Genomic DNA, 56,605 nt, shown 5'->3' with positions numbered 1-56,605 from the left:
AGTCAGGCCGCCAACCAGCAGGATGGTGACCAGCAGCAGGCCGGTGAACAGCGGGCCATGGGTAGGGAAGCTGTTCAGCCCCAGGGGTGCGCTTTTTTTCGCTGCCAGGCTGCCGGCCAGCGCCAGCACCGGCAGGATGTAGCCGAAGCGGCCGATGAGCATGGCCAGGCCGATCATCAGGTTGTGGAACACCGTGTTGGCGCCGAAACCGGCAAACGCCGAGCCGTTGTTGGCGGTGCCCGAGGTGTAGGCGTACAGCAGCTGGCTGAAACCATGCGCACCGGGGTTGCTGACCGCACCCGCAGGGCCTGGCAGGCTGGCGGCGATGGCGCCCAGCACCAGCACGCCGACCGGCATCACCAACAGGGTCGCCACCAACAGTTGCACCTCGCGCGCCTGCAGTTTCTTGCCCAGGTATTCGGGGGTGCGGCCGATCATCAGCCCGGCCAGGAACACCGCGATCAGGACGAACAGCAGCATGCCGTACAGCCCTGCGCCAACGCCGCCGAAGATCACCTCGCCGACCATCATGTTGACCATCGCCACCATCCCGGTCAGCGGGTTGAGGCTGTCGTGCATGGCATTCACCGAGCCGTTGGAAGCCGCAGTGGTAGTCACCGTCCACAGCACCGAGCCGGTGGTGCCGAAGCGGCTTTCCTTGCCCTCCATCGGCGCGCTCTGTTGTACCTGCGCGCTGGCAAGGGCCGGGTTGGGCTGGTGTTCGGACCACAACGCCGTACTGCCGCCGATCAGGAACAGGGCCAGCATGCAGGCGAGGATGGCACGGCTCTGGCGCAGGTCCTTCACGTAGTGGCCGAAGGTGAATACCAGCGCTACCGGAATGAGGATGATCGACGCCACCTCGAACAGGTTGCTCCAGGCCGTGGGGTTCTCGAACGGGTGCGCCGAGTTGACGCCGAAGAAACCACCGCCGTTGGTACCCAGCTGCTTGATGGCGATCTGGCTGGCCGCCGGGCCCAGCGGGATGGTCTGCTCGCTACCTTGCAGGGTGACGGCATGCGCGTAGTCGGCCAGGGTTTGCGGCACGCCCTGCCACACCAGCAGCAACGCCAGCAGCAGGCATAGCGGCAGCAGACCGTAGAGGGTGGCGCGGGTCATGTCGACCCAGAAGTTGCCCAACGTGGTCGCGCTGCGCCGGGCAATGCCACGGCACAGGGCAACCAGCACGGCCAGGCCGGTGGCGGCGCTGACGAAGTTCTGCACGGTCAGGCCGAGCATCTGGCTCAGGTAGCTGACCGACGCCTCGCCGCTATAGGCCTGCCAGTTGGTGTTGGTGACGAAGCTGACGGCGGTGTTGAACGCCAGCGACCATTCCTGGCCGGGCAGGTGTTGCGGGTTGAATGGCAGGTAGCCCTGTAGCAGCAGCACGCTGAACAGCAGCACGAACCCGGCCAGGTTGAAGGCCAGCAGCGCCAGGGTGTACTGCTGCCAGCTCTGTTCCTGGCTGGCGCGTACGCCGGCCAGCCGGTAGCACGCCTGTTCGACCGGGCCCAGTACCGGCGACAGCCAGGTGCGCTGGCCTTCCATGACCTTGAAATAGAACCGCCCGAGCCAGGGTGCCGGTAACAGCACGATGGCGAAAAATGCCAGGAGCAAGGCGAAATCGTAACTGTGCATGGCCGCTCCCTAGCTGCGATCGGCGCGCAGCAGCGCCACCAGCAGATAAAACGCCAAGGCCACTGCCAGCAGCAGTGACAGCCCGTCGAGCATGTTCATGAGTGGTTCTCCCCGTGGTGCGGCGTGGGCCGCTTGGGGGAATTGTCCGGGGGCGGGGCGTAAAGGGGCGAGATTGGGGGGTGGGGGTGGGAATAAAGAAGGTGTAAAGATCAGGGGTGTGGGTTGTCTGGACTGGCCTCTTCGCGGGTGAACCCGCTCCCACAGGTACTGCGCAAGGCTCCAGGCCTGTGTTGTACCTGTGGGAGCGGGTTCACCCGCGAAGAGGCCGGTACAGGCTCAGCACTGAGGCGGCTGCTGCACCGTGTTGCGGCTCCAGTCCAGCAGCAGGCTGTAGCCGACCGCCAGCAAGGTCGGGCCGATGAACAGGCCAATGAAGCCGAAGGCCAGCAAACCGCCGAACACCCCCAGCAGTACGATCACCAGCGGCAGGTTGCCGCCCCGGCTGATCAGGTACGGTTTGAGCACGTTGTCCACGCCACTGATGACGAAGGTACCCCATACCCCGAGGAACACCGCCATGCCGTAATCGCCCTTCCACACCAGCCAGGCGGTGGCCGGGATCCAGGCCAGAGGCGGGCCCATGGGGATCAGGCTGAGCATGAAGGTCACCAGGCCCAGCACGATGGCCCCCGGCACCCCGGCAATCAGGAAGCCGATCAACGCCAGCACGGCCTGGGCGGCGGCCGTGCCGATCACCCCGTTGACCACCCGCTGCACCGTGCCGGCCACCAGGTCCAGGTAGTACTCGGCGCGCTCGCCCACCAGGCGGTGCAGCAAGCGCAACACGAACGCCGACAAGCGCGGGCCGTCGCGGTAGAAGAAGAACACGAACACCAGGCTCAGGGTCAGCTCCAGCACGCCGCTGCCGATCTGCGCACTGCGCGCCAGCAACCAGTTACCCACTTGCCCCAGGTGCGGCTTGACCGAAGCCAGCAAGGCCGCACCCTGCTGGTCCAGCGACTGCCACCAATTGACCAGACGCCCGCCAACCAACGGAATGCCACCCAGCCAGGCTGGCGCATCGGGCAGGCCGTCGACCTGCACGTCACGGACAAAGGCCGTGGCATCGCGAATGTGGTCGGCCAGGTTGAACCCCAGCCATACCAGCGGCAGGGCCACGATCAGGATCCAGGCGCTGGTCAGCAGGCTCGCCGCCAGGGTTTCACGCCCGCCCAGCACGCGCGTGAGCAAGCGCATCAACGGCCAGCTGGCAAAGGCCAGGATGGCCCCCCACAACAGCGCCGAAATGAACGGTGCCATTACCCACAAGCCGGCACCCAGCAGCGCCAGCAGCAGAATCTGCACCAGCAGGCGGTCATTGTTAAGCATGGCAGGGCCCGTTCAACGAATCAGTTCAAGGTGCAGGCCATCGCTGGTCGCGCTACCGACTTCGAGGCGGCCACTGCGTACCCCGGCCTTGACCAGCGCCTCGCGCCAGGCTTCGGCCTGGGCGCCGCTGAGGCTGGCACGCAAGGTGCTGTCGATGTTCAGGCTGCGCGCCAGCAGATTGGCCCAGGTGTCTTGCGGCGCGGCCAGGTCAGGGTAGTCGAGCTTGCCGGTGTCACGCAGTTCGCGCAGTACCGTGGCGGCGGTCGGCAGCAGTTCGCCCAGCGGGCTGCCGGCGACGAACTCCTCTACGTGCAGGTAGGCGCGGCGGTTGCCGCGGGTGACGCTGTACAGCGCGACCAGGGTGTCGGCCTGTGCCGCCGAGCGGCGCAGCAGGATGAATGCCTGCTGTTCGTCGCCGCCGTTCAGGCGAGCATTGCCGAACACATCATTGGCCCACAGGCTGGCCTCGCCGCAATCGCGGCCCTGGCACCAGAACAACGGGTAACCGCCGTCGCCCTGCAGGGCTTCGCGCGCACTGGTGAAGGCTTCGCGGGCGGTGCGTTCGACCGGCAGTTCATAGGTTACCGAGCTGACCTGGCCGCGGCTCTCGACCTTGTCCTCGACGCGCAGACGGCCGCTGATCTTGCGCAGCGGGCCCATCGGGTAGACGCGCTCCTGCTCCACGGCCGAGCGCTGGTCGACCACCTTGGCGTCCACCGGTACCGGCAGGCTGCCGGCCCACAACACGGGGCTGGCGAACAGCAGGCAGGCAGTGAAGGCATGACGGATGGCAACAGGCGCGCTCATTGGCGACCCAGGCGGCGCTCGGCGCCGAGGTGAAGCTCCAGGATGTCTGGCAGTTGCATGGTTGTCTCCCTGTTCAACCCGCCAAGCCTCGACACTTGTCCGGTGCAAGTCAAGCAAAGCCAAAGAAGCGATTGAAACAGTCTGCGACAAGGGCCGCGCCGTGCTCATCGTTCAGGTGCAGGTGATGGCCACCGGGCAGCGTCACTTGCTCAAAGGGTAGCTGCTCCAGCAACGCGCTGTGGCGCACCAGCATGCCGTCGGCGGCCACCACCAGGCGCGCCGGGCAACCGACCCGGCGCACATGGGCCATGGCCTGGGCCTCGCTCAGGCGCAGCGGCGATGGCAGGGTCAGGCGGCTGTCGCTGCGCCAGCTGTAACCACCGGGCACCGGCATCAGGCCACGCTGGGCCAGCAGCTCGGCCGCCTCGCGGCTGACCGCGACCATGCCTTTCATGCGCGCTTGCACGCCCTGCTCCAGGGTGGCGTACACCGACTTGCGTTTGCTATCCAGGCGCAACTGGGCCTGCAGCGCCATGCCCAGTCGCTCGGCGGCGTCCTGCTCGGCGCCGGTTGGCGGGATGACACCGTCGATCAGGGCCAGGTGGCTGACCCGCTCGGGCAAGGCGCCAGCCAGTTGCACCGAAATGATCGCCCCCAGCGAATGGCCCAACAGGGCAAAACGTTGCCAACCCAGCTGCTCGGCCACCCGCAGCACATCATGGGCGTAGTCGGCCAGGGCATAGCTGGCGCCGGGCGGGCGGTGCTCCGAGTAACCATGCCCGGCCAGGTCCAGGGCGATGATGCGCAGGCCTTTGAGTTGCGGCGCCAGGCGGGCGAAGCTGTTGGCGTTGTCCAGCCAGCCATGCAGGGCGATCACCGGCAAGCCGTCCTCGGGGCCGAACAGGTGCGCCGCCAGTTCAATATGGCCCAGGCTCAGGCGAACTTCCTCGACCTGGGTGCTCATGCCTGGCTCCAGCGGTCGAACAGGCCCTTGATCAGGCTGGCGGTGTCGGTGGGCCGCTCCAGCGGGAACATGTGCCCGCCCGGCACGCTGTGGTATTCCCCCTTGGGCATGCCGCGCACGGCCAGGGCATGGTGGCGGCGAATGACGTTGCTGCGCTGGCCGCGAACCATCGCCAGGGGCACCTGCAACTGCCGCGCAGGGGCTGGGCTGGTATGCGGGATGCTGCGGTAGATGCTGATTTCCGTGGCAACGTCGAAGCGCAACTGCAGCCCCTGCTCCCTCGCCTGCAGGCCGTGTTCGACATAGGCATCGAGGCAGTCGGGGTCGAAATGGCGGAACAGTGACTTGGCGGCGAAATAGTCCCGGGCGCTGTCGCGGTCATTGAAGGTTTCGCGGCGCCCCAAGGTACGCCCGGCCGGGGTGATGCGGTCGATGAAGCCGAAGCGCTTGGCGGTGCGCAGCAACCACTGGTCGGCGCGGGTCAGCACCGGCGAGTCGAGCAGCACCACGCCGCGGTAGTACTCGGGGCAGCGCAAGGCCGCATGCAGGTGCAACACCCCGCCCAGCGAATGGCCGACACCCCAGACCGGCTGGCCCTGCCGGGCCAGGTGATGCAACAGTTCATCGACCAGGCTCTGCCAGTTGTCGTCCACCGGAAAGCGCGGGTCATGCCCATGCTGGGCCAGGTGCTGCACCTGGTAGTCCGGCGCCAGGGCGGCGAACAGCTTGCCGTAGGTGGCCGAGGGGAAACCGTTGCCATGGGCGAAGAAGATCTGCTGCGACATGGCGCCGGTCCGGGTCGGGGATGATGGCCCATTGTCGGTATCGCGGGGCGATTCGGCAACGTCCGGAAAGGTCATCGGCGAGGGCTATCAGGTCAGCTTTGCAAGCGTGGCGGGCCGTGGGGTCAAGCAGGCGAATCGATCGCCCGCAGGGTCATCAGCCCGGCCAGTGGCCAGTCCCCTTCAAGCTCCGCCAAACTGGCCGTGCTCATGCCCGCCGGCTGCTGCTGATGGCCATGCTCCAGCACCCCGACCAGGGTCCCCACCAGCGGCTGGTGGCTGACCAGCAGCACATGCTCCAGGCCCAGCCGCTCGATTTCGCCGATGACCTGCTGCACATCGCTTTCTGGCGTCAGCCACGGCACGGTGCGCACGGGCTCGGCGAAACCCAGCGTGTCATGCACCAGGGCTGCCGTCTGCTGCGCGCGCACGTAAGGGCTGGCAATGATCGCCTGCAACGGCTGCCCCAGCAGGCGGGCGGCGCTGTGCAGCACCTGCTCGCGGCCATGGGCGGTCAAGCGGCGCTCGGCGTCGGTATTGGCCCGCGGCTCCGCCTCGCCGTGGCGCAGTACCCACAGCTTCACAGCTTGGGCTCCTCGTCACGCACCGGGTGCGGGGCCGGCGCCACGGCGTGCGGCGCCTCGCCTTCGGCGGCACGCGGCGCCGGCCAGTCGGCGAACGGCCAGGGTTTCTGCTCGCTGTGGAAACTGCCGAAGCGGCCGATCTGTGCCAGATACTGGCTCAGGCTGTCACCGAAGTTCATCAGGCTGGCGCTGGGCGCGCCGTACACCAGGCGGTAGATCAGCTGCACCAGCACCAGGCCACCGAGCAGCAACTCGGCCAGTTGCCAGACCACCAGGAACACCAGCATCCACAGGACCCGCAGGATGATCGACTCGCGCTGGGCGTGTTCGGGGGTATCGTTCATGTGTTGCTCCTTGCTCTGTTCAGGGCCGCCATGGGCTCAGTTGAAACCGCTGATGGAAATGAAATCGACATCGGTCTTGGGCTCGGCGCGCATCAGGTGTTCGATCACCTGGTTCAGCGTACGGCCTTCGAACAGGATGGCGTGCAGGCCGGCCACCAGCGGCATGTACACCTGCACCTCCTGGGCCTTGGCCTTGAGCACCTTGAGGGTATTGACGCCTTCGGCCACCTCGCCCAGACGGCTGACCGCCTGCTCCAGGCTCAGGCCCTGGCCCAGCGCGTGACCGACCTGGTAGTTGCGGCTCTTGGGCGAGGAGCAGGTGACGATCAGGTCACCGACACCGGCCAGGCCGAGGAAGGTCATCGGGTTGGCCCCCTGGCTGACCGCAAAGCGCGTCATCTCGGCCAGGGCGCGGGTGATCAGCATGCTCTTGGTGTTCTCGCCCATGCCCAGCGCCACCGCCATGCCGGCGATGATGGCATAGACGTTCTTTAGCGCCCCGCCCAGCTCGACGCCAAAGCGGTCGGCACTGGCATAGACGCGGAAGGTGCGGCCATGCAGCACGGCCTGCACCTGTTGGCAGAGTTTTTCGTCCTCGCTGGCGACCACCGTGGCAGTCAGCGCGTGCTCGGCGATCTCACGGGCCAGGTTGGGGCCCGACAGCACGCCGATGCGCGCCTCGGGGGCGATTTCTTCGAGGATCTGGCTCATCAGCTTGAAGCTTTGCGCTTCGATGCCCTTGGTCAGGCTGACCAGGCCCTTGCCGCGCAGCAGCTCGGCATGCGGCGCCAGCACGCTGCGCAAGGCGCTCGATGGCAGGGCGACGAAGACCAGCTCGCTGGCCTGCAGGGTGGCCAGCAGGTCATTGACCGGCTCGACGCCCTCGTGCAGGCGGATGCCTTTGAGGTAACGCGGATTCTCGCGATTGACGCGCATGGCCTCGGCCTGTTCCGGGTCACGCATCCATTGGCGCACCGGCACGCCGTTTTCCGCCAACAGGTTCGCCACAGCGGTGCCGAAGCTGCCGCCCCCCAGAACTGCAACAGGTTGCTGTTCAGTCATATCCAATCCGTTAAAGCCAAAAGTTAAGTGGCGACCCCGCCATTATACGGCTCGCCTGCTACAGAGCCAGTGTCAGTACCGGCCCTTTCGCGGGCACCCCCGCCCTCCCATGGACCGCAGTGATAATGCAGATCACTGGCAAAACCCCCACGGTCAGTTACCATGCCTGTTTCAATCCTGATACAAGGCTGCATTGTGTTCCCTGGCACGCCCCCGTACCCGCGCCTGCTGATACTGACCGCCCTGCTCGGTGGCCCGGCCGTGGCCGACGATCTGTTCATCGACAACACCGACCTGCCCCAGGTTCTGACCGCCACGCGCCTGAAACAGTCCCCGGCCGCGGTCCCGGGCAGCATGACCGTGCTCGACAGCGAGCTGATCCGCGCCAGCGGTGCCCGTGACATCCCCGAACTGCTGCGCCTGGTGCCCGGCATGATGGTCGGTTACAACGCCGGCAACCAGGCCACGGTCAACTACCATGGCAGCAACGTCAACGACGCCCGGCGCATGCAGGTGCTGATCGACGGCCGCTCGGTGTACCGCGCCGGCCTGGCCACGGTGGACTGGAGCGACATTCCGGTGGCCCTGGAGGACATCGAGCGCATCGAGGTGTTTCGCGGGCCGAACACGGTCAGCTACGGCGCCAACGCGCTGATGGCAGTGGTCAACATCCTTACCCGCAACCCCGCCGACAGCCATGGCACGCGGCTGAAAATGACCCGCGGCGAGGACGGCATCAACGACTTCTATGCCAGCCACGGCTTCGGCTGGGACGGCGGCGACATGCGCCTGTCGCTGTCCGGCCAGCAGGACGATGGCTTCGACGAGAACCAGTTCGGCCAGGACTACCGCGACAGCCGCCGGCTGACCCGCTTCACTGTCAACGCCAGCCACAGCCTGGCGCACGACCAGACCCTGGAATGGCAACTGGCGGCGAAGGAAGGCAGCAACCAGCGGCCTTATACCTATCAGCCGGTGTTCGGTGACTACCAAGCGGGCAATGATGCAGACGTCAATGCCAAGGATTATGCGGGGTCGATGCGCTGGACCAAGGACTTCAGTTCCGAGCACAGCCTCTATATCCAAGGGTCGGCCCAGCATTTTGACCGCCAACAGGTGTGGCGAGCCTGCGACGCGGCACTATCGTTCAGCCCCGAGCTGACCCGCCTGTGGCAGATGAACCCCGACTTCGCCGAAAAGGTCGCTCGCAGGGCGAACAACCCGCCGGGCAGCAGCAACCCCGAAGAACAGGCGCTGGTCGATGCGATCAAGGACCAGTGGCACAACCGGGGCGGCAAGGATGTGGTCTGCGGCGACGTCGACCAGAGCACCCGTGAGACCCGATATGACCTGGAAATCCAGGATACGCTCAGCCTGACCGACAGCCTGCGCCTGCTCAGCGGCATGAACTACCGCTATGACCGCGCCGATTCGCAGACCTACTTCAACGGCAGTATCGACGACCAGACCTGGCGCCTGTTCGGCCAGCTGGAATGGCGCGCCGACGAACACTGGATTGTTCAGGGCGGCGCGATGTTCGAGGACTCGCGCCTGTCCGGCAGCTCGTTGACACCGCGCATGGCGGTCAACTACCTGATCACGCCGCGCCACGGCCTGCGTGCGGTGTACTCAGAAGCCGTGCGTTCGCCGGACATGTTCGAGAACAACGTCAACTGGAGCTATACGGTCAAGAACCTGAGCCCCGCCGCATTCGGCCAGCGCAATGCCGAATACTTCGTCAAGACCCGCGGCCCGGGCGACCTCGACCAGGAACGCATGCGCTCGCGCGAGCTGGGCTACAACGGCTACTTCAGCGACATCGACCTGAACATGGATGTAAAGCTGTTCTACGACGAGATCACCGGAATGATCAGCGAGCCCCTGAAGAACAACCAGTACATCGCCAGCAACGCCAACAAGGCACGCTTCAGCGGCAGCGAGGCGCAACTGGACTGGCGCCCGTCCCTGCGCGACCGCCTGCGCCTGACCTACGCCTACGTCGATGCCTGGGCCAGCAACCCGGCCGACCGCCGCCTCAGCGCGCGCAACAGCGGTTCGGCCGGCTGGATGCGCGAATGGGGCCAGGGCTGGTCCAGCGCGCTGTTCTATTACGGTGACGATGCGCTCAACCAGTACCGCTACGAGCGCCTCGACCTGCGCCTGGCCAAGCGTTTCCGTGTGTACGGCAGCAACCTGGAACTGGCCGCGCTGTGGCAACAGCGCCTGGACGATGAGCCGACCACGGCGCTGCAGAACCGCTACGACAGCCGCCACCGCCTGAGCGTCAGCGCGGAGCTGGAGTTCTGATGGCCCTGCTGCTGCGCCTGGTGCTGCTGTGCCTGTGGCCGTGGGGGCCGCTGTCCGCCAGCGAAGTCCTCTTGGTCGGTGCCGACGACCAGCCTGGCATTCGCAGCTTCGTCGCCGCCCTGGAAAGCCGCCGGCCGCACGACCATGTGCATTTCCAGACCACCGCCGACCTGCCGCGCCCGGGCCTGCTCAAGAGCGACCAGCGCCTGATCCTGCTCGACAACGCGGCACTGGACTGGCGCCTTGGGGAAAACGCCGGGCCACCGGCCCTGGCCATGCGGGTCAGCCGGGTACAGGCTGAACAGCGCCTGGGAAAGTCGCGCCCCGCGTTCCTCACCCTGTTGTGGAGCGACCCGCCGCTGAGCCGGCAACTGCACCTGGCGCGCTACCTGCTGCCCCAGGCCCAGCGCATTGGCGTGCTGTACGGTGAACATAGCAGCTTCCTGCTCGAAGAACTGCGCCACGCCGCCCGCTCGCTGGGCCTGGAGATCATCGCCCAGGACTGGCCCGACCCGCGCGACAGCCGCCCGCTGCAGCACTTGCTGGCCAACAGTGATGTGCTGCTGGGCCTGGACGACCCCGACCTGTACAACTCCAAGACGGCGAAAAACCTGTTGCTGAGCAGCTATGGCCGGCAGATGGCGCTGATCGGCCCGAACGCCGGGTTCGTCCGCGCCGGTGCCCTGGCCAGCACCTTCAGCGACCAGGACGACTGGCTGGCCGTGCTCGACCAGTTGCTCGACCAGCCGCCGGCGCGCTGGCCGCGCAGCCTGTACCCGGCACGCTTCGGCGTCAGCGGCAACCAGCAGGTGGCACGCGCCCTGGGCCTGGAACCGATCGATCCGAACGCCGCCGCCAAGGCCCTGGCCGAAGGAGAACCCACCCCATGAGCAAACGCCTGAGCTGGGACATTCACACCCGCACCCAGATCATCAGCCTCGGCCCTGCCCTGCTGCTGACCTTGCTGCTGATCAGTTTCTTCACCTTCGTGCGCATCCAGGACCTGCGCCAGGAGCTGAACCACACCGGGCAGCTGATCGCCAACCAGCTGGCACCGGCCTCGGAGTACGGAGTGATCTCGGGCAACAACGAAGTGCTCGAGGGCCTGATGCGCGCCACGCTCAGCATCCCCCACGTGCGCTTTCTCGAGGTGCAGGACAGCCGCAACCATATTCTGGTGTACGTCGAGCAGTCCGACGAAAGCGCCAACCGCGCGCAGCGCGTCGAAGTGTTCCAGGCGCCCATCCGCCTGCAGCAAATCCGCCTGGACAACGACTTCCTGCAACAGGGCAAGGCCACCACCCCGGCCATCGGCGACGACTACCTGGGCCGGGTGATCGTCGGCATGTCCGATGACGCCTTCAGCCAGCGCCAGCAGGAAATCGTGATCAAGGCCGGCATCCTCGCGCTGTTCGCCCTGCTGTTCACCTTCCTGCTGGCGCGCCGCCTGGCCCTGAGCCTGGCCAAGCCGATCAGCGACATGGGCCATGCGGTCAGGGCCATCCAGCAAGGCGAATACAACACCCTGTTGCCGGTGGTCGATGACAGCGAACTGGGCCACCTGGCGCAGCACATCAATAACCTCGCCCACGCTTTGGAACAGGCCAGCGATGAACAGAAGCAGGCGATTGCCGAGCTGATCCAGGCGCGCGAGGAGGCCGAACAGGCCAACCGCGCCAAGTCGGACTTCCTGGCGATGATGAGCCATGAGCTGCGCACGCCGATGAATGGCGTGCTGGGCATGCTGCAGTTGCTCGAAACCACGCCGCTGAGCAGCGAACAGGCCGAATACACGGCGGTGGCCAGCGAATCCACCGGGCACCTGCTGAAGGTCATCAACGACATCCTCGACTTCTCGCGCATCGAACGCGCCGCGCTGCAACTGGAACACATCGACTTCAACCTGGGCGAGTTGATCGGCAGCTGCGTGCAGTCGTTCCAGCACAGTGCCCAGCAACGCGGCCTTGGCCTGCGCCTGCAACTGCCGGTCGGCATCGAACAGCTGCAGGTCAACGGCGACCCCACGCGCATCCGCCAGATCCTGCTGAACCTGGTCGGCAACGCGCTGAAGTTCACCGAACACGGCCAGGTGCAGGTCGAGGCGCACTGGCAGGTGCTCGACCGGCAACTGATCTGGCTGACCTGCAGCGTGCGCGACACCGGCATCGGCATCGACAGCGAGCGCCTGGAAATGATGTTCGTCGCCTTCCAGCAGGCCGACAGTTCGATTTCCCGCCGCTATGGCGGTACCGGGCTGGGGCTGTCGATCGCCCGCACCCTGGCCGAACGCATGGGCGGCAAGCTGCGCGGCGAAAGCCGCGAAGGCCTGGGCTCGACCTTTACCCTGGAAATGCCATTGGCCCTGGCCAACCCTGCGCCGGTCGCACTGACGCCACCAAGCGCGGCACAACCGGCGGTGGGCGATAATGAACAGGTGTTGCTGGTAGAAGACAACCCGGTCAACCAAAGTGTCATCGAAGCCATGCTGCGCAGCCTGGGGCTGGCCGTGTGCACGGCCGAAGACGGCCTGGAAGCGGTCGAACGGGTCAGCCGCCAGCGCTTTGCCGCCGTGCTGATGGACTGCCGCCTGCCGCACCTGGACGGCTACGAAGCGACCCGGCGTATCCGCCAGCTGCCCAACGGCGCCGGGCTACCGATCATCGCCCTGACTGCCAACGCCTTGCAGGGCGAGCGCGAGCGCTGCATGGCCGCCGGCATGGACGATTACCTGAGCAAACCCTTGCGCCGCACCGAACTGCAGCGCGTGCTGCAGCGCTGGCTACCCGGTCAGACAACCGCGACTGGCGATAAATGCTAAAGTGCGGCAGTCTTAAACACTGGACAGGACCTTCATCGGACCTGAAAATAGACGTTTCAGTGCACACCTGTACTTCTTTTCAGCAGGTGCGCTGTGACTTTCACCACAACGCAATAGTCTACCTGTAGGCTGCCGCCCCGGACGCGATGCGTATCGGGCCGGCCGGGAAGATTCATCCCCTGCCGCAGGGGGTTATTGAGGAGCTCGCATGACCAAACAACACGCCTTTACTCGGGAAGACCTGCTGCGCTGCAGTCGCGGTGAGCTGTTCGGCCCAGGTAATGCGCAACTGCCCGCGCCGAACATGCTGATGGTCGATCGCATCACCCATATCAGCGAAGAAGGCGGCAAGTACGGCAAAGGTGAATTGGTCGCCGAGCTGGATATCAATCCGGACCTGTGGTTCTTCGCCTGTCACTTCGAAGGCGACCCGGTAATGCCGGGCTGCCTGGGCCTCGATGCCATGTGGCAGCTGGTAGGTTTCTTCCTCGGCTGGCAGGGCCTGCCGGGCCGTGGCCGCGCCCTGGGTTCGGGCGAGGTGAAGTTCTTCGGCCAGGTACTGCCCGAAGCCAAGAAGGTCACTTACAACATTCACATCAAGCGCGTCCTGAAGGGCAAGCTGAACATGGCCATCGCCGATGGCTCGGTCAGCGTTGACGGCCGCGAGATCTACACTGCCGAAGGCCTGCGGGTCGGCGTGTTCACCTCCACTGACAATTTCTAAGGGTTATTCGCATGCGCCGCGTCGTTATCACTGGTCTGGGCATCGTATCGTGCCTGGGCAATGACAAAGCTACCGTCACCGAAAACCTGCGCAACAGCCGTCCGGGTATCCGTTACAACCCGGAATACAAGGAAATGGGGCTGCGTAGCCAGGTTTCCGGGTCCATCGACCTCAACCTCGAAGAACTGATCGACCGCAAGGTCTACCGCTTCGTCGGCCACGCGGCTGCCTACGCCTACCTGGCGATGCAGGACGCGATCAAGGACGCTGGCCTGAGCGAAGAGCAGGTTTCCAACCCGCGTACCGGCCTGGTGGCTGGCTCCGGCGGCGCCTCGACCCTGAACCAGATGGAAGCGCTGGACACCCTGCGCGAGAAAGGTGTCAAGCGCGTCGGCCCGTACCGCGTTACCCGCACCATGGGCAGCACCGTTTCGGCGTGCCTGGCGACCCCGTTCAAGATCAAGGGCATCAACTACTCGATCTCGTCGGCCTGCGCCACTTCGGCACACTGCATCGGCACCGCGCTGGAGCAGATCCAGTGGGGCAAGCAGGACATCGTCTTCGCCGGTGGCGGTGAAGAAGAGCACTGGAGCCAGTCGTTCCTGTTCGATGCCATGGGCGCCCTGTCGACCAAGCGCAACGAAACCCCGGAACAGGCCTCGCGCGCCTACGACGCCGACCGTGATGGCTTCGTCATCGCCGGTGGCGGCGGCATGGTAGTGGTCGAGGAGCTGGAACACGCCCTGGCCCGTGGTGCCAAGATCTACGCCGAAATCGTCGGCTACGGCGCCACTTCCGATGGTTACGACATGGTTGCCCCGAGCGGCGAAGGTGCCATCCGCTGCATGCAGCAGGCGCTGTCGACCGTCGATACCCCGATCGACTACCTGAACACCCACGGCACCTCGACCCCGGTCGGTGACGTTGCCGAAATCAAGGGCGTTCGCGCCGTGTTCGGCGACAAGGCACCGAAGATCAGCTCGACCAAGAGCCTGTCGGGCCACTCGCTGGGTGCTGCGGGTGTGCACGAGGCGATCTACTGCCTGCTGATGATGGAAAACAACTTCATCGCCGGCTCCGCCAACATCGACGAGCTGGACCCGGAGGTCGCCGACCTGCCGATCCTGCGTAAAACCGAAGAAAACGCCAAGATCGACACGGTCATGAGCAACAGCTTCGGCTTCGGCGGCACCAACGCCACCCTGGTGCTCAAGCGCTGGGAAGGCAAGTAAGACGCTGCTGCAGCAAGCGAAAACGCCCCGACTGGTTCGGGGCGTTTTCATTTGTGTTGCCTGTGCCGGCCCTTTCGCGGGTAAACCCGCTCCCACAGGTATAGCGCCGGTTTCGAGAGCAGCGCGGCCCCTGTGGGAGCGGGTTTACCCGCGAAAGGGCCAGCACAAGCGAAATACTATTGCTTGGGCAACACAGCCAGAAAATTCTCCCTGGCCACCTTGTTGGCAACTTGTTCCGGCAAGGCATCCAGAAACGGCCTGAACCCGTGCATCTGCTCCCCGAGGCTGGCAAACCGCCCCACCACATCCGAACCCAGCATGAACCGCTCCGGGAACTTCTCGACCAGTGCCAGCCAGGCCTTGCGCGGCACGCCCCGGTCATCCAGCAGATAAGGCTCCAGCACGCTCCACGACAAATCGACATACAGGTTCGGGTAATCCTCCAGCAACCGCGTCAGCACCGGCAACAGAAAGTCCATCTGCGTCTGGTGCCGGTGGATCTCCATGCTGCTGCCGGCATGTGCCCAGATGAACCGCGTGTGCGGGTGGTTACGCAGCGGCTCTTCGATTTCCGCCAGGTACAGCGGGTTGCGCTCGCGCTTGGAGGTGATGTTGGAATGCAGCAGCACAGGCAGGTCGCGCTCGGCCGCCAGGTGGTAGATGCGCGTCATGGCTTCGTTGTTGGCCCGAGGCGTTTCGCCTGTGGTCAGGGCGGTCAGGTCATCATGGCGGGTGAATACCTCGCCGATGCCCTGCCAAAGGCCCGGGTACAGGTCGAGCATGCGCTCGATATGGCTGACAGCATTCTTGTCGACCGGGTTGAAGCCGGTCAGGAACGGATGAAAGCGCTTGCGTTGCGCGTCCGGCAATTGCTGCAGCGCCGCAGCCACGTAGGTATCGGTGGCGCTGTACCAGTAGGCATCGGCGTCGTCACCGGCGTAGTAGCGCGGGCGCTTGGGCTCGTCTTCATGCCACTTCTTGGCGACCGGGATGCCGGAAATCATCGACTGCTCGATACCGGCGGCATCCATGGCCGCGATCAACGCCGGCATGCCTTCGCTTTCCTGGAAGAAATCGACGTAATGCAGGTGGGCGTCACTGTAGCGGTAGTCGCGCGCCTGTGCCGCCTGGCACAGCGAGGCGGATAACAGCACGCAGGCCAGCGCTCTGGCGATCATGGGGCAGGTCCTTCTTCGGGTTCGAACCCAATAGACCGGCCGACAAACGAGACGGTTCAGCCGGGGCCGGCAAACCGCTATGCTGGGGGCATTTCCTCGCCCCTGGAGCCCTTGCCATGAGCAGCCCCCTGGTCATCCGCCCACGCGCCGAATCGGTCGAGGGCCAGCCGATTCTGCGCCCGCTGCCGTCGGCCCAGTGCCGCAGCGTCGGCCCGTTCGTGTTTTTCGACCATATGCTCGAAACCGACTACGCCCCAGGGCACGGCATGGACATTCGTCAGCACCCGCATATCGGCCTGTCCACCCTCACCTACCTGTTCGAAGGGACGATCCTGCACAAGGACAGCCTTGGCTCGGCGCAGCAGGTGCTGCCAGGCGACGTCAGCTGGATGACCGCAGGCAGTGGCGTGGCTCATGTCGAGCGCACGCCTGAAGATGCCCTGGCCCATGGTTCCCGCCTGCATGGCTTGCAGGTGTGGCTGGCATCGCCGCGCGAACAGGAGCAGGGCCCGGCGAGCTACAGCCACCACCCGGCGGCAAGCCTGCCGGTCAGCGACAACCTGGGGGTGCGCATCTGCATGATTGCCGGCAGTGGCTTCTGCCTGCAATCGCCGGTACCGGTGCTCTCCCCTACCCTTTACGCGCAGGTACAGATGCAACCGGCAACCACGCTATTGGTGCCGAACGAGCATGTGCAGCGGGCGCTGTACCTGCTGGATGGCGAGCTGATGCTGAACGACGAGGATGTTGAACCGTGCAGCCTGGTCGTACTGCCGGAGGGCGAAGAGGTGACGCTGTATGCGCAGGGTGAATGCCAGCTGGTGCTGATTGGCGGCGCGCCGCTGGACGGGCCGCGACGGATGAACTGGAATTTCGTCGCCAGTGAGGCCGAGTTGATCGAGCAGGCCAGGGCCCGGTGGGCAGCGGGCGACTGGCCGGTGGTGCCGGGGGAAACTTCGAGGATCGAGCTGCCTAGGTAATTTTGGGGCTGCTTTGCAGCCCATCGCCGGCAAGCCAGCGATGGGCCGCACAGCGGCCCCTTGCAATCTCAGCGCTGGAACACTTCAGTCAGCAGGTTGTGCATCGAACGGAATGCCCGCTCCGCAGTGCGCCGGTCATACTGCATCTTGCCCGGCACATTGGCGCCAGGGTCGGTAAACGAATGCACCGCGCCGCCATAGCTCAGCAGCTGCCAGTCAACCTTGGCCGCATTCATCTCGTCCTCGAACGCTGGCAGCTGCTCCTTCGGCACCAATGGGTCGGAGGCGCCATGCAGCACCAGCACCGAGCCCTTGATGCGCTTGCCATCCTCCGGGTTCGGCGTGTCCAGGGTGCCGTGGAACGACACCGCCGCGCGCAAGTCGGCACCGCTACGCGCCAGCTCCAGGGCACAGCAGCCGCCGAAGCAGAAGCCAAACGTGGCCACCTTGCCCGGCTCCAGCAGCGCCCTGGACTGCCCGAGCAACTGCGCCAGGGCCTCCTGCATGCGCTTGCGCAGCTCGGCGCGGTCGTTCTTCAAGGGCATCATCGCCGCGCCAGCCTCGTCGGCATTGGACGGGCGCAGCGATTGCCCGTACAGGTCGGCAATCAGCACCACATAACCCTTCTCGGCCACTTCCTTGGCAATGCGCTCGGCGCCTTCGCCGATACCCATCCAGTTCGGCGCCATCACCAGGCCCGGGCGGTTCAGCGCACCCGGCTCGTAGACCAGGCGGCTTTCGTAGGTTTTTCCGGACAGGTGATAGACCAGCGATTCGGCAATGACTTTGCTCATCAAGCACTCCTTTGGCATTCAACGAAAATGACCGCCATGAAAAAAGCCCGCCGAAGCGGGCTTTCCCAAGCATCAACTCAAGCAGAAAGCTCGACCAGCAGCTTGTTCAGACGACGAACGTAAGCCGCCGGGTCCTTCAGGCTGTCGCCGGCCGCCAGCGCCGCCTGATCGAAGAGGATATGCGACAGTTCGGCGAAGCGGTCTTCGCTCTGCTCGTTGTCCAGCTTCTCGATCAGCGGGTGGGTCGGGTTGAACTCGAAGATCGGCTTGGATTCCGGCACCTTCTGCCCGCTGGCTTCGAGGATCTGACGCATCTGCAGGCCCAGGTCCTGCTCGCCGATGGCGAGGATCGCCGGCGAGTCGGTCAGGCGGTGCGACACACGCACTTCAGCCACGCTGTCACCCAGCGCGCCTTTCAGGCGCTCGACCAAGCCTTCCTTTTCCTTGGCGACTTCTTCCTGGGCTTTCTTGTCCTCGTCCGAGTCCAGCTTGCCCAGGTCCAGGTCACCACGGGCGACGTCGACGAAGGCCTTGCCATCGAACTCGTTGAGGTAGCTCATCAGCCACTCGTCGATGCGGTCGGTCAGCAGCAGCACTTCGATGCCTTTCTTGCGGAAGACTTCCAGGTGCGGGCTGTTCTTGACCTGCGCGTACGACTCGCCGGTGAGGTAGTAGATCTTGTCTTGGCCTTCCTTGGCGCGGGCCAGGTAGTCGGCCAGGGCGACGCTTTGCTCGCCGCTGTCGTCCTGGGTGGAGGCAAAGCGCAGCAGGCCGGCGATCTTTTCCTTGTTGGCGAAGTCTTCGGCCGGGCCTTCCTTCAGCACCTGGCCAAAGTTCTTCCAGAAGCCCTTGTACTGCTCAGGCTCGTTCTTCGCCAGTTTCTCCAGCATGTCCAGCACGCGCTTGGTCAGCGCGGTCTTCATCGAGTCGATGATCGGGTCTTTCTGCAGAATTTCACGCGACACGTTCAGCGACAGGTCGTTGGAATCGACCACACCCTTGATGAAACGCAGGTACAGCGGCAGGAACGACTCGGCCTGGTCCATGATGAACACGCGCTGCACGTACAGCTTCAGGCCGCGCGGTGCTTCACGGTGGTACAGGTCGAACGGCGCGCGGGCCGGCACGTACAGCAGCGAGTTGTACTCGAGCTTGCCTTCGACCTTGTTGTGGCTCCAGGCCAACGGGTTTTCGAAGTCATGACCGATGTGTTTGTAGAACTCCTGGTATTCCTCGTCCTTGATCTCGGTACGCGGACGGGTCCACAGGGCGCTGGCGCGGTTGACAGTTTCCCACTCTTCGGCCGGTTGCTCTTCGCCTTCGGCGGCCACCTGCTCTTTCGGCAGCTGGATCGGCAGGGCGATGTGGTCGGAGTACTTCTTGACCACGTTGCGCAGGCGCCAGCCATCGGCGAACTCCTGCTCGTCCTTCTTCAGGTGCAGGACGATGCGGGTACCGCGCTGGGGCTTGTCGATGGTGGCGACTTCGAACTCGCCCTCGCCTTTCGACGACCAGTGCACCCCTTCGGCGGCCGGCTGGCCGGCGCGGCGGCTGTACACATCGACCTTGTCGGCGACGATGAACGCGGAGTAGAAGCCCACACCGAACTGACCGATCAGGTGCGAGTCCTTCTTCTGGTCACCGGTGAGGTTCTTCATGAAGTCGGCAGTGCCGGACTTGGCGATGGTACCCAGGTGGGTGATGACGTCCTCGCGGCTCATGCCGATGCCGTTGTCCTCGAGGGTCACGGTACCGGCGTCCTTGTCGAAGCTCAGGCGGATCTTCAGGTCGGCATCGCCCTCGAACAGCTCTGGCTTGGCCAGGGCCTCGAAGCGCAGCTTGTCGGCTGCATCGGAGGCGTTGGAGATCAGTTCACGCAGGAAGATCTCCTTGTTCGAATACAGCGAATGGATCATGAGGTGCAGCAGCTGCTTCACCTCGGTCTGGAAGCCCAGCGTTTCTTTTTGAGTCTCCACACTCATGGTCTTCAAAACTCCGATCTGATGGCAGTAGGCGCCTGGCGGCCGGTTTGGCCTGCGTTAGCGGCGGATGTCATGCAGATGGGGGCTGCCCGGACGATTTCAAGGGCTTTTCCGGTTCAATCTTGAAATGTGCGCGGGCCGTGGCGATCGGCGACTGCCGGTCACCCTGCCAGGCAGTGATCGCCACATTGGTCACCCGCCGCCCCTGGCGCCACAGCTGGCACTGGGCGTAGGTATCACGGAAGTGCCCGGCGCGCAGGTAGTCGATGGAGAAGTCGATGATCTTCGGAATACTCGCGCTCTCGCTGTAGATCAGCAGGTACAGCGCTGCCGACAGCTCCATGAAGCCCGCGATCACCCCGCCATGGATGGCCGGCAGCAACGGGTTGCCGATGTTGTCCTGGTTGGCCGGCAGGCGGAACAGCAGGTCATCGCCCTGGCGCTCGCATTCGATGCCGATCAGGCCGGCGTAAGGGATCAAGGCCAGCAATGGCCGATAATCGCCCACCGCGTGGGCGGCGTTGAGCTGCTGGCGCACCGCGTGCGGAATCATGCCTCACCCCCCTGCAGGCTGGCGCCGAAGCGGATCCCGCCCTTGACCTGCTGACCGAGGCGCATGAAGGTGCCGACCACCTGGCAGATCGGCTGGGCGGGGTCGTCCTGGTAGGCGGTGCCACGGGTGAAGATCACGTCACGGGTAACCCGGTAGCACTGGGCGTGGCCAAAGATGTCCTTGCCGGCTTCGGCCGGGTGCATGTAGTCGATGCGCAGGTCCAGCGTCGGGCACACCTCGAAGCGTGGCAGCACGCACAGCGTGGCCATGCCGCAGGTGGTGTCCATCAGCGTGGTCAGCGCGCCGCCATGCACGGCGCCGGTCTGCGGGTTGCCGACGATGGCCGGCGACCATGGCAGGAGCAGGGTCATGCCAGCGCCATCGGCCTGCGCCACGCGCATCTGCAACAGCTGACAATGTTTGAGCGCCGAAAGAAAACGTTCGGCCATGGCCATCAAGGTTGAGTCGCTCATCGGTTGTTTCCATCGGCAGTGCCGCAGCGGCATAAAATCGTTGAAAAGTCTATGTAGAACCAGACGTTATATATGTGTAATCTTCGTGGAACTTATTCCGTGTAGTTGCACTCGAAGGAACAAGTCACTTATTCCACCAAGGAGAAACACCCCCATGCGTAAACCTTTTGCTTTTGCTCTGATGCTGGCCGCTGCCATGGGCCTGGCCGCTTGCGATAAAGCGAGCGAAGACAAAGCCCAGGACGCACAGCAACACGCCGAGCAAGCCCAGGAAAAAGCGGGCGAAGCTCAGGATAAGATGAACGAGGCCGCCAAGGAAAACGCCGAAGCCGCCAAAGATCAGGCCGAAGCCGAGCAGAAGGCCGCCGAAGAAGCCGCTCCGGCTACTCCGGCTCCGGAAGCCGCACCAGCCACTCCGGCCGAACCTGCCAAGCAGTAATCGGTTACAACAAGAAAACCCGACATGGTCGGGTTTTTTTGTGCCTGAAATTTATCGGTTAAACGATTCAGTTGCCGACCACGGTGTTGTCCTTGCCGGCATCCACCGAGACACTTTCAGTGGGTGTGAACACCATCACATCCAGCACATCCGAATGGAACTCGCGACGGTAAAGAATCAGCACTACGCCGACACTCATGGCCATGAACATCCACGGGCTGATGAACCAGCTGAGCATGGCCATACCGAAGTAATAGGAACGCAGGCCCAAGTTGAACTGGTTGGCGGCAAGTGACAACACCCGCGCCGCTCGCGAGGCAAATGCCTTGCGCTCCAGTTCATTGACCAGCCGTTCGCCAATCATCGGCGCCGACCCTACCAGTACGGCGGCGAAGTTGTATTGGCGCATGCACCAGCTGAAGGTGAAGAAGGCGTAGACGAACACCATGGCCAGGCACAGCAGCTTGATCTCCGACATGCCCTGCGAGGTCTGCTGCACCAGCGGCAGATCGGCCAGCAGCGACAGCGCCCGGTCCGAAGCCCCCAGCACGGTGAGGATGCCGGCAAGGATGATCAGCGTACTGGAGGCGAAGAACGAGGCGTTGCGCTCGAGGTTACCGATCACGCTGGCGTCGGCAATGCGGTTGTCGCGCAGCAGCATGCGGCGCATCCAGTCTTCACGGTACAGGTGCAGCACGCTGGCCAGGCACGCGGTGTCGCGGCCCTTCCAGATGGCATAGCGGGTATAACCACCCCAGCACAGGGCGAACCAGGCGATGGCCAGCAGGTTGTTGAGGTTGCTTTGGATGAAGTTCATGCGGGGTTCCCGAAAGGGCCAGGTGCCTGGAGGATAAAGACCGCATTTCGACGCTGGCAAGCGGCGAAAGGCACACGCCCGCTACAAAATCCTTTTCTGCCGGCAAAAGAAAAGCCCCGCATCCTCTCGGATACGGGGCTTTCCAGTCTTGGCCCTTGGCGCGCACCCTTCGGCTTGTGGCCGGTGCCGCCCTCAGGCTTCGACGATCAGGCCAGCGCCTCGCGCGGCTTGCCGAGCATGCGGTCGCAGGCCACGGCGCCCACCAGGGTGACCACCGAAGGTACCAGCCAGGCCAGGCCCTGATCGCTCAGCGGCAGGTGCGCCAGGAAGTCCGGCAGCACGTGGGCAATACTGCTGCCCTTGATCGCATCGACCATGCCGAACACCAGCGACACCAGCATCACCGGCGCCAGGATGCGGGTTGGCGAGTTCCACAGGTCCTTCACGAAGCTCAGCCCGACCACCACGATGCACGGCGGGTAGATCGCGGTGAGTACCGGGATCGAGAACATGATCAGCTTGGTCAGGCCAAGGTTGGAGATCAGCAGCGAGAAGCCCGCCAGGATCACCACCAGAGCGCGGTACGACAGCGGCAGGATCTGGCTGAAGTACTCGGCGCAGGCGCAGGTCAGGCCAACCGCGGTCACCAGGCAGGCCAGCGCGATCAACACGGCGAGGAAGCCACTGCCCAGCGAGCCGAAGGTATGCTGCACGTAAGCATGCAGTACCGCCGCGCCATTGCTGGCGTCTGCGGCGATCGCGTGGCTGGTGGCGCCCAGGCGGAACAGGCTGACATACACCAGGGCCAGGCCGACACCGGCAATCAGGCCGGCGATGATGGCGTAGCGGGTGATCAGCTTCGGCGACTCGACACCCCGCGAGCGAATGGCGTTGACGATGACGATACCGAACACCAGGGCACCCAGGGTATCCATGGTCAGGTAGCCATCGGAAAAGCCCTTGGAGAACGCTGCGGCAGCATAGGCCGGCTGCGCTTCACCAATGCTCCCGGCAGGCAGCGCGAAGGCGGCGATGCCCAGGACCGCCAGGGCGATGATCTTCATCGGCGCCAGGAAGCGGCCCACGGTATCGAGCAGCTTGCCCGGGTACATCGACACCGCCAGCACCACGAGGAAGTACACCAGGCTGTAGATGAACAGCGCCAGCGGGCTTTCGCCGGTCAGCGGTGCCACACCCACTTCGAACGACACGGTCGCGGTCCGCGGCGTGGCGAACAGCGGGCCGACCGACAGGTAGCAGACCGCCGCCAGCAGGCCGCCGAAGAACTTGCCGATCGGGCTGCTCAGGGCGTCCATGCCGCCACCGACCTTGGCCAGCGCGACCACGGTGATGACCGGCAGGCCCACGGCAGTCACCAGGAAGCCCAGGGCAGCCATCCACACGTGCGGGCCAGATTGCAGGCCGACGATAGGGGGGAAGATGATGTTGCCCGCGCCCACGAAAAGCGCAAACGTCATAAAGCCAAGCGCCAGGATGTCCTGGCCTTTCAAAACTTTCATTTAAGGTAGTACCACACTGCTGAAATCGGGATTCGAGAAGGGATTTCCCCATGGGTCGGGGGAAATGCTGCCCGGCTTTATAGGCCAGACCCGTTTAGCGTGTCGTTCCCTTTTGGGGGACGGGCACAGAGTGAGCGCGTAGGGTAACTGTTTTACCCTGCAAACGCACTGGCACAGTGCTGCTTGTCCGATGTGCGTACATGTTTGTCGTCTGTGCGACCGGGACGGTAGGAATTATCCCGGTATTGATCGCTACGTCTGTACGAAATTTCCTATCGTTGTGATCAAACATTTCTTTGAAGCGCCCTCCCCTGCGCACAACCTGCCTTGACCGGGAAGAGCGCGTGCCTCACTCAGTCATCGAGTTCGGCCGTACGTGACTGCCAATAGCGTTTGATTGCATGGACATCGGCGAAGTTGAAACGCAGTTTGGGAACCAGTGAACTCCCACAAGCGCCCGCCGCTCGGGTTGCGGTTTGCGGCGTGGCTTCGCTGCCAGCGTGATAGAGCCGTGTGGTGGCCCAGATAGGATTTTCCATGTACGAACCTCTTGTTGAATGAATGCATCATCGACGATGCGCTTGCCACAGGGCCTCGATGCGTTTGTAGGTATCAGCTTCATGCGCATCGATGCCTGAGTGGATGGGTTGCAGGTCCTGATCGAAGCTCCATGCGCGCTGGCCGGGCTGACCACCTCGTGCATCGGCAATCATCAGGGCCAGCGAAACCGAGAATTCATCGGGGGGCGCTACGTAGTGCATGTCTTCGTACGCCCGCATATGCAACACCGTGCCTGGGCTCAACCGTAGCGACTGGGCTGCGCCTACTGCCGCCTTGACGCCTTCACGCAGTTGCGCAGCATTGCCGATAGCGTGCTTGACGCTACGGTAGCCGTTGCCGTGATAACCGACTGCGTAGAGCTCGAAGTCGTGGGAATGGGGTAGGCCATAAATGAATGCCTGCTGCTCCACCGCCGCTTCGGCCGGCATCCACAAGGTCATGCGCAAGGACATCTGCGCTGAGTGGAACAATGAAAAGCTGTGGGCGTTGTAGGCTTGATCACCCCGGGTGAAGCCATGCTCTCGCAGATGCGCCTGCACGCCATCGCCCAACAAATTGCGGTTTTCAGCCAGCGCCTGAAGCACCTCGGCAATCTGCCGCTGGTCAGCGTTGCCAAGCAGAGCCTGCAGGCGCCCTACCCCTTCAGACAGCTTCATGCCAGGCCCTCCACCGCATAGCCGGACAGCCGCTCCTCCAGCCAGTCGTCCCCGGCCGCTCGCAGCAGCAAGCAGTACTCGTCTCGCTTTTGCGGCATATGCTTGATGAGTATCTGGAACGCCTGCCAGCGCAACGCGGGATGGGGGTGATAAACCAGTTGGTCCGCCACCTGCACCAAAGCCGGGTCGCCGATCGTTTGCAGCGCTTGCAGCAGCACGATGAACCTGGACACCTGGCTGTCCGCCGGGAACCAGGCGATGCTGGTCAGGCGCTCGCGCTCGTATACCACGATGTCGCTACCTGCCACAGGCACGCTCAGGCTGAACGCGAGATGCGCTGGTGCCCCCCATGGGTTCAGGCAAACGACATGATCGTCGCCGCGAACCAACAACGGCGCATGCTGAGCGATTACCACGCATTCCGGGTCCACAAGCTGACTGCCATCGCGACGGTAAACCCGCAAGGCATAGCTGAAGCCAGGCGGCGCGAACCAGACACAATGGCCGGAAGTAGAATAAAGGTGCTCAGCGACGCCTTCTGCCCTGGCCAGGTCCAAGGTCACGCCCTGACCCAGATCGAAGCTCAGCCGGTTGCCGACCGCCGTGGTAACGGTAGCGAGCAAGCGATCTCGCTCCTCGATGGCGATAGCGGCCTTTTGCTGGGTGAAGCCCTGCCATGCATGCTCGACCACAACCTGCATGTCACGCGCTCGAACATGCTCCAACAGGGCTTGTGCAGAAGCGGCAAGGTGTAAAAGTGTTTCCATCGGCCTCGAAGCTCAGGTTCCTGAATGGGCCGAATGATCGTGGCAAGACGGTGGACAACCAATCTGGAAACAGCACCACCAGAACGACAAAGGCCACCCGAAGGTGGCCTTTGTGCGCGTGGGGGGTGCAGCAGTATTACTTCTTGACTTCCCAGCCAGTCAGCTCGGCCAGGGCCTTGCCGATGTCAGCCAGGGAACGCACGGTCTTCACACCAGCGTCCTGCAGGGCGGCGAACTTCTCGTCCGCAGTACCCTTGCCGCCGGAAATGATGGCGCCAGCGTGGCCCATGCGCTTGCCCGCAGGTGCGGTAACACCCGCGATGTAGGAAACGACCGGCTTGGTGACGTTGGCCTTGATGTAGGCCGCAGCTTCTTCTTCAGCCGAACCGCCGATCTCACCGATCATGACGATCGCTTCGGTCTTCGGGTCTTCCTGGAACAGCTTCAGGATGTCGATGAAGTTCGAACCCGGGATCGGGTCACCGCCGATGCCGACGCAGGTCGACTGGCCGAAGCCGGCGTCGGTGGTCTGCTTCACAGCTTCGTAGGTCAGGGTGCCGGAACGCGAAACGATACCGACCTTGCCTGGCAGGTGGATGTGGCCTGGCATGATGCCGATCTTGCACTCGCCCGGGGTGATCACACCTGGGCAGTTAGGGCCGATCAGGGTCACGCCCAGCTCGTCGCACTTGACCTTGGCATCCAGCATGTCCAGGGTAGGAATGCCTTCGGTGATGCAGACGATCAGCTTGATGCCGCCGAAGGCCGCTTCCAGGATCGAGTCCTTGCAGAAAGGCGCCGGAACGTAGATGACCGAAGCGTCAGCGCCGGTAGCTTCCACAGCTTCCTTGACAGTGTTGAACACTGGCAGGCCCAGGTGGGTGGTGCCACCCTTGCCTGGCGTTACACCGCCGACCATCTTGGTGCCGTAGGCGATGGCCTGTTCGGAGTGGAAAGTACCCTGCGAGCCGGTGAAGCCCTGGCAGATGACTTTGGTGTCTTTATTGATCAGGACGCTCATTACTTGCCCTCCGCAGCTTTGACAACTTGTTGAGCAGCGTCGGTCAGGCTGGTTGCCGCAATGATGTTCAAACCGCTTTCTGCCAGTACTTTAGCGCCCAGTTCGGCGTTGTTGCCTTCGAGGCGAACGACGACCGGAACCTTGACGCCGACTTCTTTCACTGCACCGATGATGCCTTCGGCAATCATGTCGCAGCGAACGATGCCGCCGAAGATGTTGACCAGAACGGCCGCGACATTGCTGTCGGACAGAATGATCTTGAACGCTTCGGTAACGCGCTCTTTGGTAGCACCACCGCCAACGTCGAGGAAGTTGGCCGGCTTGCCGCCGTGCAGGTTGACGATGTCCATGGTACCCATGGCCAGGCCGGCACCGTTGACCATGCAGCCGATGTTGCCTTCGAGGGCAACGTAGTTCAGTTCGAACTTGGCAGCGTGGGCTTCACGGGCGTCGTCCTGCGACGGGTCGTGGAAGGTTTTCAGCTTCGGCTGACGGTACATGGCGTTGGCGTCGATGTTGATCTTGGCATCGAGGCAGTGCAGGTCGCCGTCGGCCTTGATCACCAGCGGGTTCACTTCCAGCAGCGCCAGGTCGTGATCCTTGAACAGCTTGGCCAGGCCCACGAAGATCTTGGCGAACTGTTGAACTTGCTTGCCTTCCAGGCCCAGCTGGAATGCCAGCTCGCGACCCTGGAACGGCTGAGCGCCGACCAGCGGATCGATGGTGGCCTTGAGGATTTTTTCAGGCGTTTCGTGAGCGACTTTCTCGATGTCCACGCCACCTTCGGTGGAAGCCATGAACACGATGCGGCGGCTCGAACGATCGACTACAGCGCCCAGGTACAGCTCTTTGGCGATGTCAGTGCAGGATTCGACCAGAATCTTGGAGACGGGTTGACCGTTGGCATCGGTCTGGTAGGTAACCAGATTCTTGCCCAACCACTGTGCAGCGAACGCCTTGGCGTCCTCTTTGCTGCGAACCAGCTTGACGCCGCCCGCTTTACCGCGACCACCCGCGTGAACCTGGGCTTTTACCACCCACTCGTTCCCGCCGATCTTGTCGCAGGCTTCTGCAGCTTGCTCAGGGGTATCGACAGCGAAACCCTTGGAAACTGGCAGGCCGTATTCAGCGAACAGCTGCTTACCCTGATACTCGTGAAGATTCATGCTTTTTACCGTCTTCGTTAGGTACTGCGCTTCGGCGCTGCGCCATTGCTGGCGCCGCACCACCTGTGACCGTTGACCCCGGGTTTTCCCGTGTGATCCGGTCCGGCGGACTTTCCGCGGTGAGTCATGCACGCAAGACTCACGACGGGCAGCCCGCCGTGGTTTCTTATAATTAACGCTTCTTACGGTTGGCTACGTGAATGGCGCCGCCATTCACTGCCAGCGCTGCTTCATGCAGCGCTTCGGACAGGGTCGGATGGCTGAAGACCATCATGCCCAGGTCCTCGGCACTGGTGCCGAATTCCATTGCGATTGCGCCCTGCTGCACCAGTTCGGCAGCCGATGGGCCAATCACGTGTACACCCAGGACGCGGTCGGTCTTGGCATCGGCGATGACCTTGACGAAACCACCGGTGTCGTTGGCGGCCATTGCACGGCCGCTGGCCGCGAACGGGAAGGTGCCCACGTTAACCTCAACGCCCTCGGCCTTCAAGGCCTGTTCGGTCTTGCCGACCCAGGCGATTTCCGGGTGGGTGTAGATGACCGACGGGATCAGGTCGTAGTTCATCTGGGCCTTGTGGCCCTTGATGCGCTCGACCACCATGATGCCCTCTTCCGAGGCCTTGTGGGCCAGCATCATGCCGCGTACCACGTCGCCGATGGCGTAAACGCCCGGTACGCTGGTCGCGCAGTAGTCGTCGACGAAGATGTAGCCACGCTCGTCGATGGTCACGCCGCTGTCAGCGGCCAGCAGGTCGGTGGTCACCGGGCGACGGCCGACCGCGACGATCAGCTTGTCGAAGGTGATCTTCTGCTCGCCGTTGGCGTCGGTGTAGGTCACTTCGACTTCGTTGCCGTTGACTTTCGAGCCGGTGACACGCGCGCCCAGCTTGATGTCCAGGCCTTGCTTGGTCAGGGTCTTCTGGGCTTCTTTCGACACGGCAGTGTCGGCAGCCATCAGGAAGGTGTCCAGCGCTTCAAGAACGGTGACTTCGGCACCCAGGCGAGCCCATACCGAGCCCAGCTCCAGGCCGATGACGCCAGCGCCGATCACGCCCAGGCGCTTCGGTACAGCCTGGAATTCCAGGGCGCCGGTGGAGTCGACGATGACGTTCTGGTCGACCGGAGCCGGTGGAATGTCGATCGGACGCGAACCGGAAGCCAGGATCACGTTCTCGGCTTCGATGACTTCGGTGGTGCCGTCAGCCTTGGTGACTTCGACTTTTTTGCCGGCCAGCAGCTTGCCGTGGCCCTGGATCGAAGTAACGCCGTTGGCCTTGAACAGGGTGGCAACGCCACCGGTCAGGTTCTTGACGATGCCAGCCTTGCGGCCGACCATCGCGGCGACGTCCATCTTCACTTCGCCAGTGGAGATACCGTGGACGTTGAAGCTCTCTTTGGCTTCCTTGTATTTCCAGGAGCTGTCCAGCAGCGCCTTGGAAGGAATGCAGCCTACGTTCAGGCAGGTGCCGCCCAGGGCCAGCTTGCCCTCGGCGTCGGTGTATTTCTCGATACAGGCAGTCTTCAGACCAAGTTGTGCGGCCTTGATGGCAGCCACATAGCCGCCAGGACCTGCACCAATCACCACTACGTCGAATTTCTGGGTCATAAAAGATTCCTTATCAGCTACAAGCTACAAGCCGCGAACCGCGCGGCATGGCTTCCTGCGAAGCCAGGGCCGGCACGGTACGCAGCCAGAGGGTTAGATGTCCAGCAGCAGGCGAGACGGATCTTCCAGCAGGTTCTTGATGGTGACCAGGAAGGTTACCGCTTCCTTGCCGTCGATCAGGCGGTGATCGTACGACAGCGCCAGGTACATCATCGGGCGAATCACCACCTGGCCATTGATGGCCATCGGGCGCTGGATGATGTTGTGCATGCCGAGAATGGCGGCCTGCGGCGGGTTGACGATCGGGGTCGACATCATCGAACCGAAGGTACCACCGTTGGTGATGGTGAAGGTGCCGCCGGTCATCTCTTCGATGGCCAGCTTGCCGTCACGGGCCTTCTTGCCGAAGGTGGCGATGCCGTTCTCGATTTCCGCCAGGCTCATCGACTCGGCGTTGCGCAGCACCGGTACCACCAGGCCACGGTCGCTGGACACGGCAACGCCGACGTCGGCATAGCCGTGGTAGACGATGTCGTTGCCGTCGATCGAGGCGTTGACAGCCGGGAAGCGCTTCAGGGCTTCGGTGGCGGCCTTGACGAAGAACGACATGAAGCCCAGGCGTACGCCGTTGTGGGTCTTCTCGAACAGGTCCTTGTACTTCGAACGCAGGGCCATGACTTCGGTCATGTCCACTTCGTTGAAGGTGGTCAGCATGGCCATGCTCGACTGCGCTTCGACCAGACGCTCGGCGATCTTGGCGCGCAGGCGGGTCATTGGCACGCGCTTCTCGGTGCGGTCGCCAGCGGCAACCACGACCGGGGCAGCAGCGGCAGCGGCGGCAGGCTTGGCAGCTGCAGCAGGCGCCGACTTCTTGTTGGCGACGGCAGCGACGACGTCTTCCTTGGTGATGCGACCGCCTTTGCCAGTGCCGGCAACGCTAGCCAGGTCGATGCCGTTCTCTTCAGCCAGCTTGCGCGCGGCCGGCGCGGCAACCGGGTCGTCTTCGCCAGCGTCGGCAGCGGCAGCAGCCGGGGCAGCAGCGGCCGGAGCGGCAGCTGGAGCAGCGGCAGCAGCACCGCCTTCAACGATCGAACCCAGTACTTCGTCGGACAGGACGGTGTCGCCCTCGCCCTTGACGATGGCGCCCAGCACGCCGTCGGCGGTGGCCAGTACTTCCAGGACGACCTTGTCGGTCTCGATGTCGACGATCAGCTCGTCACGCTTGACGGCATCGCCCGGCTGCTTGTGCCAGGTGGCAACGGTGCCATCGGCAACCGATTCCGGGAAGGTTGGGGCTTTGATCTCGATAGCCATTATCAGTGTTTCCTTAAATTCGGTTTCAGGTGCGCGAAGGCGTTAGACAGTGAAGGCGTCTTGCAGCAGTTTTTCCTGCTGTTCGGCGTGCTTCGAAGCGTAACCACAGGCTGGCGCGGCAGACGCGTCGCGGCCGGCGTATTCCAGGACCAGTGCCTTGTTGTGGCGGCCCAGGATACGGCGCATGTGGTGCTGGCTGCTGTACCAGGCGCCCTGGTTCATCGGTTCTTCCTGACACCAGACCGCATGCTTGAGGTTGGTGTAAGGCGCGAGGATCTCGACCAGGTCGTCCTCAGGGAACGGATACAGCTGCTCGATACGCACGATGGCGATGTCTTCGCGGCCTTCGGCACGGCGTTTTTCCAGCAAGTCGTAGTAGACCTTGCCGCCGCACAGGACCAGGCGCTCGACCTTGGCCGGATCGAGGCTGTCGATTTCCGGGATCACGGTCTGGAACGAGCCTTCTGCCAGGTCTTCCAGGGTCGAGATGGCCAGCTTGTGGCGCAGCAGCGACTTTGGCGTCAGGACGATCAGCGGCTTGCGCAGCGGACGGATGACCTGGCGACGCAGCAGGTGGTAGATCTGTGCCGGGGTAGTCGGTACGCAGACCTGGATGTTGTGCTCGGCGCACAGCTGCAGGTAACGCTCCAGACGCGCGGAGGAGTGCTCCGGGCCCTGCCCTTCATAACCGTGTGGCAGCAGCATGGTCAGACCGCACAGGCGGCCCCACTTGTGCTCGCCGCTGGTGATGAACTGGTCGATCACCACTTGCGCACCGTTGGCGAAGTCGCCGAACTGGGCTTCCCAGATCACCAGCGCGTTCGGCGTGGTGGTCGAGTAGCCGTATTCGAAGGCCAGTACCGCTTCTTCCGACAGGAAGGAGTCGTACAGGTCGAAACGCGGCTGGCCCGGGAACAGGTTCTTCAGCGGTACGTAGGTGCTGGCGTCCTTCTGGTTGTGCAGCACCGCGTGACGGTGCGAGAAGGTGCCACGGCCGATGTCCTGGCCGGTCATGCGGATCGGGTGACCTTCGAACTGCAGGGTGGCGTAGGCCATGGTCTCTGCATAACCCCAGTTGATCGGCAAGCCACCGGCCTGCATCTTCTGGCGGTCTTCGTAGATCTTCGCGACCTGGCGCTGGACGACGAAACCTTCCGGGATCTCCAGCAGCTTGGCCGACAGTTCCTGCAGGGTCTTGAGGTCGAAGCGGGTGTCGTGACGCGCGGTCCAGGCATGGCCCAGGTACGGACGCCAGTCGACGAACAGCTCGCGGTTCGGCTCCTTGACCAGGCTCTTCACCACGTGCAGGCCGTTGTCCAGCGCGTTGCGGTACTCGTCGATCTTGGCCTGGGCGCGCTCGGCATCGATACGGCCGGCCTGGATCAGGGCATCGGCGTACAGCTCACGGGTGGTGCGCTGCTTGCTGATCTGCTGGTACATCAGTGGCTGGGTGCCGTTCGGCTCGTCGGCCTCGTTGTGGCCGCGACGACGGTAGCAGACCAGGTCGATGACCACGTCACGCTTGAACTGCATGCGGTAGTCGATGGCCAGCTGGGTAACGAACAGTACCGCTTCCGGGTCGTCGCCGTTCACGTGCAGGATCGGCGCCTGGATCATCTTGGCAACGTCGGTGGCGTACTCGGTGGAGCGCGCGTCCAGCGGGTTGCTGATGGTGAAACCGACCTGGTTGTTGATCACGATGTGCACGGTGCCGCCGGTCTTGAAACCGCGGGTCTGCGACATCTGGAAGGTTTCCATGACCACGCCCTGGCCGGCGAAGGCCGCGTCGCCGTGGATCGAGATCGGCAGCACCTTGTCGCCAACGGTGTCGTTGCGGCGGTCCTGACGGGCGCGCACCGAACCCTCGACCACTGGCGAGACGATTTCCAGGTGGGACGGGTTGAACGCCATGGCCAGGTGCACTTCGCCACCGGTGGTCATCACGTTCGAGGAGAAGCCCTGGTGATACTTCACGTCACCGGAGCCCAGCTCGTTCATCTTCTTGCCTTCGAACTCGTCGAACAGCTCGCGCGGGTTCTTGCCGAAGGTGTTGACCAGCACGTTCAGGCGGCCACGGTGGGCCATGCCGATCACGACTTCCTTGGTGCCGTAGGAGCCGGAGCGCTGGATCATCTCGTCCAGCATCGGGATCAGGCTTTCGCCGCCCTCGAGGCCGAAACGCTTGGTGCCCGGGTACTTGGTGCCCAGGTACTTTTCCAGGCCTTCACCGGCGGTGACGCGCTCGAGCAGGTGGGCCTGCACGTCAGCGGAAAACTCCGGACGGCCGCGCACGCTCTCCAGACGCTGCTGGAACCAGCTGCGCTGCTCGGAGTCGACGATGTGGGTGAATTCGGCGCCAATGGTGCGACAATATGTCTTCTGGAGCGCCTCGACGATCTCGCGTAGGCTCGCCTCCTCTTTGCCGATGAACAGGTCGCCGGCACGGAAGGTCGTATCAAGATCGGCATTGGTCAAGCCGTAGTGATTGATCGACAGGTCTACAGGCGCGGGACGCTGCCACAACCCCAACGGGTCGAGCTTGGCAGCCTGATGGCCGCGCATACGATAGGCCTGGATCAGTCGCAGAACTTCAACCTGCTTCTTCTCGTGTTCACTGCTCACGCTCCCGGCGGATACCGGCTGGGCGCGGCGCTGGTTCTTTGCCAGCAGTACGAAATGGTCGCGGATTGTCGAGTGCGATACATCGGTAGCGGTGCTGCCGTCGGCGGGCAACTTCTGGAAGTAGGTGCGCCACTCTTCTGGCACAGCGTTAGGGTCGTGCAGGTAGAGCTCATAAAGCTCTTCCACATATGCAGCGTTACCACCTGAAAGGTGGGCGCTTTCCCACATGCGCTGCATCACGCTTTCTTGCATGCTTGGTCACCCTCGGTTAGGGGACTGATCGGCGAGAGCCACAGCAAACCTGGAAAAGTCCGAACACAGCGACTGAACCACGCCACTTGGATCCTGCTGATTTTCCGGGTACCAGCCCGGAAAGCCCCTGCTGGTCTCATATCTTCATAGGTATGAACGCAGGCTTTGTGGGCCTTTGTTCGGGTTTTACCTCAGTGCGGGCTCAGCGCCCGCACCTCGGCTTACTGCAGTTACAACACTTTGTATCAGGTGCCGCTTTGCAGCAGCATGTTACGTACGTGACCGATTGCCTTGGTCGGGTTCAGACCTTTCGGGCAAACGTTGACGCAGTTCATGATCCCGCGGCAGCGGAATACGCTGAACGGGTCATCCAGCGACGCCAGGCGCTCCTGGGTCTTGGTATCACGGCTGTCGGCCAGGAAGCGGTAGGCCTGCAGCAGAGCGGCGGGGCCCAGGAACTTGTCCGGGTTCCACCAGAACGACGGGCAGGAAGTCGAGCAGCAAGCGCACAGGATGCACTCGTACAGGCCGTCCAGCTTGTCGCGGTCTTCCGGCGATTGCAGGCGCTCGATAGCCGGCGCCGGGGTGTCGTTCTGCAGGAACGGCTTCACCTTCTCGTACTGCTTGTAGAAGATGCTCATGTCGACGACCAGGTCACGAATGACCGGCAGGCCCGGCAGCGGGCGCAGAATCAGCTTGTTGCCCTTCACCACCGCCGACAGCGGGGTGATGCAGGCCAGGCCGTTCTTGCCGTTGATGTTCATGCCATCGGAACCGCAAACGCCTTCACGGCACGAGCGACGGTAGGAGAAACCTTCGTCCTGCTCTTTGATCAGTGCCAGCACGTCCAGCACCATCAGGTCCTTGCCGCCGGTATCGACCTGGAAGGTCTGCATCTTCGGCGCCGAATCGGTGTCCGGGTTGTAACGATAAACTTCGACTTGCAACATAGCGGCCATCCTCAGTAAGTCCGGACTTTTGGTTCGAAGGCTGGAACAGTCTTCGGCGCAAAGTTGACGCCACGCTTGGCGACGCGCTTCTCACCCGGGTAGTACAGGGTGTGGCACAGCCAGTTTTCGTCGTCACGGTCTTCGAAGTCTTCACGGGCGTGAGCGCCGCGGGACTCTTTACGGGCTTCGGCCGCAATGGCGGTAGCTTCGGCGACTTCCAGCAGGTTCTGCAGCTCCAGCGCTTCGATCCGCGCGGTGTTGAAGGCCTGGGACTTGTCGTTGATCTTGACGTTGGCGATACGGTCACGCAGACCGGCCAGTTGCTCGATACCCTTCTGCATGTATTCGCCAGTACGGAATACACCGAAGTAGTTCTGCATGCAGCTCTGCAGCTCGCGCTTCAGGCTGGCAACGTCTTCACCGGTGGTGCGCTCGTTGAGCTTGTTCAGGCGGTTCAGGGCGACATCGACGTCGGTGTCGCTGGCGTCGCGGTATTCCACGCCTTCGGTCAGCGCCTTCTCCAGGTGCAGGCCGGCAGCACGGCCGAACACCACCAGGTCGAGCAGCGAGTTGCCGCCCAGGCGGTTGGCACCGTGAACCGATACGCACGCCACTTCACCCACGGCGAACAGACCCGGGATGATGTGGTCGTTGCCTTCGGCGTCCATGGTGATGGCCTGGCCATGAATGTTGGTGGCAACGCCGCCCATCATGTAGTGGCAGGTCGGGATGACCGGGACCGGCGCAACCACCGGGTCGACGTGGGCGAAGGTCTTGGACAGCTCGCAGATACCTGGCAGGCGGCTGTGCAGCACTTCCTCGCCCAAGTGGTCCAGCTTCAGCAGTACGTGGTCCTTGTTCGGGCCCACGCCGTTGCCGGCGATGATTTCCTTGACCATGGAACGGGCAACCACGTCGCGGCCGGCCAGGTCCTTCGCGTTCGGCGCGTAACGCTCCATGAAGCGCTCGCCGTGGGCGTTGATCAGGTAGCCACCCTCACCGCGGCAGCCCTCGGTGACCAGTACACCGGCGCCGGCGATGCCGGTCGGGTGGAACTGCCACATCTCGATGTCCTGCACCGGCACGCCGGCACGCAGGGCCATGCCCACGCCGTCACCGGTGTTGATCAGGGCGTTGGTGGTGGAGGCGTAGATACGGCCGGCACCGCCAGTGGCCAGTACGGTGGCCTTGGACTTGATGTACAGGGTTTCGCCGGTTTCGATGCAGATCGCGATCACACCGACGAATGCGCCGTCCTGGTTTTTCACCAGGTCTACGGCGTAGTACTCGTTGAGGAAGGTGGTGCCGGCTTTCAGGTTGCCCTGGTACAGGGTGTGCAGCAGCGCGTGACCGGTACGGTCGGACGCGGCGCAGGTACGGGCAGCCTGGCCGCCCTTGCCGAAGTCCTTGGACTGGCCACCGAACGGACGCTGGTAGATACGGCCGGTTTCGGTACGCGAGAACGGCAGGCCCATGTGGTCCAGCTCGAAGACCGCAGCCGGGCCTTCCTGACACATGTATTCGATAGCGTCCTGGTCACCGATGTAGTCGGAGCCTTTGACGGTATCGTACATGTGCCAGCGCCAGTCGTCGTTCGGGTCGGCCGAAGCGATGGCGCAGGTGATGCCGCCCTGGGCGGATACAGTGTGCGAACGGGTCGGGAAGACCTTGGTGACCACGGCAGTCTTGTGGCCGCCTTGTGCCAGCTGCAGCGCAGCGCGCATGCCGGCGCCGCCGCCACCGATGATGATGGCGTCGAAGGAAATGGTTGGAATGCTAGCCATGGATCAGATACCCCAGAGAATCTGCACACCCCAGACGAAGTAAGCGAACATCGCAACGCCGCATACCGCCTGGAACAGGAAACGAATCGCAGTTGCCGACTTGCCGAACGACATTGGCGTCAGGTAGTCGGTGGCAATGGTCCACATGCCGACCCAGGCGTGAGCGCCCAGGGCAACGAGGGCCAGCAGACTGAAGATCCGCATCGCGTTGTTGGAGAACAGACCATGCCACTGGGTGTAGTCGATGCCTGGGTGGGCGACCACGTAGCCGATCAGGAAGAGGAAGTAAGCCGCGAGAACGACCGCAGAAACGCGCTGCGCCATCCAGTCATAGAGGCCCGAACGCGACAGGTTCGTGACATTGGTTACCATACCCAAACTCCCACCAGAACGATCAGCACCACGGAGATGACGATCACGATTTTCGAGCCCAGCTTGCCGCCTTCCAGCGTCTCACCGATGCCCATGTCCATGATCAGGTGACGTACACCTGCCACGAGGTGATAAAGCAGGGCGGACAGCAGGCCCCAGGTCACGAACTTGGCCAGCGGGCTGGTCAGACACGCCTTCACCTCACCGAAGCCTTCCTCGGAACCCAGCGACTTGCCCAGTGCATAAAGCATGATGGCAAGGCCGAGGAACAGGATGACGCCGGAGATACGGTGCAGGATGGACGTGTACGCAGTGACGGGGAGCTTGATGGTCCTTAGGTCTAGGTTTACAGGTCGTTGGCTTTTCACGGCTTTTTTCACACTGAAGAGCCCCTAGCGAATCAGGGCAAAGTTGTTGGTAAGTGTACTGGTCAGGTACCCACCACCCAGGGAACGGCGACCCCCAGCAGTTCGGGCTTGCAAGCCCCTGGCGGTCGGGTTGCGAGTATAGACAGTTAGGCTGCTCATGACAACGTGACGGGGTAGCCCGAATAGCGCATTGCCTTTAACGCACAAAAGGCGTAAATGGGCGAGAATTTCGCGAAAAATCAGGCCTCAATGCCTGTTTCAACAAGCCTTTAGGCAAATTGACATCTGAATTTATCCCTCTATAGTGGTGCGGGCCCTGCGTGGGGGGTCTGTCTGATGATTTCAAGCATTAATAGGAGGCCACATGGCTGACAAAAAAGCGCAGTTGGTCATCGAGGGCGCTGCCCCCGTCGAGCTGCCCATTTTAACCGGCACCGTTGGTCCTGATGTAATCGACGTCCGCGGGTTGGGGGCCACTGGTCACTTCACCTTCGACCCTGGTTTCATGGCGACTGCCTCGTGCGAGTCGAAGATCACCTATATTGACGGCGACCAAGGTATCCTGCTGCACCGCGGCTACCCGATCGAGCAACTCGCCGAACAGTCCGACTACCTCGAAACCTGCTACCTGCTGCTCAACGGCGAACTGCCGAACGCCGAGCAGAAGGCCCAGTTCGTCAGCACCGTGAAGAACCACACCATGGTTCACGAGCAGCTGAAGTCCTTCTTCAACGGCTTCCGCCGCGACGCCCACCCGATGGCGGTGATGTGCGGCGTGGTCGGCGCCCTGTCGGCGTTCTATCACGACTCCCTGGACATCAATAACCCGCAACACCGCGAAATTTCCGCGGTACGCCTGGTCGCCAAGATGCCGACCCTGGCCGCGATGGTTTACAAGTACTCCATGGGCCAGCCGATGATGTACCCGCGCAACGACCTGTCGTACGCGGAAAACTTCCTGCACATGATGTTCAACACCCCGTGCGAGATCAAACCGATCAGCCCGGTGCTGGCCAAGGCGATGGACCGGATCTTCATCCTCCACGCCGACCACGAGCAGAACGCCTCCACTTCCACCGTCCGTCTGGCCGGCTCGTCGGGCGCCAACCCGTTCGCCTGTATCGCTGCCGGCATCGCCGCACTGTGGGGCCCGGCCCACGGCGGTGCGAACGAAGCGGTACTGACCATGCTCGATGAAATCGGCGATGTCTCGAACATCGACAAGTTCATCGCCAAGGCCAAGGACAAGAACGACCCGTTCAAGCTCATGGGCTTCGGTCACCGCGTGTACAAGAACCGCGACCCGCGCGCCACCGTGATGAAGCAGACCTGCGACGAAGTCCTGCGCGAGCTGGGCATCAAGAACGATCCGCAGCTGGAACTGGCCATGCGCCTGGAAGAGATCGCCCTGACCGATCCGTACTTCATCGAGCGCTCGCTGTACCCGAACGTCGACTTCTACTCGGGGATCATCCTCAAGGCCATCGGCATTCCGACCAGCATGTTCACCGTGATCTTCGCCCTGGCGCGTACCGTGGGCTGGATCTCGCACTGGAAAGAAATGCTCTCCAGCCCGTACAAGATCGGCCGCCCGCGCCAGCTGTACACCGGCGAGCAGAAACGCGACATCGTTGCACTGCAGGACCGCAAGTAAGCTTCAATAGCCGAACGCGAAAAGGCTGCCCTCGGGCTAATGCCAGTCAGTTAAGCTGACTGGCATTTTCATTTTCGGGTCGGATATTTTGCTGGTCGTTGCTTCACCACTCTCGGGAACCAACGATCAGGTCGTCGATGAGGCAAGACATACTGCGCCGCTGATGCCTGCAGATCCGCCAGAAATCCTGGCAGATTACCGGGATGATTCAGTGACGTGCCATGCAACAAACCCAAGATTGCCCAGCTGCATGCGGTAAAGCTCATTTCGCAGGGGTAGACACCTGGGCACTGCTTCGACATCTGAACCTGCTTGCGGGCCTGTGGCGATGTGCGCAAAACGACCAGCGCACAACGCCGTCCACGCCAAGCAGCGTCAGCCCCAACCATTGCGGGTGTTTGGTCTCTTCATGCCATCGTTGCTGGGTGAGGGTGAACACTTCACGCACTGCTTCGCTACCCAATCGCCGCCGACCTTGCACAACAGCGCTGGGGGCAACGAGTGGCCGCTTGCCGGGCAGCATGATGTCCATGTGGTTCACGACATCCCAGGCTGACATGCGACGGAACAACGCCATACCAATGATGCACCACACCAGGCTTTCAAGCGGTAGGCGGCGCTTGCGAATGGTTGAGACGCCAGCGGTCTCGAAAGCCTGCTTCACGATGTCCGGATCAAGCAAAGCCCCAAGCCCTTCAAGGGCATTCGGCCTTGATGCCATTTCGTGAGTGAGGGACAGTGCTTTTGCTAGGCGCATAAAAAATCCGATGCTCGTTTCCAAGCACCGGATTTTGCAGCCTGCGGGCTAAAGCTCAAAGCGTCAGTCTTAACTGACTGGCATTAGCCCTCGGGCAGCCTTTTTTGTTCATCCTGTGCGGGCCTCTTCGCGGGCTTGCCCGCTCCCACAAGATCCTTACAGCCCTAAGGCCTGCGGGGCTCTGTGGGAGCGGGCAAGCCCGCGAAGAGGCCAGTACAAGCGACACAAAACCTCAGTTTTTCTCAGCCCGCTCCCGCAGCCCCTTCAGGGTATTGAACGGCGCATCGACCACGAACTTGTTGGCCACCATCGCCGGTACGCTGCCACCTGGCTCGGTATGCACCTGATAGGTCACTTCGGTGCTGTCGCCCTTGGGCACCAGCTTCCAGAAGCCTTCGACCTTGGCCACCCGCACAAAACCCTTCTCTTCCGGGATGTAGGTCGGCTGCTCCTTCAGGTTGCGCACCAGGCTGCCGTCGGCTTCCTTCACCGTGGTCACCAGCAACACCGAATCGCGTGGCGTCACCGGCCATGGCGTGTTGAACTGGGTGTAGGTCCAGACCTGGCCGCCTTCCTGCTTGAGCACCTTCTGCGTCTTGCATTCGTGAATCCACGCGCAGGCCCCGACCACATCCTCCTGCAGCGCCTGGACCTTGGCCAGCGGCGCCTTGATCACGGTAACGCCGCGGTAGGCCTTGTACTTGGAACCGGCCACCTCGCTGAGGGATACCTTGATCCCCTCCTCGTCCTTGGCCACCTGCCAGTTCTCGGCCCAGGCCGCAGGCGCCAGCAGAACACCCATGCCACACAGCAGTGCAATACGCTTGAACGATCTCATCATGTTTATCCTTTTTGTCGAAGATCCAGCCTGTCACGCCGCCGTCATCTGCTCCCACCAACCGAGAATCCTGATGGCCTCGTCACGGTCACTGCCGCACACCTCGACATCCGCCTTGAAACCGCCACACACCGCTGGCCGCTCGGGCTTGCCGAACAGGTCGCAAAGGTTCTCGACCGTCAGGTGCAGGCAGCGCTCGCCAGCCGGCTTGCCATTGGGCATGCGCGGCATCGCAGAGGTGATGGACGGGGCGATGCAGCAGGCACCACAGCCCTCACGGCAATTCATGGCTATTCACCAAAATCAGGACTCCCTGGAACAGAACGGGACGATCGCCCCTGGATAGTAGCGGCTCAAACAGGCGTTTGAAATTACTTGCACGATGAAATCTGCCGTGACCCGGCAGTCAGTTCGCCTGACTTACTGGCGGTACTCGAAATCGATGGCCGCCCCTTCCACATCGCGACGGCTGTCATTGCGCAGCTGCAGCTGCATTTCGTTGTTGATCAGCCGGCCATTGAGCTGAAACGGGCTGTCGTTGCCTTCTGGCTTTTCGCTGAACAACGGTGGCAGCAACGGTTTGCGCCGCTGGATCGGCGAAGGGTTACCGACATCCGGCTCCAGCTTGTCGACCATATCGGTAGGCAGGCTGAGGTCGAGCCTGGCCTCCGGCAACGGTTTGGCGACTTCCTTGCTCACCGCCTTGCGGGCTGGCCTGGCCTTGCTGTTGCCGGCTTTTTTTGCCGGCTGCTTGTGCACGGGCCTGGCTGCGGCCTTTTGCGCCGGCCTGGCCTTCTGCACCGGCTTGGCCGCCTGCGCCTGCGCCTGGCCGGCCGGCTGCGCGGCCTGGGCGATACTCGCCAGGCTGCAGAGCGGTAGCAGGCACAAGATCAGGGCGAAACGGCGCAAAGCATTCATGGCAAATGGACAGACTGGCAGGAAAAGTGCGTATGCTCCCTGTTCCGCAGGCGCGTGGCAAGCCTACAGAAGTGCGGACGCCGGCTCCCGACACAATTGCTGGGCCAGCAAGCCGAGCGTGATCACCGCGCGCTCGGCCTCCTTGTTCCACGGAATACCGCAATTGAGCCGGATACAGTGGTTGAACTGCTCGGTATTACTGAAGATCAGCCCCGGCGCAATGCTGATGCCCTGCTCCAGCGCGCGCACATGCAGCTCCTGGGTATTGACCCGCCCGGGCAGGCTCACCCACAGGATGAAGCCACCGGTCGGCCGGGTCATCTGGGTGCCCTCGGGGAAGTGCTGCTGCACCGCCAGCTGATAGGCGCTGAGGTTCTTGCGGTACTCCTGGCGAATGTAGCGCAGGTGCCGGTCGTAGCCACCGTTCTCCAGGTAGGCCGCCACCCCCATCTGCGTCACGCTGCAGGCCGAGTGGGTGGTGAAGGTTTGCAGGCGCTGGATTTCGTCCTGATAGCGCCCGGCGACCATCCAGCCGACCCGCACCCCGGGGGACAGGGTCTTGGAGAAGCTCGAACAGTAGATCACCCGATCCAGCCGGTCGAACGCCTTCAGCGCCTTGGTCTTGCCCTGCTCGAACATCAGCTCGCCGTAGATGTCATCCTCGACGATCTGGATATCGAAGTCCGACGCCAGGCGCAGCAGTTGTTTCTGCCGCTCTTCCGGCACCGTGCCGCCGAGCGGATTGCTCAACCGTGCGGTCAGTACCAAGGCCTTGATCGACCATTGGTTGGCGGCCAGTTGCAGGGCTTCGAGGCTGATGCCGGTGGACGGATCGCTGGGAATCTCGATCACTTTCAAGCCCAGCAAATCGGCCAGCTGCAACAAGCCGTAGTAGGTCGGCGACTCAGCAGCAATCAGGTCGCCGGGGCGAGTCAGCACGCGCAGCGACATCTGCAGCGCATCGACGCAGCCATGGGTGACGATCACTTCACGCGGGTCGACCAGCACGCCGGCATCGCGCATGCGGATGGCGATCTGCCGGCGCAGCGGCTCGAACCCGGGGCTGAACATGTAGCTGAAGGCGCGCGGGCTGTGGAAGCGGGTCACCTTGGCAATCTGCTGGTGCAAGGCCCGTACCGGCAGGTAGTCGACATGCGGAACCGCCGCACCGAACGGGAACACGCCGTCGCGGCGGGCCTCGGTCAGGACCTGCTGGATGATGCTGGCGCGGGTGACCAGACCGGGGCGCTCCACCCGGGCGATGTCCGGGGTCTGCGCGGTCAGGGCCGGGGTCTGGTGCACGTAATAGCCCGACTGCGGCCGCGCACGGATCAGCCCCTGGTCCTCGAGGTTGGCATAGGCCTGCAACACCGTGGCATGGCTGACGTTGAGCTGGGCGCTCATCTTGCGCACGGAGGGTACCCGCTCGCCTGGCTGGTAGACACCGCGACGGATGTCATCGGCCAGTTGCTGGGCGATACGCTGGTACAGCAGCAGGTTGGTCATGGCTTGCTCTCGACGCGCGGACGGGCTCGTTATTCTTGTGTCGCTCACTGACGGTAGAGAATACCGTAACAGTTGCAAAGTGTACTGGGACAGATCGCAGAATAGTCAACAATACAGTTGCGTGACAGCTATAGAAACGATTAAACCGCGGTACACCGATGAAAAGCCGGGGGCGCTTTGCGCCCCTTTCGCGACACAAGGCCGCTCCCACAGGCACTGTGCATGCCCTGGACCTGACACTGCACCTGTGGGAGCGGCTTCAGCCGCGAACACCGGCAAAGCCGGTGCCATCCAGCGCGCCGCCTGCTTCGCGGGTGAACCCGCTCCCACAGGGTCGAGTAAGCCAAGCAGTCAGCGCGCTGGGGCGAGCTTGCCCTTGTCATCCGAGAAGACGATCTCCACCCGGCGGTTCTGCGCCCTGCCCCGCTCCGAGGCATTGGCCTCGATCGGATACTGGTCGCCATACCCCTCGACCTGCAGGCGCTTCTCGTCGATCCCCAGGTCCACCAGCATGTCGGCCACCGCCTGCGCCCGGTCGCGGGACAGCTTCAGGTTGTCTTCCGCCGTGCCGGTGCTGTCGGTATAGCCCTCGATACGCACCACGCGGCGCGGGTTGAGCTGGAGGAACTGCACCAGCTTGAGCACGGTACGGCTGGCCGAGTTCCGCAGGTCGGCGCGGCCGGTGTCGAACAGCACGTCTCCCAGGGTCATCACCAGGCCACGGTCAGCCTGCTCCGAGGCCAGCGCGGCGATCTGCGACTCGACCCACTTGCCCTGCTGCTGCACGCTGGCCAGCTTGGCCTCGCGCAACGCCAGTTGCAGGCGCTGGCGCTCCAGGTCGAGCTTGGCCTGGCGCTCCTGGTTCAGTGCCAGCCGGGCATGTTCGCCGGCGATCTCGCTGTACCGCTGGCTCAGGTAGGCATAATGGCGCACATCTGCGCCGGTGCCGATGTAGCTGGACAGCCGCTCGGCGCGGGCCAGCGACTCGCCGGCACGAATCACGTCACGCGGTGCACTGCGCAGCACATCGGAATCATCCTTGACCTTCTGGAAGGCCGCAGCGGCATCATCCAGCGCGGCGCTGCTGCGCTGGCTGGCGCAACCTTGCAAGCCGGCCGCCAGCGCCAGCATTGCCAGCGCGGCCAATGGTGCACGACGGATCATGGCTGCACCTCCAGCTGCTTGCGCAGGCGCTTGACCCGCGACTGCAGCAGTTGCAGCTGCTCTTCGCTCTTCTGGTTCAGCACCTGGGCCTCGGCCAGACGCGCATCCAGCTCGGCCTGTTCGGCGCGCATCCGCGCATCGCGGTAGTCTTCGGTCAGCATGTTGGTCTTGGCCCGGGCCAGCTTGTCTTCGGCCAGCTTGAACGCTTCGACCTGGTCGGTGGCACCGACGGCCTTGGCCTGCTCCAGTGCCTGCTCGGAAATGCGCATCTGCTCGTCAGGGGCCGGATCGTTGGCGCAGCCCGCCAGGCCAAGCACGGCCAGGGCAAGGATTAGTGGTTGGATTCTCACGCAATCTTCCTAGTGTTTGGGGGCGTCCGACGGCACCTGCAGCTGCGCTTTCCAGCGCTCGACATTACGTTGCAGCACGGCCTCGGACGCACCGGAGATCGGCAATTCTGTCAGTTTTTTCGCCAGTTGCCCACGCAACCAGCTGTCATTGCAGGCTGAATTGTGCGACAGCGCCAGGTACAGGCCTGGCCGGTCCACCGGCAGGCCGCGGGCGATCAGGTCATTGCTCATGCCCAGGCCCTGGGCCATGGCCATGCCCGAATAGCGGCCGGCGAGCACATAATCCACCTGGCCGAGCACCAGTTTCTGAAACGCCTGGGTCAGGTTCTGCGCCGGCACCAGCTTCAGCTGCGCCTTGGCGAACGCGGCAAAGGCCGGGGTCAGCCGCGCGCGCTCGGACAGGCTGCCCTGGTACCTGGCCAGGTCCGCCGGGCCGTCGAAGGTCAGTGCCGCATCATGGCGCGTCCACACCAGGTATTCGTTGAGCTGCAGCGGTGGGTGGATGTAGTCCAGCGCGGTCAGTTGTTCCAGCTGCATGGGCGTATCCAGCAGCAGGTCCATGCGCCCGCTGCGCACCTCTTCCAGCGCCTGATCACGACGGCCGGCATGCAACACTTCCACCTTCACCCCCAACTCGCCAGCCACCTGGCGCAGCAGGTCGACGTTGGCGCCGATCAGGTGCTTCGGGTCGTTCGGGTCCTGCCATGAATAGGGCGGCGCATCGGGGCTGCCGGTTGCCACCAGGCGCTCGCACTTGCCTGCCGCCATCGCCAGCGGCGACAGCAACACCCCCAGGCACGCCAACACCCTGCCTGCTTTACGCAGCACCATTGCTCACTCCTTGTATTGCTTTGCCCGGCCCAATCGCCGGCAAGCCAGCTCCCACAGGTACAGCGCCGCCCTTGAGAACTGTGTTGGACCTGTGAGAGCTGGCGTGCCGGCGATTGGGCCGGAACTGACCACAAAAAAACCCGGCCCCCTGTACGGGGGCCGGGTTCTTTATAAGTGAAGCAGGCGGATCAGACCAGCTTTTCCAGCTCCGGAACCGCTTCGAACAGGTCAGCGACCAGGCCGTAGTCGGCTACCTGGAAGATCGGCGCTTCTTCGTCCTTGTTGATCGCCACGATCACCTTGGAGTCCTTCATGCCGGCCAGGTGCTGGATCGCGCCAGAGATACCGACGGCGATGTACAGCTGCGGCGCAACGATCTTGCCGGTCTGGCCGACCTGCATGTCGTTCGGCACGAAGCCGGCGTCGACTGCGGCGCGCGAAGCACCGACGGCAGCGCCGAGCTTGTCGGCCAGGCTGTACAGGTGCTTGAAGTTGTCACCGTTGCCCATGCCACGGCCGCCGGAAACGACGATCTTGGCAGCGGTCAGCTCTGGGCGGTCGGACTTGGCCAGCTCTTCGCCAACGAAGGCCGAGATGCCGGCATCGTGCGCAGCGCCCACCGCTTCGATGGCAGCCGAGCCACCTTCGGCGGCCACGGCGTCGAAGCCGGTGGTACGCACGGTGATGACTTTGATGGCCGCGCTCGATTGCACGGTGGCAATGGCGTTACCGGCATAGATCGGGCGCTTGAAGGTGTCGGCGGACTCGACTGCGATGATCTCGGAGATCTGGTCCACATCCAGCAGCGCGGCAACGCGCGGCAGGATGTTCTTGCCGTTGGTGGTGGCCGGGGCCAGCACGTGGCTGTAACCCTTGGCCAGCTCGACGATCAGCGGTGCGACGTTCTCCGGCAGGGCGTGGGCGTAGGCGGCGTTATCGGCAACCAGCACCTTGGCCACGCCAGCGATCTTGGCAGCGGATTCGGCCACGCCGCCCACGTTCTGGCCAGCGACCAGCACGTGCACATCACCACCGATCTTGGCGGCAGCAGCAACAGTGTTCAGGGTGGCCGGGGCTACGGCACCGTTCTCGTATTCAGCGACAACCAGGATAGTCATTTAGATTACCTTCGCTTCGTTCTTCAGCTTCTCGACCAGTTCGGCCACCGATTTGACCTTGATGCCAGCGCTGCGGGCAGCCGGGGCTTCAACCTTCAGGGTCTTGTTGGTGGAGGCGAGGGAAACGCCCAGCGCGTCTGGAGTAACGGTCTCCAGCGGCTTCTTCTTGGCCTTCATGATGTTCGGCAGCGACGCGTAGCGTGGCTCGTTCAGGCGCAGGTCGGTGGTGACGATGGCCGGCAGGTTCAGGGCCACGGTCTGCAGGCCGCCGTCGATTTCACGGGTGACGTTCAGCTTGTCGCCAGCCACTTCGACCTTGGAGGCGAAGGTGCCCTGGGCAAAGCCGGTCAGCGCAGCCAGCATCTGGCCGGTCTGGTTGTTGTCACTGTCGATGGCCTGCTTGCCGAGAATGACCAGCTGCGGCTGCTCCTTGTCGACCACGGCTTTCAGCGCCTTGGCCACGGCCAGGGAGTTCAGTTCGTCAGCGGCTTCGACCAGGATGGCACGGTCGGCACCCAGAGCCAGGGCGGTACGCAGCTGCTCCTGGGCAGTAGCCGGGCCGACGGAAACCACGACGATCTCGGTCGCGACGCCCTTTTCCTTCAGGCGTACGGCTTCTTCCACGGCGATTTCGCAGAAGGGGTTCATGGACATCTTGACGTTAGCAAGGTCGACGCCGGAGTTGTCCGCTTTGACGCGAACCTTGACGTTGTAGTCGACCACTCGTTTGACAGCTACAAGAACCTTCATGGATTCCTCGTTACTCTCCGGTGAATAGATAGTCGCCTGGGGCCAGGCCCGGCGATGCGCGTGGGTACAAGGGCACCTCTAAAAACGTACCGGGAGGCAGAGATTTCACCGTGACCGAACAGTCTTGTCCGGACCCTTGCGGCAAATACTCACGGGTCATTTTCTGTCGTGGCGTGTAAACTCCACTACAAACCGGCCAAAGGCCGCAAAACCCTGCTCCACACCTGGTCTTTAGAGGTGTACCTGCGCCCGGCTGCAAGCCTACGGCGAACGTAAAACCGCTCGTATCTTGACCGTAACACCCAATCCGGTCAATACGGCAAATCGGTCACCCTCCAGCCGCACGCCTGTGATTTTACTGGCCTGCGGCAAATTCAAACAAACGTTTGTATTGGACCCGCCAAGTGGTGTAGATATAATGCGCGGCCAAGACAAAACGGTGTAGTCCGTCATTTGCCCAGCTACCGTTCCGCCGTTGCGTAGAACCGCTGCGAATGCCCCCCGCACCCAATAAGACCAAGCAACAGCACGAGCCTTGATGAGTAGGAGAGAACCAGTGGAACGCGAATACATGGAATTCGACGTGGTCATCGTCGGCGCCGGCCCGGCGGGCCTGTCCGCCGCCTGCCGCCTGAAGCAGAGGGCCGCCGAAGCCGGTAGCGAAATCAGCGTCTGCGTGGTGGAAAAAGGCTCTGAAGTCGGCGCCCACATCCTCTCTGGCGCGGTGTTCGAGCCCCGCGCCCTGAACGAGCTGTTCCCCGACTGGAAAGAGCTGGGTGCGCCGCTGAACACCGAAGTGAAGCGCGACGACATCTATGTACTCAAAGATGCCGGCAGCGCCACCAAGGTGCCTGACCTGTTCGTGCCCAAGACCATGCACAACCATGGCAACTACATCATTTCGCTGGGCAACCTGTGCCGCTGGCTGGCCCAACAGGCCGAGAACCTCGGCGTGGAAATCTACCCGGGCTTCGCTGCCCAGGAAGCGCTGTTCGACGACAATGGCGTGGTCCGCGGCATCGTCACCGGTGACCTCGGCGTCGACCGCGAAGGCAACCCGAAGGACGGCCTGTACACCCCGGGTATGGAACTGCGCGCCAAGTACACCCTGTTCGCCGAAGGCTGCCGTGGCCATATCGGCAAGCAGCTGATCAAGCGCTTCAACCTGGACAGCGAGTCCGACGTCCAGCACTACGGCATCGGCCTGAAGGAAATCTGGGAAATCGACCCGGCCAGGCACGAGCAAGGCCTGGTGGTACACACCGCCGGCTGGCCGCTGGATGTAATGGCCAAGGACAACACCGGCGGTTCGTTCCTCTATCACCTGGAAAACAACCAGGTCGTCGTCGGCCTGATCGTCGACCTGTCCTACGCCAACCCGTACCTGTCGCCGTTCGACGAATTCCAGCGCCTCAAGCACCACCCGGTGATCAGCCAGTACCTCGAAGGCGGCAAGCGCATCAGCTACGGCGCCCGCGCGATTGCCAAAGGTGGCCTGAACTCGCTGCCGAAAATGGTGTTCGACGGCGGCGCGCTGATCGGTTGCGACCTCGGCACCTTGAACTTCTCCAAGATCAAGGGCAGCCACACCGCGATGAAGTCGGGCATGCTGGCGGCCGAAGCGGTCGCCGACGCGCTGGCCGCTGGCAGCGAAGGCGGCGACAAGCTGAACGGCTACGTCAGCGCCTTCAAGGCCAGCTGGCTGTACGAAGAACTGTTCGCCAGCCGTAACTTCGGCGCGGCCATTCACAAGTTCGGCCCGATCCTGGGTGGCGCGTTCAACTATGTCGACCAGAACTGGTTTGCTGGCAAGCTGCCGTTCACCCTGCACGACACCAAGCCGGACTACGCCTGCCTGAAGCTGGCGGCCGATTCGCAGAAGATCGACTACCCGAAACCGGACGGCAAGCTCAGCTTCGACAAGCTCAGCTCGGTATTCCTCTCCAGCACCAACCATGAAGAGGAACAACCCTGCCACCTGAAGCTGACCGACCCGAACGTGCCGATCGCCAGCAACCTGCCGCTGTACGACGAGCCAGCCCAGCGTTACTGCCCGGCGGGCGTATACGAGGTGATCACCCAGGAAGACGGCAACAAGCGCTTCCAGATCAACGCGCAGAACTGCGTGCACTGCAAGACCTGCGACATCAAGGACCCGGCCCAGAACATCACCTGGGTCACCCCTGAAGGCGCCGGCGGGCCGAACTACCCGAACATGTAAGGCCCCTGCCCTGCGGTAACGAAAAGCCCCCGTCTCTCACGAGCCGGGGGCTTTATGTTTTACCTGTAGCGGCCTCATCGCCGGCCTTGCAAGCAAGCCCCGCACCTGTGGGAGCGGGCTTGCCCGCGAACACGGGCGAAGCCCGTGCCATCCACCGCGTCGCCTGCTTCGCGGGCTTGCCCGCTCCCACAGGCCGTGCGCAGGCCCTAGGTGCAGCGCGGACGGGATAGTGCACTAAACGTTATTTGTCAGCACACATCATCGGCATCGGCTCCGCAACAAACGCCAGTGGCTCACGACGCCCGAAATACAGCGCCGTCATCAACCCCACCGTGCCCATGACCAGACAAAAACCGACACACACCCACGGGCTCCACGGCATCAGCGCGATCAGTGCCAGCGGCGTGGTGCTGGCCCACAGTGCGTAGGCCACGTTATAGGTGAAGGAGATGCCCGACACCCGGATCTCGGCCGGGAACAGCCCGACCATCACCGACGGCACCACCCCCACCACACCGCAGCACAGCCCCGCCAGCGCATAGGCCAGCCAGGTCGTGCCCCACTGCCCTACCAGGCTGGCGTACAACGCACCGATACCCAGCGGCAGCAGCAGGCTGTAGAACATCAGCGCGCGCCAGGCGCCGACGCGGTCAACCAGCAGACCGGCCAGCACGCAGCCGATATTCAGAAAGACGATGCCCACGCTGCTCAGGGCAAAGGTATGCCCGGCACTCATGCCGAAACGCTGCTGCATCACGGTCGGCGTGATCACCACCAGCACCACCACGGCAGAGGTCAGCACACAGGTCAGCAGCGCTGCCGGGATCAATGCCCGGCGGTGTTCGCCCAGCACCCGCCGCAGCGGAAAGCCCACCGGCTGTGCCTGGCGCGCGCGCAGGGCGAGGAACACCGGTGTTTCGCTGAGCCAGCGGCGCAGCCACACGCCGATCACGCCAAACACCCCGCCCAGCAGGAACGGGTAGCGCCAGGCGTAGTCGAGGATTTCCTGCGCGGTGAACAACTGGGCCAGCACCGTCGCGGTCAGCGCCCCCAGCAGGTAGCCGAACGTCAGCCCGGCCTGCAGGAAGCCCAGCGCGTAGCCGCGCCGCCCGGCTGGTGCGTGCTCGGCGACGAAGGTCCAGGCACTCGGCACTTCGCCGCCCACCGCCGCGCCCTGCAGAATGCGCAGGGCCAACAGGATCAGCGGCGCCGCATAACCGATGTCGGCGTAGGTCGGCATCACCCCGATCAGCAGGCACGGTAGCGCCATCATCAGGATGCTCAGGCTGAACACCCGCTTGCGCCCCAGGTGGTCGGCGAAGTGCGCCATCAGGATGCCGCCCAGTGGCCGCGCCAGGTAGCCGGTGACGAAGATCCCGAAGCTTTGCAGCAGGCGCAGCCATTCGGGCATCTCGGGCGGGAAGAACAGTTGGCTGAGGGTCAGCGCAAAGAACACGAAGATGATGAAATCGTAGATTTCCAGCGCGCCGCCCAACGCCGCCAGGCCCAGGGTCCGGTGGTCGCCACGGCTGAACCGGGGCGGGCGCGCGCTATCGATGGCTGTCATGGCAGGGTCCACAGATCGGCAAAGGGCAAGAGGATAGCAAATCGCTCTGCAGACCTGCGCATTACCTGTGGGCTGGCTTAGCGGTTGAACACCGAGTGCGGGAAGTACGTGCGCGGCCGTGGCCGCGTCGTGGCCGCCGCCAGGGTATCTGGCTGCGGCAGCCGGCCCAGCAGCAGCGGCGTGTCGATGATCGCCATGAACGCCTCCAGCGCGTCGTTATCCGGCACCTGCGGCAGGCTCAGGCTGACCGCCTGGCGCTCGGCCTGCGGCACCGATGGCACGTTCAGCTGAGCAGAGTGATACAGCAAGGCGTGCTGGATCTGCGTATTGACGCGGCAGAAGCGCGCCAGGTCGACCCCGGCATGGCTGGCCAGTTCGATATTGCCCAGCAGCAGGTGAAACGGTTGCAAGGCGCACAGCACCAGGCGCTGCAGCTCCTCGAAACTGTCCACGGGCGCAATCCGGTAGTAGCCCAGGCCATTGAGCAGCCGCTCCAGCTGCAGGCGCTGGCAAGGGTGGGCGTCGGCGATGAGGATGCGCAGGGTCTTGTTGGCCATGGTCGCACCTGGGCAGAAGGCTGATGGGTTGGCTCCATGACCGAACTGCGCCAGTGACGGCTATCGCCAAGGCTACCCCTGGCAAGGGTCTTCTTTGATAGAAGTCGGGAAAGCCACGGAAATCAAGTGATCGACTGATGGAATTTGCATTTGCGCTAACCGCAATCAGGATTCCCACTCGCGCATGCGCAGCCGGCAATGCTTCATGGCATTGACGATGTGTTTTTCCACCAGGCTGCGGGAAATGCCCAGGTGTTCGGCAATCTGCTGATGTGACAGGCCATCGAGCTTGCGCAGCACGAAGCAGTCGCGGCAGACCTTGCTCAGCTCGCCCAGGGCGCGCTGCATCAGCGCCAAGCGCTGGTCGAGCTGCATGTCGTGGGCCGGCGCCGGGGTATGCCAGCGCTCGTCGCTGTCCAGCACTTCCAGCGGCTCGGCCTGACGCACCAGGTGGCGCCGGTGGCGGTCCACCACCAGGTTGAGCGCGGTACGGTAAAGGAACGCCCGGGGGTGCTCGATACGCTCGGCGTCGGTGCGCTCCAGCACCCGCAGATAAGCATCGTGGGCAACGTCTTCGGCGGCCTGACGATTGCCCAGGCGCGCGCAAAGGAATCCCACCAGTTCGCGATAGTAATGTTCCACGACGTTACCTGAGAAGGTCCTGCCAGCCTATGCCGGAAAGCCCTTTCAGGCAGCAACGCGGGACCGGGTGATATCAGCGTGCGATCTTACAAATTATAATTATTCTCAGCAACAAGCTGTACGCGCGTCCAGCAGATCGCAGCGAACCCCCACGCTAAATCCCCTCCCACCGCTTTCGTCTATCTGGCACTCCTTCGGCTGGAAGTCTGCATGAGACCTTTGACCAACACTCGCCGCCGCGCCCTGCTTGCCGGCCTGGGCCTGCTCGGCGCGGGCAGCCTGCTGGCCTGGACGGCCCTGCCCTACGGTGCACAGCCGTTGAGCACGGTCACCGTGAGCCGCGCCGACATCGAAAGCAGCGTCACCGCGTTGGGTACCCTGCAACCGCGGCGCTACGTGGATGTCGGGGCGCAGGCGTCCGGGCAGATCCAGACCCTGCACGTCGAGGTCGGCGACACCGTGCGCAAGGGCCAGCTACTGGTCGAGATCGACCCTTCGACCCAGCAGGCGCGGCTGGATGCCGGCCGTTACTCGATCGACAACCTCAAGGCCCAGCTGGCCGAGCAACGTGCGCAGTTGCAGCTGGCCCGGCAGCAGCTCGAGCGCCAACGCGCGCTGGCCGCTGCCGGCGCCAGCCGCGATGAAGACCTGCAGACGGCCGCCGCGCAGCTGAAGGTCACCCAGGCGCGCATCGGCATGTTCCAGGCGCAGATCCGCCAGGCCCGGGCCAGCCTGCGCAGCGACGAGGCCGAGCTGGGCTACACCCGCATCTACGCGCCGATGGACGGCACGGTGGTGGCCGTGGATGCCCGCGAAGGGCAAACCCTCAACGCCCAGCAGCACACGCCGTTGATCCTGCGCATCGCCAGGCTCTCGCCCATGACCGTGTGGGCCCAGGTCTCCGAGGCCGACATCGGCAAGGTCACCCCAGGCATGACTGCCTATTTCACCACCCTGGCTGGCGGCAAGCGCCGCTGGACCAGCACGGTGCGGCAGGTGCTGCCGATCCCGCCCAAACCCCTGGAGCAGGCCAGCCAGGGCGGCGGCAGCCCGGCCAGCGTCAGCAATGGCAGCGCCGGCAGCCAGGTGGTGCAGTACAGCGTGCTGCTGGACGTCGACAACCCGGACGGTGCGCTGATGGCCGAGATGACCGCCCAGGTGTTCTTCGTTGCCGGCCAGGCCCGGCAGGTACTGAGCGTGCCACTGGCCGCGCTGGACGATGGCGACGGGCTGCGCCTGGCGCATGTGCTGACTGCAGACGGCAAGGTGGAAAAGCGCCAGGTGCGCACCGGCCTCAGCGACCGCCTGCGCGTGCAGGTGCTGGACGGCCTCGCTGAAGGCGAACGCCTGGTGCTCGGTGCGCCAGGCGTCAGCGGAGGCTGAATGAGCACAGCACTGATCGAACTGATCGACATCCGTAAATCCTACGGCGGCGTCGATAGCCCCAAAGTCGACATCCTGCGGGGCATCAGCCTGCGCATCCACCCCGGCGAGTTCGTCGCCATCGTCGGCGCCTCCGGCTCCGGCAAGTCGACCTTGATGAACATCCTCGGCTGCCTCGATCGCCCCACCGCTGGCAGCTACCGCTTCGCCGGCAGGGATGTGGCCGAGCTGGGCAGCGATGAACTGGCCTGGTTGCGCCGCGAGGCGTTTGGCTTCGTGTTCCAGGGCTACCACTTGATTGCTTCGGGCTCGGCTCAGGAAAACGTCGAAATGCCGGCCATCTATGCCGGTATCGCCGCGCGCGAACGCCACGCCCGTGCCAGCGCCTTGCTTCAGCGCCTGGGCCTGGCCAGCCGCACCGGCAACCGCCCGTACCAGCTGTCCGGCGGCCAGCAGCAACGGGTGTCGATTGCCCGCGCATTGATGAACGGCGGCCATATCATCCTCGCCGACGAACCTACCGGCGCCCTCGACAGCCACAGCGGCACCGAAGTGATGGTATTGCTCGACGAGCTGGCCAGCCAGGGCCATGTGATCATCCTGATCACCCACGACCGTAAAGTGGCGGCGCGGGCGCAGCGGGTGATCGAGATTGGTGACGGCCTGATCATCAGCGACTCGGCCAGCGAACAGCCCCCGGCAGACACCGGCCAAGGGTTGCCCGCCGCACAGCTGCGCCAGCGCCTGGACCGCGGCGCGACCTTGCGCGGGGCGTGGCAAGGCGAACTGCTCGAAGCCCTGCAGGCCGCCTGGCGGGTGATGTGGGTCAACCGCTTTCGTACCGCCCTGACCCTGCTGGGCATCGTCATCGGCGTGGCCTCGGTGGTGGTGATGCTGGCGGTGGGCGAAGGCAGCAAGCGCCAGGTCATGGCGCAGATGGCCGCGTTCGGCTCGAACATCCTCTACCTCAACGGCAAGCCGGCCAGCCTGGGCGAACAGGCGGGCACCATCACCCTGGCCGATGTCGCCGCCATCGGCCAGCTACCGCAGGTGCGGCACGTGATGCCGGTGATCGGCGAAAAGATGATGGTGCGCCACGGCAACCACAGCCAGCCGTTCTACGTGGGTGGCAACAACACCCGGTTCCCCGAGATTTTCAACTGGCCGGCGGTGCATGGCAGTTTCTTCAGCGCCGCCGATGAAGCCAGCGCCGCAGCGGTGGCGGTGATCGGCCAGAAAGTGCGGGAAAAGATGCTCGACCCTGGGCGCGACCCGCTGGGCCAGTACATCCTGATCGGCAATGTGCCGTTCCAGGTGGTCGGCATCCTCGCCGGCAAGGGCGCCAGTTCCGGCGACCAGGACAGTGACGGGCGCGTGGTGGTGCCCTACTCGGCCGCAGCCATCCGCCTGTTCGGCCAGCGCGACCCGGACTACGTCGCGGTCGCCGCCCTCGACTCGACGCGGGTCGAGCAGGCCGAAGCGGCCATCGACCAGCTGCTGCGCCAGCGCCACAACGGCCGCCAGGACTTCGAACTGACCAATGACGCGGCGCTGATCCAGGCCGAGGCCCGCACCCAGAACAGCCTGTCGCTGATGCTGGGGGCGATCGCCGCAATCTCGCTGCTGGTGGGCGGCATCGGCGTGATGAACATCATGCTGATGACCGTGCGCGAGCGTACCCGCGAGATTGGCATCCGCATGGCCACCGGCGCCCGCCAGCGCGACATCCTGCGCCAGTTTCTCAGCGAAGCGGTGCTGCTTTCGATGGTCGGCGGGCTGGCCGGGATCGTCCTTGCCCTGGCCGTCGGCGGCGGCCTGATGCTGGCCAAAGTAGCCGTGGCCTTTGCCTTGCCGGCCATGCTCGGCGCCTTCGCCTGCGCGGTGGTCACCGGCGTCGTGTTCGGCTTCATGCCCGCGCGCAAGGCTGCCCGCCTCGACCCGGTCAAAGCCCTTACCAGCGAATGAACCATGACCCTGCCTAGCCGCCTCAGCCTGTTGACCTTGTGCCTGTGCCTCGCTGCCTGCAGCACACCGCCGCCGCCCACCAGCGGCATCCGCGCGCCAGCCGCCTGGCAAGGCCAGGCCGCACCCGCCTCGGCACGGCTGCCAACGGCACAGTGGTGGCAAGCCTTCGCCAGCCGCGAGCTCGACCGCCTGGTGCAGCAGGCGCTGGCCAATGCCCACGACCTCGCTGCCGCCACCGCGCGGGTACGCCAGGCCCAGGCCCGCGCGGTCATCGCCGGTGCGCCGCTGCGCCCGGAGCTGAAGCTGGGCGTGGACGGCAGCCGCCAACGCCTGCTGCACGGCGACGGTTATGACCAGCTGGACGTCAGCCGCAGCCAACCCACCAGCAGCGCGTTCGACATGCAGCTCAGCGCCAGCTACGAAATCGACTTCTGGGGCGGCTTGCGGGCGACCCGCGACAGCGCCCTGAGCAGCCTGGATGCCAGCAATTTCGACCGCCAGACCGTGGCACTGACCCTGGTCAGCGCGGTGGCCGACAGTTACCTGCAAGGCCTGGCCCTGCAGGAACAGCTGCGCATTGCCCGGCTCAACCTGCGCAATGCCGAGGAGGTGCTGGGCTTGGTCGTGGCCCGCCAGCGCAGCGGCTCCGCCACGCGTCTGGAGCTGGCTCAGCAGCGCAGCCTGGTTGCCGCGCAGCAGCGCCAGCTGCCGCTGCTGGGACAGCAGTGGCAGGACAGCCGGGTCACCTTGGCGACCCTGCTCGGTGAGCCGGTGCAGGCGTTACCCACCAGCCACGAAACCCTCGCCACCCTGCAATGGCCCGTCATTGGCAGTGGCGTACCCAGCGAGCTGCTCACCCGCCGCCCGGACATTGCCGCCGCAGAAGCACGGCTGCGCGCCGCCAGCGCCAACGTGCAGGTCGCCCGCGCGGCGCTGTTGCCCAAGCTCACCCTTGGCGCCAGCCTCGGGGTTGGTGCCAGTACCTTCGCCGATCTGTTCGGCAGTACCTACTCCACCCTCAGCAGTGGCCTGGTCGCGCCGATCTTCAACAACGGCCGGCTGCGTGCTGCCCGTGACCTGGCCGAGGCCGAACAGACGGCGTTGCTGGAGGCCTACCGCAGCAGCATCCTGGCCGGCTTTGCCGATGTCGAGAAAGCCCTCAATGCGATCGACGGCGTGGATGGCCAGCGGCAATGGCAGGATGAAGAGGTGCAGCAGGCCCGGCTGGCCTTCGACCTGGCGCAGCAGCGTTATGGCGCGGGTGCCGAGACCCTGTTGAGCGTGCTGCAGACCCAGCGCACTTTGTATGTGGCGCAGGACCAGCAGGCGCAGTTGCGCCTGGCCCGGTTGCAGGGGAGCGTGGCGTTGTACAAGGCCTTGGGTGGGGGGTGGCAGGTCGAGCGGTAGGTCGCGTTGCCTTCCGGGGCTGCTGCGCAGTCCCCCTGTGGGAGCGGGCAAGCCCGCGAAGCAGGCGGCGCGGTGGATGGCACCGGCTGCGCCGGTGTTCGCGGCTAAAGCCGCTCCCACAGGTATCAGCGTAAGCCCGAGGCATACG

52 protein-coding genes and 1 pseudogene (1 of these 53 cut by a window edge) are annotated in these 56,605 nt (G+C 63.8%); 12 read left to right on the top strand and 41 right to left on the bottom strand.

What is annotated here, in order from left to right:
* The 9 genes from kdpA to C6A77_RS13950 all read right to left on the bottom strand — a co-directional run.
* Nucleotides 1-1,638, bottom strand: partial view of a potassium-transporting ATPase subunit KdpA gene (kdpA, locus tag C6A77_RS13990; protein WP_114169992.1) — the 5' portion only. It extends 57 nt beyond the left edge of the window; 1,638 of the gene's 1,695 nt are visible here — the first part of the coding sequence; the start codon lies at nt 1,636-1,638; its stop codon lies off the left edge, out of view.
* A 9-nt stretch (nt 1,639-1,647) separates the two neighbouring features.
* Complete coding sequence (kdpF, locus tag C6A77_RS13985) at nt 1,648-1,737, bottom strand: K(+)-transporting ATPase subunit F (RefSeq protein ID WP_003251485.1); 90 nt, start codon at nt 1,735-1,737, stop codon at nt 1,648-1,650.
* A 237-nt stretch (nt 1,738-1,974) separates the two neighbouring features.
* Nucleotides 1,975-3,027, bottom strand: coding sequence for an AI-2E family transporter (locus tag C6A77_RS13980; protein WP_114169991.1), 1,053 nt, complete (start codon nt 3,025-3,027; stop codon nt 1,975-1,977).
* A 12-nt stretch (nt 3,028-3,039) separates the two neighbouring features.
* Nucleotides 3,040-3,834, bottom strand: coding sequence for a DUF4892 domain-containing protein (locus C6A77_RS13975; protein ID WP_114169990.1), 795 nt, complete (start codon nt 3,832-3,834; stop codon nt 3,040-3,042).
* A gap of 109 nt (nt 3,835-3,943) precedes the next feature.
* Nucleotides 3,944-4,798, bottom strand: coding sequence for an alpha/beta hydrolase (locus C6A77_RS13970; protein WP_114169989.1), 855 nt, complete (start codon nt 4,796-4,798; stop codon nt 3,944-3,946).
* Entirely contained in the window at nt 4,795-5,583 is a 789-nt protein-coding gene (locus tag C6A77_RS13965; RefSeq protein WP_114169988.1) for an alpha/beta hydrolase, read from the bottom strand. The genes C6A77_RS13970 and C6A77_RS13965 overlap by 4 nt, the downstream gene beginning before the upstream one ends.
* Before the next feature lie 122 nt (nt 5,584-5,705).
* Entirely contained in the window at nt 5,706-6,164 is a 459-nt protein-coding gene (gene sixA, locus C6A77_RS13960; RefSeq protein ID WP_114169987.1) for a phosphohistidine phosphatase SixA, read from the bottom strand.
* On the bottom strand, nt 6,161-6,508 hold the full coding sequence (locus tag C6A77_RS13955) for a DUF4389 domain-containing protein (RefSeq protein ID WP_114169986.1): 348 nt from the start codon (nt 6,506-6,508) through the stop codon (nt 6,161-6,163). Before C6A77_RS13955 ends, sixA begins: the two co-directional genes overlap by 4 nt.
* 36 nt (nt 6,509-6,544) lie before the next feature.
* On the bottom strand, nt 6,545-7,570 hold the full coding sequence (locus C6A77_RS13950; RefSeq protein WP_114169985.1) for an NAD(P)H-dependent glycerol-3-phosphate dehydrogenase: 1,026 nt from the start codon (nt 7,568-7,570) through the stop codon (nt 6,545-6,547).
* Nucleotides 7,571-7,732: 162 nt separating this feature from the next.
* Between C6A77_RS13950 and C6A77_RS13945 the strand changes: the two genes are divergently transcribed.
* From C6A77_RS13945 to fabB, 5 genes are all read left to right on the top strand, one after another.
* Nucleotides 7,733-9,877, top strand: a complete 2,145-nt coding sequence (locus C6A77_RS13945; protein ID WP_178082387.1) for a TonB-dependent receptor — start codon at nt 7,733-7,735, stop codon at nt 9,875-9,877.
* A complete protein-coding gene (locus C6A77_RS13940; protein ID WP_114169983.1) occupies nt 9,877-10,767 on the top strand; it encodes an ABC transporter substrate-binding protein in 891 nt (296 codons plus the stop codon). The genes C6A77_RS13945 and C6A77_RS13940 overlap by 1 nt, the downstream gene beginning before the upstream one ends.
* A complete protein-coding gene (locus tag C6A77_RS13935) occupies nt 10,764-12,695 on the top strand; it encodes an ATP-binding protein (protein WP_114169982.1) in 1,932 nt (643 codons plus the stop codon). The genes C6A77_RS13940 and C6A77_RS13935 overlap by 4 nt, the downstream gene beginning before the upstream one ends.
* 208 nt (nt 12,696-12,903) lie before the next feature.
* Nucleotides 12,904-13,419 carry a 3-hydroxyacyl-[acyl-carrier-protein] dehydratase FabA gene (fabA, locus tag C6A77_RS13930; protein ID WP_003251509.1) on the top strand — a complete coding sequence of 172 codons (516 nt, stop codon included), beginning with the start codon at nt 12,904-12,906 and terminating at the stop codon, nt 13,417-13,419.
* An 11-nt stretch (nt 13,420-13,430) separates the two neighbouring features.
* Nucleotides 13,431-14,651 carry a beta-ketoacyl-ACP synthase I gene (gene fabB, locus C6A77_RS13925; protein ID WP_114169981.1) on the top strand — a complete coding sequence of 407 codons (1,221 nt, stop codon included), beginning with the start codon at nt 13,431-13,433 and terminating at the stop codon, nt 14,649-14,651.
* A 176-nt stretch (nt 14,652-14,827) separates the two neighbouring features.
* Here the strand turns inward: fabB and C6A77_RS13920 are convergent, their stop codons facing one another.
* Nucleotides 14,828-15,829 carry an amidohydrolase family protein gene (locus tag C6A77_RS13920; RefSeq protein ID WP_114169980.1) on the bottom strand — a complete coding sequence of 334 codons (1,002 nt, stop codon included), beginning with the start codon at nt 15,827-15,829 and terminating at the stop codon, nt 14,828-14,830.
* A gap of 116 nt (nt 15,830-15,945) precedes the next feature.
* Here C6A77_RS13920 and C6A77_RS13915 point away from each other — a divergent pair, with 116 nt between their 5' ends.
* A complete protein-coding gene (locus C6A77_RS13915; protein WP_114169979.1) occupies nt 15,946-16,809 on the top strand; it encodes a pirin family protein in 864 nt (287 codons plus the stop codon).
* Between the two features lie 68 nt (nt 16,810-16,877).
* On the opposite strand, the gene C6A77_RS13910 is transcribed toward C6A77_RS13915, so the two are convergent.
* The 4 genes from C6A77_RS13910 to C6A77_RS13895 all read right to left on the bottom strand — a co-directional run bounded on the left by C6A77_RS13910 (nt 16,878) and on the right by C6A77_RS13895 (nt 20,611).
* Nucleotides 16,878-17,603 (bottom strand): dienelactone hydrolase family protein, encoded by a 726-nt coding sequence (locus tag C6A77_RS13910; protein ID WP_114169978.1) that lies wholly within the window; start codon nt 17,601-17,603, stop codon nt 16,878-16,880.
* 77 nt (nt 17,604-17,680) lie between these two features.
* Complete coding sequence (gene htpG, locus C6A77_RS13905; protein WP_114169977.1) at nt 17,681-19,585, bottom strand: molecular chaperone HtpG; 1,905 nt, start codon at nt 19,583-19,585, stop codon at nt 17,681-17,683.
* A gap of 70 nt (nt 19,586-19,655) precedes the next feature.
* Entirely contained in the window at nt 19,656-20,138 is a 483-nt protein-coding gene (locus C6A77_RS13900) for a PaaI family thioesterase (protein ID WP_114169976.1), read from the bottom strand.
* The gene (locus C6A77_RS13895) at nt 20,135-20,611 is read right to left on the bottom strand and encodes a PaaI family thioesterase (protein ID WP_114169975.1); all 477 of its coding nucleotides are present in this window, start codon (nt 20,609-20,611) and stop codon (nt 20,135-20,137) included. The genes C6A77_RS13900 and C6A77_RS13895 overlap by 4 nt, the downstream gene beginning before the upstream one ends.
* 154 nt (nt 20,612-20,765) lie before the next feature.
* Here C6A77_RS13895 and C6A77_RS13890 point away from each other — a divergent pair, with 154 nt between their 5' ends.
* Nucleotides 20,766-21,050, top strand: a complete 285-nt coding sequence (locus tag C6A77_RS13890) for a hypothetical protein (protein WP_086978461.1) — start codon at nt 20,766-20,768, stop codon at nt 21,048-21,050.
* Between the two features lie 67 nt (nt 21,051-21,117).
* Here C6A77_RS13890 and C6A77_RS13885 read toward each other — a convergent pair whose 3' ends face one another.
* The 14 genes from C6A77_RS13885 to sdhC all read right to left on the bottom strand — a co-directional run bounded on the left by C6A77_RS13885 (nt 21,118) and on the right by sdhC (nt 36,841).
* Nucleotides 21,118-21,867, bottom strand: a complete 750-nt coding sequence (locus C6A77_RS13885; protein WP_114169974.1) for a DUF599 family protein — start codon at nt 21,865-21,867, stop codon at nt 21,118-21,120.
* Nucleotides 21,868-22,073: 206 nt separating this feature from the next.
* The gene (gene brnQ / locus C6A77_RS13880; RefSeq protein ID WP_114169973.1) at nt 22,074-23,387 is read right to left on the bottom strand and encodes a branched-chain amino acid transport system II carrier protein; all 1,314 of its coding nucleotides are present in this window, start codon (nt 23,385-23,387) and stop codon (nt 22,074-22,076) included.
* Between the two features lie 353 nt (nt 23,388-23,740).
* Entirely contained in the window at nt 23,741-23,926 is a 186-nt protein-coding gene (locus C6A77_RS25350) for a hypothetical protein (RefSeq protein WP_133295889.1), read from the bottom strand.
* A 27-nt stretch (nt 23,927-23,953) separates the two neighbouring features.
* Nucleotides 23,954-24,604 carry a hypothetical protein gene (locus C6A77_RS13875; protein WP_114169972.1) on the bottom strand — a complete coding sequence of 217 codons (651 nt, stop codon included), beginning with the start codon at nt 24,602-24,604 and terminating at the stop codon, nt 23,954-23,956.
* Nucleotides 24,601-25,305: a hypothetical protein gene (locus C6A77_RS25345; protein WP_133295888.1), complete on the bottom strand. Its 705-nt coding sequence runs from the start codon at nt 25,303-25,305 to the stop codon at nt 24,601-24,603. The genes C6A77_RS13875 and C6A77_RS25345 overlap by 4 nt, the downstream gene beginning before the upstream one ends.
* Nucleotides 25,306-25,507: 202 nt before the next feature.
* Nucleotides 25,508-26,392, bottom strand: coding sequence for a succinate--CoA ligase subunit alpha (sucD, locus tag C6A77_RS13860; protein WP_004376004.1), 885 nt, complete (start codon nt 26,390-26,392; stop codon nt 25,508-25,510).
* Entirely contained in the window at nt 26,392-27,558 is a 1,167-nt protein-coding gene (gene sucC, locus C6A77_RS13855) for an ADP-forming succinate--CoA ligase subunit beta (RefSeq protein WP_003254205.1), read from the bottom strand. The genes sucD and sucC overlap by 1 nt, the downstream gene beginning before the upstream one ends.
* A gap of 172 nt (nt 27,559-27,730) precedes the next feature.
* A complete protein-coding gene (lpdA, locus tag C6A77_RS13850) occupies nt 27,731-29,167 on the bottom strand; it encodes a dihydrolipoyl dehydrogenase (protein WP_013973439.1) in 1,437 nt (478 codons plus the stop codon).
* Nucleotides 29,168-29,260: 93 nt separating this feature from the next.
* Nucleotides 29,261-30,481 (bottom strand): 2-oxoglutarate dehydrogenase complex dihydrolipoyllysine-residue succinyltransferase, encoded by a 1,221-nt coding sequence (odhB, locus tag C6A77_RS13845; RefSeq protein WP_085625398.1) that lies wholly within the window; start codon nt 30,479-30,481, stop codon nt 29,261-29,263.
* Nucleotides 30,482-30,523: 42 nt separating this feature from the next.
* On the bottom strand, nt 30,524-33,355 hold the full coding sequence (locus C6A77_RS13840; RefSeq protein ID WP_114169969.1) for a 2-oxoglutarate dehydrogenase E1 component: 2,832 nt from the start codon (nt 33,353-33,355) through the stop codon (nt 30,524-30,526).
* Nucleotides 33,356-33,600: 245 nt separating this feature from the next.
* Nucleotides 33,601-34,305: a succinate dehydrogenase iron-sulfur subunit gene (locus C6A77_RS13835; protein WP_011534752.1), complete on the bottom strand. Its 705-nt coding sequence runs from the start codon at nt 34,303-34,305 to the stop codon at nt 33,601-33,603.
* An 11-nt stretch (nt 34,306-34,316) separates the two neighbouring features.
* Nucleotides 34,317-36,089 carry a succinate dehydrogenase flavoprotein subunit gene (gene sdhA, locus C6A77_RS13830; RefSeq protein WP_112252986.1) on the bottom strand — a complete coding sequence of 591 codons (1,773 nt, stop codon included), beginning with the start codon at nt 36,087-36,089 and terminating at the stop codon, nt 34,317-34,319.
* Between the two features lie 3 nt (nt 36,090-36,092).
* On the bottom strand, nt 36,093-36,461 hold the full coding sequence (gene sdhD, locus C6A77_RS13825; RefSeq protein WP_003254214.1) for a succinate dehydrogenase, hydrophobic membrane anchor protein: 369 nt from the start codon (nt 36,459-36,461) through the stop codon (nt 36,093-36,095).
* Entirely contained in the window at nt 36,455-36,841 is a 387-nt protein-coding gene (gene sdhC, locus C6A77_RS13820; RefSeq protein ID WP_012315350.1) for a succinate dehydrogenase, cytochrome b556 subunit, read from the bottom strand. The genes sdhD and sdhC overlap by 7 nt, the downstream gene beginning before the upstream one ends.
* Nucleotides 36,842-37,193: 352 nt before the next feature.
* On the opposite strand from sdhC, the gene gltA reads away from it, so the two are divergent.
* A complete protein-coding gene (gene gltA, locus C6A77_RS13815) occupies nt 37,194-38,483 on the top strand; it encodes a citrate synthase (RefSeq protein ID WP_114169968.1) in 1,290 nt (429 codons plus the stop codon).
* A 352-nt stretch (nt 38,484-38,835) separates the two neighbouring features.
* Here the strand turns inward: gltA and C6A77_RS13810 are convergent.
* The 10 genes and pseudogenes from C6A77_RS13810 to C6A77_RS13760 form a co-directional block, all read right to left on the bottom strand.
* Nucleotides 38,836-39,204, bottom strand: a pseudogene (locus tag C6A77_RS13810) (transposase domain-containing protein); the annotation flags it as partial.
* 268 nt (nt 39,205-39,472) lie between these two features.
* A complete protein-coding gene (locus tag C6A77_RS13805) occupies nt 39,473-40,078 on the bottom strand; it encodes an START domain-containing protein (RefSeq protein WP_114169967.1) in 606 nt (201 codons plus the stop codon).
* A gap of 33 nt (nt 40,079-40,111) precedes the next feature.
* Nucleotides 40,112-40,366: a YkgJ family cysteine cluster protein gene (locus C6A77_RS13800; RefSeq protein WP_114169966.1), complete on the bottom strand. Its 255-nt coding sequence runs from the start codon at nt 40,364-40,366 to the stop codon at nt 40,112-40,114.
* A 132-nt stretch (nt 40,367-40,498) separates the two neighbouring features.
* Complete coding sequence (locus C6A77_RS13795; RefSeq protein WP_114169965.1) at nt 40,499-40,996, bottom strand: hypothetical protein; 498 nt, start codon at nt 40,994-40,996, stop codon at nt 40,499-40,501.
* Nucleotides 40,997-41,059: 63 nt separating this feature from the next.
* A complete protein-coding gene (locus C6A77_RS13790; protein WP_114169964.1) occupies nt 41,060-42,502 on the bottom strand; it encodes a PLP-dependent aminotransferase family protein in 1,443 nt (480 codons plus the stop codon).
* A 351-nt stretch (nt 42,503-42,853) separates the two neighbouring features.
* Entirely contained in the window at nt 42,854-43,666 is an 813-nt protein-coding gene (locus tag C6A77_RS13780) for an OmpA family protein (protein WP_114169962.1), read from the bottom strand.
* A complete protein-coding gene (locus C6A77_RS13775; RefSeq protein ID WP_114169961.1) occupies nt 43,663-44,016 on the bottom strand; it encodes a DUF4398 domain-containing protein in 354 nt (117 codons plus the stop codon). Before C6A77_RS13775 ends, C6A77_RS13780 begins: the two co-directional genes overlap by 4 nt.
* A gap of 9 nt (nt 44,017-44,025) precedes the next feature.
* Entirely contained in the window at nt 44,026-44,847 is an 822-nt protein-coding gene (locus tag C6A77_RS13770) for a transporter substrate-binding domain-containing protein (protein WP_114169960.1), read from the bottom strand.
* A 188-nt stretch (nt 44,848-45,035) separates the two neighbouring features.
* Nucleotides 45,036-45,965 (bottom strand): FAD-binding protein, encoded by a 930-nt coding sequence (locus tag C6A77_RS13765; protein ID WP_114169959.1) that lies wholly within the window; start codon nt 45,963-45,965, stop codon nt 45,036-45,038.
* Nucleotides 45,966-46,715, bottom strand: a complete 750-nt coding sequence (locus C6A77_RS13760) for an electron transfer flavoprotein subunit beta/FixA family protein (RefSeq protein ID WP_114169958.1) — start codon at nt 46,713-46,715, stop codon at nt 45,966-45,968. It lies immediately after the preceding gene.
* 538 nt (nt 46,716-47,253) lie between these two features.
* Here C6A77_RS13760 and C6A77_RS13755 point away from each other — a divergent pair.
* Nucleotides 47,254-48,936 carry an electron transfer flavoprotein-ubiquinone oxidoreductase gene (locus C6A77_RS13755; RefSeq protein WP_114169957.1) on the top strand — a complete coding sequence of 561 codons (1,683 nt, stop codon included), beginning with the start codon at nt 47,254-47,256 and terminating at the stop codon, nt 48,934-48,936.
* 241 nt (nt 48,937-49,177) lie between these two features.
* Here C6A77_RS13755 and C6A77_RS13750 read toward each other — a convergent pair whose 3' ends face one another.
* From C6A77_RS13750 to C6A77_RS13740, 3 genes are all read right to left on the bottom strand, one after another.
* Nucleotides 49,178-50,503: an MFS transporter gene (locus C6A77_RS13750; RefSeq protein WP_114169956.1), complete on the bottom strand. Its 1,326-nt coding sequence runs from the start codon at nt 50,501-50,503 to the stop codon at nt 49,178-49,180.
* 77 nt (nt 50,504-50,580) lie between these two features.
* Complete coding sequence (locus C6A77_RS13745; RefSeq protein ID WP_114169955.1) at nt 50,581-51,060, bottom strand: histidine kinase; 480 nt, start codon at nt 51,058-51,060, stop codon at nt 50,581-50,583.
* Between the two features lie 165 nt (nt 51,061-51,225).
* A complete protein-coding gene (locus C6A77_RS13740) occupies nt 51,226-51,702 on the bottom strand; it encodes a sigma-70 family RNA polymerase sigma factor (protein WP_114169954.1) in 477 nt (158 codons plus the stop codon).
* Nucleotides 51,703-51,912: 210 nt separating this feature from the next.
* Between C6A77_RS13740 and C6A77_RS13735 the strand changes: the two genes are divergently transcribed.
* The 3 genes from C6A77_RS13735 to C6A77_RS13725 are packed head-to-tail and all read left to right on the top strand — an operon-like array spanning nt 51,913 to nt 56,457.
* Nucleotides 51,913-53,085 carry an efflux RND transporter periplasmic adaptor subunit gene (locus C6A77_RS13735; protein ID WP_114169953.1) on the top strand — a complete coding sequence of 391 codons (1,173 nt, stop codon included), beginning with the start codon at nt 51,913-51,915 and terminating at the stop codon, nt 53,083-53,085.
* Nucleotides 53,086-55,050, top strand: coding sequence for a MacB family efflux pump subunit (locus tag C6A77_RS13730; protein WP_114169952.1), 1,965 nt, complete (start codon nt 53,086-53,088; stop codon nt 55,048-55,050).
* 3 nt (nt 55,051-55,053) lie between these two features.
* Nucleotides 55,054-56,457 (top strand): efflux transporter outer membrane subunit, encoded by a 1,404-nt coding sequence (locus C6A77_RS13725; protein WP_114169951.1) that lies wholly within the window; start codon nt 55,054-55,056, stop codon nt 56,455-56,457.
* Nucleotides 56,458-56,605 lie beyond the last annotated feature (148 nt).

The sequence above is a fragment of the Pseudomonas sp. AFG_SD02_1510_Pfu_092 genome, assembly GCF_003331055.1.
Lineage (GTDB): Bacteria > Pseudomonadota > Gammaproteobacteria > Pseudomonadales > Pseudomonadaceae > Aquipseudomonas.
This window is presented reverse-complemented; position numbering and strand designations above follow the sequence as displayed.

Bases quoted from the DNA above. Each gene is read 5' to 3' on its own strand.
- C6A77_RS13890 (WP_086978461.1), top strand. From the start codon at position 20,766: ATGCGTAAACCTTTTGCTTTTGCTCTGATGCTGGCCGCTGCCATGGGC.
- odhB (WP_085625398.1), bottom strand. From the start codon at position 30,481: ATGGCTATCGAGATCAAAGCCCCAACCTTCCCGGAATCGGTTGCCGAT.
- fabA (WP_003251509.1), top strand. From the start codon at position 12,904: ATGACCAAACAACACGCCTTTACTCGGGAAGACCTGCTGCGCTGCAGT.
- C6A77_RS13895 (WP_114169975.1), bottom strand. From the start codon at position 20,611: ATGAGCGACTCAACCTTGATGGCCATGGCCGAACGTTTTCTTTCGGCG.
- C6A77_RS13725 (WP_114169951.1), top strand. From the start codon at position 55,054: ATGACCCTGCCTAGCCGCCTCAGCCTGTTGACCTTGTGCCTGTGCCTC.
- C6A77_RS13765 (WP_114169959.1), bottom strand. From the start codon at position 45,965: ATGACTATCCTGGTTGTCGCTGAATACGAGAACGGTGCCGTAGCCCCG.
- C6A77_RS25350 (WP_133295889.1), bottom strand. From the start codon at position 23,926: ATGGAAAATCCTATCTGGGCCACCACACGGCTCTATCACGCTGGCAGC.
- C6A77_RS25345 (WP_133295888.1), bottom strand. From the start codon at position 25,305: ATGCAGGTTGTGGTCGAGCATGCATGGCAGGGCTTCACCCAGCAAAAG.
- sdhD (WP_003254214.1), bottom strand. From the start codon at position 36,461: ATGGTAACCAATGTCACGAACCTGTCGCGTTCGGGCCTCTATGACTGG.
- sdhA (WP_112252986.1), bottom strand. From the start codon at position 36,089: ATGGCTAGCATTCCAACCATTTCCTTCGACGCCATCATCATCGGTGGC.
- sucD (WP_004376004.1), bottom strand. From the start codon at position 26,392: ATGAGCGTCCTGATCAATAAAGACACCAAAGTCATCTGCCAGGGCTTC.
- htpG (WP_114169977.1), bottom strand. From the start codon at position 19,585: ATGAGTGTGGAGACTCAAAAAGAAACGCTGGGCTTCCAGACCGAGGTG.
- C6A77_RS13980 (WP_114169991.1), bottom strand. From the start codon at position 3,027: ATGCTTAACAATGACCGCCTGCTGGTGCAGATTCTGCTGCTGGCGCTG.
- C6A77_RS13965 (WP_114169988.1), bottom strand. From the start codon at position 5,583: ATGTCGCAGCAGATCTTCTTCGCCCATGGCAACGGTTTCCCCTCGGCC.
- C6A77_RS13885 (WP_114169974.1), bottom strand. From the start codon at position 21,867: ATGAACTTCATCCAAAGCAACCTCAACAACCTGCTGGCCATCGCCTGG.
- C6A77_RS13800 (WP_114169966.1), bottom strand. From the start codon at position 40,366: ATGAATTGCCGTGAGGGCTGTGGTGCCTGCTGCATCGCCCCGTCCATC.
- C6A77_RS13795 (WP_114169965.1), bottom strand. From the start codon at position 40,996: ATGAATGCTTTGCGCCGTTTCGCCCTGATCTTGTGCCTGCTACCGCTC.
- C6A77_RS13875 (WP_114169972.1), bottom strand. From the start codon at position 24,604: ATGAAGCTGTCTGAAGGGGTAGGGCGCCTGCAGGCTCTGCTTGGCAAC.
- C6A77_RS13975 (WP_114169990.1), bottom strand. From the start codon at position 3,834: ATGAGCGCGCCTGTTGCCATCCGTCATGCCTTCACTGCCTGCCTGCTG.
- lpdA (WP_013973439.1), bottom strand. From the start codon at position 29,167: ATGACCCAGAAATTCGACGTAGTGGTGATTGGTGCAGGTCCTGGCGGC.
- C6A77_RS13915 (WP_114169979.1), top strand. From the start codon at position 15,946: ATGAGCAGCCCCCTGGTCATCCGCCCACGCGCCGAATCGGTCGAGGGC.
- C6A77_RS13790 (WP_114169964.1), bottom strand. From the start codon at position 42,502: ATGACCAACCTGCTGCTGTACCAGCGTATCGCCCAGCAACTGGCCGAT.
- C6A77_RS13955 (WP_114169986.1), bottom strand. From the start codon at position 6,508: ATGAACGATACCCCCGAACACGCCCAGCGCGAGTCGATCATCCTGCGG.
- C6A77_RS13745 (WP_114169955.1), bottom strand. From the start codon at position 51,060: ATGGCCAACAAGACCCTGCGCATCCTCATCGCCGACGCCCACCCTTGC.
- C6A77_RS13735 (WP_114169953.1), top strand. From the start codon at position 51,913: ATGAGACCTTTGACCAACACTCGCCGCCGCGCCCTGCTTGCCGGCCTG.
- C6A77_RS13730 (WP_114169952.1), top strand. From the start codon at position 53,086: ATGAGCACAGCACTGATCGAACTGATCGACATCCGTAAATCCTACGGC.
- C6A77_RS13935 (WP_114169982.1), top strand. From the start codon at position 10,764: ATGAGCAAACGCCTGAGCTGGGACATTCACACCCGCACCCAGATCATC.
- kdpF (WP_003251485.1), bottom strand. From the start codon at position 1,737: ATGAACATGCTCGACGGGCTGTCACTGCTGCTGGCAGTGGCCTTGGCG.
- C6A77_RS13910 (WP_114169978.1), bottom strand. From the start codon at position 17,603: ATGAGCAAAGTCATTGCCGAATCGCTGGTCTATCACCTGTCCGGAAAA.
- C6A77_RS13760 (WP_114169958.1), bottom strand. From the start codon at position 46,715: ATGAAGGTTCTTGTAGCTGTCAAACGAGTGGTCGACTACAACGTCAAG.
- sucC (WP_003254205.1), bottom strand. From the start codon at position 27,558: ATGAATCTTCACGAGTATCAGGGTAAGCAGCTGTTCGCTGAATACGGC.
- C6A77_RS13780 (WP_114169962.1), bottom strand. From the start codon at position 43,666: ATGATCCGTCGTGCACCATTGGCCGCGCTGGCAATGCTGGCGCTGGCG.
- C6A77_RS13770 (WP_114169960.1), bottom strand. From the start codon at position 44,847: ATGGTGCTGCGTAAAGCAGGCAGGGTGTTGGCGTGCCTGGGGGTGTTG.
- fabB (WP_114169981.1), top strand. From the start codon at position 13,431: ATGCGCCGCGTCGTTATCACTGGTCTGGGCATCGTATCGTGCCTGGGC.
- C6A77_RS13805 (WP_114169967.1), bottom strand. From the start codon at position 40,078: ATGAGATCGTTCAAGCGTATTGCACTGCTGTGTGGCATGGGTGTTCTG.
- C6A77_RS13970 (WP_114169989.1), bottom strand. From the start codon at position 4,798: ATGAGCACCCAGGTCGAGGAAGTTCGCCTGAGCCTGGGCCATATTGAA.
- C6A77_RS13940 (WP_114169983.1), top strand. From the start codon at position 9,877: ATGGCCCTGCTGCTGCGCCTGGTGCTGCTGTGCCTGTGGCCGTGGGGG.
- C6A77_RS13835 (WP_011534752.1), bottom strand. From the start codon at position 34,305: ATGTTGCAAGTCGAAGTTTATCGTTACAACCCGGACACCGATTCGGCG.
- gltA (WP_114169968.1), top strand. From the start codon at position 37,194: ATGGCTGACAAAAAAGCGCAGTTGGTCATCGAGGGCGCTGCCCCCGTC.
- C6A77_RS13755 (WP_114169957.1), top strand. From the start codon at position 47,254: ATGAGTAGGAGAGAACCAGTGGAACGCGAATACATGGAATTCGACGTG.
- C6A77_RS13950 (WP_114169985.1), bottom strand. From the start codon at position 7,570: ATGACTGAACAGCAACCTGTTGCAGTTCTGGGGGGCGGCAGCTTCGGC.
- C6A77_RS13945 (WP_178082387.1), top strand. From the start codon at position 7,733: ATGCCTGTTTCAATCCTGATACAAGGCTGCATTGTGTTCCCTGGCACG.
- C6A77_RS13750 (WP_114169956.1), bottom strand. From the start codon at position 50,503: ATGACAGCCATCGATAGCGCGCGCCCGCCCCGGTTCAGCCGTGGCGAC.
- brnQ (WP_114169973.1), bottom strand. From the start codon at position 23,387: ATGAAAGTTTTGAAAGGCCAGGACATCCTGGCGCTTGGCTTTATGACG.
- C6A77_RS13840 (WP_114169969.1), bottom strand. From the start codon at position 33,355: ATGCAAGAAAGCGTGATGCAGCGCATGTGGGAAAGCGCCCACCTTTCA.
- C6A77_RS13920 (WP_114169980.1), bottom strand. From the start codon at position 15,829: ATGATCGCCAGAGCGCTGGCCTGCGTGCTGTTATCCGCCTCGCTGTGC.
- C6A77_RS13900 (WP_114169976.1), bottom strand. From the start codon at position 20,138: ATGATTCCGCACGCGGTGCGCCAGCAGCTCAACGCCGCCCACGCGGTG.